Source organism: Agromyces sp. Marseille-P2726, from assembly GCF_902809835.1.
Taxonomy (GTDB): Bacteria; Actinomycetota; Actinomycetes; order Actinomycetales; family Microbacteriaceae; genus Agromyces.
Genome location: NZ_CADDWM010000010.1, coordinates 1 through 56835, shown reverse-complemented (window position 1 = coordinate 56835; position 56835 = coordinate 1). Strand labels below are relative to the sequence as shown.

Below are 56835 nucleotides of genomic sequence, written 5' to 3'. Positions count from 1 at the left end.
GACCTCTCCGCTGCCGACCAGGCGGTGGCCGACGGCGTCGCCGACCTGGAGCGCGACGTGCAGGCGGCACGCGGCCTGGATGACGCCCGCGCAGCACAGCTCGCCGACCGCGTGGCCGCGGATGCGGCCGAGCTCCGGGCGTCCATGTCAGCTCCCGGCCGCGATCCGCTCGCCGCCCAAGCTCGGATCGAACAGGTCAACGCAGAGATCGACGCGCTCATCGCCAGCGTGCGAGACGCCGCAGAGCAGGCGGCACGGGCGCGGGCCCAGCTCGGGCGCTCCATGACGACGGCACGAGCCCACGTCCAGGCCGCCGAGGACTACCTCGTCGCCCGTCGCGGGGCCGTGGGAGCCGAGGCGAGGACGCGCCTGGCGGAGGCCGGCCGTCTGCTGGTCGAGGCGGAGGCCGTCGCGGCAACCGACCCCGCCGCCGCCCTCGCCACCGCCCAGCGCGCCGAGTCGCTCGCCCGCACGGCGATGTCGATTGCTCAGCAGGATGTCAGCGGATTCAACCCCGGCATGGGCGGCGGGTTCGGCGGGCCGCAGGTCGGTGGCGGTGGTGGCGACCTCTTCGGCGCCGTACTCGGCGGGATCCTCATCAACTCCGTGCTCGGAGGTGGAGGCGGAGGCGGCTCCGGCGGTGGCCTCGGCGGCGGCGGCGCACGACGGGGAGGATTCGGGGGCGGATTCGGCGGCAGCGGCCGTCGCTCCGCCGGCAGCTTCGGCGGGTCGATGACCCGGTCCCGGCGCGGAAGCGGAGGCCGATTCTGAGTCGCACCCCACCATCACCACGACCTGACCTCGATCCACGACCATCACGAAAGCAGGGAACACCATGACCAAGCAGTCCATCTTCGGCCGCATCTCGCAGCTGGTGCGCGCGAACATCAACGCGCTGATCGACCAGGCCGAGGATCCCCAGATGATGCTCGACCAGATGGTGCGCGACTACACGAACAGCATCGCCGACGCCGAGGCCGCCATCGCCGAGACGATCGGAAACCTCCGCCTGCTCGAAGACGACCACCGCGAAGACGTCGAGGCCGCACGCGAGTGGGGCGAGAAGGCGCTCGCCGCGAGCCGCAAGGGCGACGAGCTGCGCGCGAGCGGCGACACCGCCGGCGCCGACAAGTTCGACAACCTCGCCAAGGTCGCCCTCAGCCGCCAGATCTCCTCCGAGAACGAGGCCAAGGCCGCCGAACCCCAGATCGCCGCGCAGACCGAGGTCGTCGACAAGCTGAAGTCCGGCCTGAACGGCATGAAGGAGAAGCTCGTCCAGCTGCAGAACAAGCGCTCGGAGCTCGTCGCGCGTGCCAAGACGGCCGAAGCGCAGAAGCAGGTCCACGACGCGGTGAAGTCGATCGACATCCTCGACCCGACCAGCGAGATCGGCCGTTTCGAAGACAAGATCCGCCGGCAGGAGGCGGTCGTCCGAGGGCAGGCCGAGCTCGCCGCGTCGAGCCTCGACGCCCAGTTCAACGAGCTCGACGACCTGGGCGAGCTCACCGAGGTCGACGCACGACTCGCCGCCCTGAAGGCCGGCGGTTCGCAGGGCCAGATCTCGAGCTGAGGGATGCCCCGGGGCCGCGCCGCATGAACCATCGTGCGGCCCGGCCCCTCCCTTTTCCCCGGTCGGGCGAACGGGTACGGTGTGGCACATGACTCCCGAGGAGGCCGCAGCGGTACTCGGAGTCCCGCAGGAGGCCACTCCCTCCGAGATCGACCGAGCGTACCGACGGCTGGCACGCGATCTGCATCCCGACCGCTTCGCCGGCCGACCCGCCGACGAGATCCGAGCGGCGAACGAGCGCTTCGTCGTGGTCATGCGCGCCCACGAGACGCTGCTGGCCGTGTCGCGGCTGCGCGCGCCCCGGGGTCACGCGCCCGAGACCGCGCACGCGATGCCGGCCGAACCGGCCGAACCGGGCCCGGCCTTCCCCGAGCGAGGGCCCTCGACGCCATCGGGCCCGGCTCGATCGGCCCCGGCCCCATCGATGCCGGCACCGCCGCCTGCGGCGTTCGGCTCGGTCGTTCCGCGATTCAGCTGGCCGCTGTTCCTGAGCTGGGCCCTGCTCATGACCATCGGTGCCGCCCTGTCGTTCTCGAGCGGACCGGTCTACACCTGGGTGGACTGGTGGCCACGACTCGTCCTGCTGGTGGGATTCGCCCTCGCCACGGCGCTGACGCGACGACGGTGGGTCTGGGTGACCACGCTCGTGCTGCTCGGGCTCAGCGCGATCGCCGTCGTCATCGACACGACCATCGTCGGTCTGCTCGGCCTCGGCGGCATGCTCATCGCGTCGCTGGGGCTGGCCGTGCAGAGCGGGCTCGTCCGGCTCCCGCCGCCTCCCTGAGTCGGAGATCCGACCCGGATCCGACGATGATCCGTGCTTTCCGAGCATCCTCTCGCGCGCAATACTGTGAGGCATGTCCGCAACCTTCGTCGTCGTGCCCCAGTGGCAGGGTTCCGTCTCCTCACGTGCCATGAGCCTCGCCGACGGCGCCATCGCGGTGTTCGGCGACCTCCCCGCGTCGGCGACCGTTCTCGTGGAGGTGCCGGTCGAGGCGGGCGACGCGCTCGGCACGGGCGTACGCCGGTACAGCGCGGTCCGTCGCGTCCGCGAACGCACCGAGGAGGCACTCGCCCAGGCGCCGGGCACGGCGATCACGATCGGCGGCGACTGCGGCGTCTCCGTCGCGGCCGTCGCCCACGCCTCGAAGCTGACCTCGGGCGACCTCGCCGTGCTGTGGCTCGACGCCCACCCCGACCTCAACAGCCCCGAGTCCTCGCCGTCGGGCGGGTTCGGCGGAATGACGCTGCGAGCGATCGCCGGCGACGGTGCCGAGGGACTCGCTCTCAAAGCGGAGACGCGGGTCGAGCCCGGCAGGATCGTGCTCGGCGGCACCCGCGCGATCGACGACGACGAGCAGCAGTTCATCGACGAGCACGAGGTCACGGTACTGACCGTCGAGGACCTCTCCGATCCCACCGTGGTCATCGGCGCGCTCGAAGCCACCGGCGCCTCGCGGGTCTACGTGCACATCGACCTCGACGTGCTGGATCCCGCCGCGCTCACCGGCCTCTCGTATCCGATGCCCTTCGGCGTCGATGCCCCGACGCTCGCGGCGCTGGTGCGCGAGGTCGTCGCCCGGTTCCCACTCGCCGGGGCCTCCATCGCCGGATTCGCGCCGAGCTCGCCCACGGCCGCCGAAGACGACCTGCCGACGATCCTGCGGCTGGTGGCCGCGCTCACGTCGCACGCGAACAGCGACGCCGGCGCTGCGGCATCCCACGGTCCTGACGCCATCGCCGGCTGAGCGCGGATGCGACGGCAGGCACCCGCGAGCCTAGGCTGGGAGCCGAACGTCCGGCGGCGGCCGGGTCCTCGGAAGGGAGGCGGCGTGGAGCGCGGAGTCGACGTCGTGGTGCTGGGTGCCGGACCCGTCGGCCAGAACGTGGCGGATCGAGCGAAGGCCGGCGGGCTCGACGTCGTGGTCGTCGAACACGAGCTCGTCGGTGGCGAGTGCTCGTACTGGGCGTGCATTCCGTCGAAGACGCTGCTCCGAAGCGCGGCCGCGCTCCGCGCTGCGCGGCGCGTGCCCGGGGCTGCCGAGGCGGTGACCGGCGCGCTCGACGTCGAGGCGGTGCTGCGACGGCGCGACGAGTGGGTCAACGGCTGGAACGACAGCGGCGAGGCCGGATGGCTCGCGCGAGCCGGCATCGGGCTCGAACGCGGCCACGGTCGACTCGACGGACCGCGGCGCGTCGTCGTCGAGCGCACCGACGGAACGCAGGCGACCCTGGTCGCACGGCACGCCGTCGTCGTATCGACGGGATCGGATCCGGTCCTGCCGGCGATCGACGGCCTTGCCGAGGCCGAGCCGTGGACGAACCGCGACGCGACCGGCGTGAAGCGCCCGCCCGCCCGGCTCGCCATCATCGGCGGCGGGGTGGTGGCCGCCGAGATGGCGACCGCCTTCGCGGGCTTCGGCACCGAGGTGACCGTCATCGCGCGGAGCCGGCTGCTCGGCAGGTACGAGCCGTTCGCCGGCGAAGCGGTCGAAGCCGGGCTCCGTCGTCTGGGCGCCGCCGTACGACTCGGCGCGCAGCCGACGCGCGTGGAACGCACCCCGGCGGGAAACGTGGTGATCACGCTCGACGACGACTCGACCGTCACGGCCGACGAGGTGCTCGTCGCCACGGGCCGGAAGCCCCGAACGGACACGCTCGGGCTCGAGACCGTCGGACTCGAGCCCGGCGCGTGGCTCGAGGTCGACGACACGCTGCTGGTCCCCGACGCCGACGGTGACGGCGACTGGCTGTACGCGACCGGCGACGTGAACCACCGCGCACTCCTCACCCACCAGGGCAAGTACCAGGGTCGTGCCGCCGGCGACGTGATCGCCGCGCGGGCGAACGGCGGCTCGGTCGACGCGTCCCCGTGGGGCGTGCACGTCGCGACCGCCGACCATCACGCCGTGCCGCAGGTCGTATTCGCCGACCCCGAGGTCGTGTCGGTGGGGCTCTCGCAGGCCGCCGCGGAAGAGGCCGGGCGCGACATCCGGATCGCCGACGTTCCCATGCAGTCCGCGAGCGGAGCGGGGATCCTCGCGGACGGGTACGAGGGCCGGGCGCGACTCGTGATCGACGCCGAGCGGGGCGTCGTGATCGGCGCCACCTTCGTCGGCCAGGACGTGCAGGAGTTGCTGCATGCAGCGACCATCGCCATCGTCGGCGAGGTGCCGGTCGATCGACTGTGGCACGCCGTGCCGTCCTTCCCCACCATGAGCGAGGTGTGGCTCCGCCTGCTCGAGAACCTCGGCCGCCCCGAGGCGGTGGCATGAGCGACCGCACCCTGCGCATCCGGCTCACGGACTCCCCCATCAGTCGGGCGGGATACTGGTACGCGACGGCCGTCGGGTTCACCTGGGGGCTGCTCTGGAGTACGGGCCCGGTGCGGCGACGGCACGGTCTCATCGTCTTCACCGGCATGCCGAAGTGGACCTTCGGGCGCGGTGGTTCCTGTGTCGGCGGCTGCTATCTCACCGATCGCAACGACGGCGACGTCGTGCTGGGCCACGAGATGGTGCACAAGGCGCAGTGGGAGAAGTACGGCATGCTGTTCCCCGTGCTGTACCTGTTCGCCGGGCGCAACCCGTTGCGGAACCGCTTCGAGATCGAAGCCGGCCTCGAAGCCGGCGGATACCTCCCCAGACGCCGACCGGCCCGGACGCCGCGTACTGCGGCATCCCGACCGGCCGAGGTCGTCGAGCCCGACGGCGCGTGAGCGTCAGCTCGCAGGTCGTGCTGCTGCCGAGAGCGACGCGACCAGCTCGTCGAGACCGTAGGTCAGCGACAGCGCCGTGGGCGGAGACACGGCGGCGATGAGCTCGGTGCCGACGACCTGGGCCACCCGTCCGTTCGCGACAGCGGGGATGGCCTGGATGGGCGCCGAGGCGAGGAATGCATCGGCCTCGGCCTGCGTGTCGTGGTAGCTGATGAGGAGGTCGCTGTCGAGCTGGTCGAGCTGCTCGTACGACAGCGTGTAGAAGAAGGGGGACTCGCCGTTGGCGAGATCTGCGACGGCCGGGGCGTCGTCGAGGCCGAGTGCCGACAGGAACTCCACGCGCGAGTCCTCGGGTGTGTAGACGTAGAACGTGCCGGCGGAGTCCCACACCGCGGCGACCGTCAGTCCCTCGAGCTCGGGGTGCGCCTCGGCCTGGGCGGCCAGCTCCGCATCGAGGTCGTCGAGCACGCCTTGCGCCTCGTCGGCCTTGCCGAGTGCCGTGCCGACGATCGTGACGGTCTCGCGCCACGGGGTGGTCCACGCCTCGTCGGGGTAGGCGACCGTCGGCGCGATCTCGCTCAGGAGCTCGTACTGCTCCTCGGTGATGCCCGAGTAGGGGGCGAGGATGACGTCGGGCGCCGCCTCGACGATCTCCTCGTAGGGCGGTGCCTCGCCGTCGTCGGTGAGGATGGCGGGGGTTTCCTCGCCCAGTTCGTCGAGCTTCTCGGCCACCCAGGGCAGCACGCCTTCGTCGTTCGCGCCGTACGACTGCTGGGCGATCGCCACCGGCACGACACCCATCGCAAGCGCGGCCTCGGTGCTCCCCCAGCCCCAGGTCGCGACGCGCTCGGGCGCCGCGGGGACCTCGGTCTCGCCGAACGCGTGCTCGATCGTGACCGGGAACGTGCCGTCGGATGCAGCCGACGATTCCGCGCCCTCGGATCCGGCCGTCGAACAGCCGGCGAGCGTGAGGGCGGCCGCGGCCGCGGCGGCGAGGAGGGCGATGGTGCGTCGAGCGTGCATGAACTCCCTTTCGATGGAGTCAGGAAAGTAAGGGCAGCCTAACCTAAGAGTCAGGTGCGATGAAACCGTCCGATCGGAACGACCATCGGAGAACCCGCGATCGGGTCCTCCGTGACCACGCAATCGAGCTCGAATGCCGCACCGACCGTCTCGGCCGTCAGCACCGCCGACGGCTCCCCCGCCGCCGCGATTCGTCCGCCGTCGACGACGACCAGGTGATCGGCGTAGCGTGCCGCGAGGTTCAGCTCGTGGAGCACCATCACGACCGTCGTGCCGAGCTGGCGGTTCGACTCCGTGAGCAGGTCGAGCAGCTCGAGCTGGTGGCTCACGTCGAGGAAGCTCGTGGGCTCGTCGAGGAGCACGATGCCGGCGCGCTGCGCCAGCGCCATGGCGATCCAGACGCGCTGCCGTTGGCCGCCCGAGAGCTCGGACACGGCACGATCGGCGAGATCGGCCGTGCCCGTCGCTTCGAGCACCTCGGCGACGACGCGGTCGTCGTCGCTCGACCGACCGCCGAACCACCCTCGGTGCGGGTGACGGCCCCGCGCGACGAGTTCGGCGACGAGCACTCCGTCGGGCGCCACGGGCTGCTGCGGGAGCACCGCAACGCGCCGCGCGAACTCGCGAGGCGCGAAGGAACGGACGTCTCGCCCGTCGAGCGTCACGCGACCGGCCTCGGGACGCATGAGGCGTGCGAGTCCGCGAAGCAGGGTCGACTTGCCACTGGCATTGGGGCCGACGATCGCGGTGATGCGTCCCTCGGGAATCTCGAGGTCCAGGCCGTCGATGACGACCCGACCGTCGTACGCGAGCCTGAGCGACTCGGCACGCAGCGTCTGAGCGGCTTGCTGCGTCATCCGTCCGATCCTTTCCGGTTGCCCCTCGCGATGAGCCAGAGCAGGTACGGGGCACCGATCAGCCCCGTGACGATGCCGACGGGCACGGCCGTGCCGACGAAGGCGTGCTGGGCGACGAGGTCGGCGACGAGCACGATGGTCGAGCCGATCACGGCGGATGCCGCGAGCGCCGCCTGTCCGTGACCCACGAGCGCCCGAGCGATGGGCGCAGCCACAAGGGCGACGAAGGCGATGGGTCCGGCCAGTGCCGTCGCGGCGGCGACGAGCGCGACACCGAGCGTGATCGCCACGGCGCGGGCGCCTGTGGTGCCGACCCCGAGCGATCGCGCGCTGTCGTCGGAGAGGGCGAGCAGCGGCATCCGTGGTGAGAACAGCGCGGTGAGCACCAGCAGCACCGCCACCGCGCCGCCCGCTGTGGCGAGCTCGGGCCAGGCGATCGAGGCGATCCCCCCGACCATCCAGACGAGCGCCTCGGATGCCTCCCGCACGTCGGCACGCGTGATGAGCCAGCCGAGCAGACCGCCGACGATGGAGGCGAGTCCGATGCCGACGAGCACGAAACGGATGCCGGTCAGTCCGCCGCGCCAGGCGAGACCCCACATGAGCGCAGCCACCCCGAGCGCGCCGGCGAAGGCGGCGAGCGAGACGGCCGGGCCCTCGAGTCCCAGCAGGAGCATCGAGCCCACTGCGGCGAGGCTCGCACCGCCCGTGACACCGAGAATGTCGGGGCTCGCCAGCGGATTGCGGAGCGTGGTCTGGAACAGTGCACCGCCGAGCCCGAGGGCCGATCCCGCGATGACGGCTGCGAGCACCCGCGGCAGCCGAAGGCGCACGATGACGAACTCCGCCTTGGGCGAGCCCTGGCCGACCAGCGCGGCCAGCACGTCGCCCGGCGTGAGGCCTGCGGCGCCGAGGAGGAGCGACGCGGTCGCGGCGACGAGCGCCACGAGCGCCGTCACGAGCAGCACGGATGCCTCGCGCCGGCGCCGGCGCGCACGGCCGACTGCGACCCGGGTCGCGACCTCGGCCAGGCGCCCGTCGAAGGTCGTGCCTCGCGCCATTGCGTGACCCGCGATCACGATCGCCCTCCGAGCGCCGCCGCCTTCGAACGGCGCACGAGCGCGATGAGCACCGGCGCGCCGACGACCGCCGCGACGATGCCCGCCTCCAACTCCGCGGGCGCGACGACGAGGCGGCCGATCACGTCGGCCGTGAGCAGCACGGTGGCGCCGATGACGCCCGCGAGCGGGGTGAGCCAGCGGTAGTCGGTGCCGATGAGCCCCCGTGCGGCGTGCGCGACCGCGAGGCCGAGGAGAGCGATCGGGCCCGCCAGGGAGGTCGCGGTGCCCGCCAGCACGATGACCGCCACCGCCGTGACCACTCGCGTGGCGCCGAGGCGAACCCCGAGTCCGCGTGCCACGTCGTCGCCGAGGGCGAGCAGGTTCAGGCGGCCCGACGTCCATGCCGCGAGTGCCAGCCCGACGAGGAGGAACGGCCAGAGCACGGCGGCCGTGTCGAGCCCGCGGCCCGACAGCGAGCCCACCGACCAGAACCGGTACTGCGAGAGCGTGCCCTCGTCCTGGATGAGCAGGAGGGTGATGAGCGGGGTGGTCGCCGCGGTGAGCGCGGCTCCGGTGAGTGCGAGCTTGGCCGGGCTCGCGCCGCTCCCGCCCGTGGAGCCGATGGCGAAGACGATCGCCGCGGCGAGCGCGGCCCCGCCGAATGCGAACCAGATGAAGCCGAACGGCGACGAGACGCCCAGGAACGCGATGGCGGTCGCGACCGCGAGCGATGCGCCCGCGTTGATGCCGAGCAGCCCCGGGTCGGCGAGGGGGTTGCGGGCGGCACCCTGCAGGAGCGCGGCCACCACGCCGAGCGCGGCGCCGGCCATGACGCCGATCACCGCACGCGGAAGCCGCAGGTCGCGCACCACGACCTGGTCGGCATCTCGGGGCACCGGCGACGTGAACGACCCGAGCACGACATCGAAGGGCACGTTCCGCGTGCCGATGGCGAGGCTCGCCACGACCACGACGGCGAGCACGAGGACCGCGACGCCCAGCACGAGCGCGGGTGAGGTGCGTCGCCCAGTGCGGTCGCCACGGGCACGCGTCGGCGGCGCCACCGTCGCGCCACGCGACATCCGCTCGATCACCTCGGTCAGTCGAGCTCGGCGCGGCCCATCCGCCAGTAGCCCATGAAGGCGACCTGGCGGCGGTCGAGGCCCGCCTCGCGCACGAGGAAGCGGCGGAGGGTGGTGATGGCGGATGCCTCGCCCGCGAGCCAGGCGTAGCAGTCGCCGTCGAGGCTGTGCCCCGCGGGCACGTCCCAGAGCGGGGTGTCGGGCAGGTCGCCCAGCTCGGCCGCGGCAAGGGCGGCGGCGGCGCGCTGTTCGTCGGTGCCGCGCTCGAGCCCGCGCCCCGCGAGGTGGCGCACCACCCAGTCGCGCACCGCCGGCACGAGGCGCGCGCCGTGCGAGCACCCCGACTCGTCGCGCGGAAGCCAGCGCACCTCGACGCCGGCGGGAGCGTCGACCTCGAGCCGGGCGCCACGGGAGGGCACCTCGGTGATCGCGACGCCACGCGCATCGGCCGGCAACGACTCCAGGATGGATGCGATCGCCGGGGCAGCCGGCTCGTCGCCGGCGAGCACGAACATCTCGACGTCGCCGGGGCGCCAGTCGATGCCGACCGTGCGGCCCGGACTCAACTCATCGGGACCGATGAGCACGATCTCGTCGCCCGGCGCCGCGGTGGCCGCCCACGCCGAAGCGGGGCCGGCATCGCCGTGGGCGACGAACACGATGTCGACCTCGCGCAGCTCGGGGCGCACGGCCCGCACGGTGTACGTGCGGAACGGGTTGCGCCGTTCGGCGGGCAGCTCGCGCCAGGCCGTGTACCAGTCCTCCACCTCGGGGAACGAGTCGAACCCGACCTCGGGCAGCGGCAGCACGACCTTCACCCGCTGGTCGAGCCCGGCCGTGCCGAAGCCGTCGAGGTCGTCACCCACGAAGGTGATGCTCGTGAAGTGCGGCGCAAGGCGTTCGACCCGGGCGACCTCGACTCGGAAGCTGCGATAGGCGGGGCGTTCGCGCAGTGCGCTCCGGGCGAGTGAGGTAAGCATTACCTAAGTGTCGCATACCCCCGGACGGCGACGAACACCGAACACCGAACACGGATCCGGCCGCGGGCGTCGGTCACCAGTTCGGCGGATGCCGGTGGCGCCGACGAACCCGACGCTCGAGCTGCGCGGCGATCGCGAACAGCGTCGGCTCCCCGCCGGGTCGACCGATGAGCTGCACGCCCATCGGCGCGCCCTCCGCGGTCTCCTCGACGGGAACGGTGATGGCCGGCAGACCCGCGACGTTCACGAACGACGTGTAGGGCGTGTACTGCACCTGCTGCGCGAAGTTGCGTTCGCCGTCATGAGCGTCGTACCAGCCGACCGGACGCGGCGTGAGGGCGAGCGCAGGGGTGACCACGGCGTCGAAGGGGGCGAACCGGCGGATGACGCGCTCCTCGAAGCCGGTGAGCCACTCGAGGGCTTCGGCGAGCTGTTGCGCCCGCACCCCTCGACCGCGCTCGATGAGCCAGCGCGTGAGCGGCTCGAGGAGCGCCTCGGCCTCGGCATCGACCGGGATGGTGGAGGCGCCCGACTGCCAGATCGTGCGGAACGCCGCTGGGTAGTCGGGCTCGGGTGCCGGTGCCATCGCCTCCACTCCGTGGCCGAGGCGCTCCAAGGCCTCGATCGCGGTGTCGAGTGCCGCGCGTGCTTCGGGGGCGAGCACGATCTCGTAGGCATCGTCCCACGGGGAGTCGGTCATGACCCCGAGCTGGAATCGCCCCTCGCCACGGATCGCCGCACCCAGGTACGGTCCGTCGTCGCCCGGGGCGCGCACCGCGAACCGATGCGCGGGCGGGTAGCCGGTGGGCGCGATCATGCCGTCGAGGAGCAGGGCGGCGTCGGCGACGTTCCGCGCGAGCGGCCCCGAGACGCCCAGCCCCGCGAGACCGGCGAGTCCCGACCCGGCCGGCACCCGCCCCCGTGACGGCTTGACGCCCACGAGCCCGCACGCGGCGGCCGGGATGCGGATCGAGCCGCCGCCGTCGGAGCCGGGGGCGAATGGCAGCATCCCCGACGCGACCGCGGCCGCCGCACCGCCGCTCGACCCGCCGGCGCCGAGGGACGGATCCCAGGGATTACGGGTGGGCGGTCCGGCGAGCCCCTCCGTGTACGACGGCAGCCCGAACTCGGGCGTCGCCGTCTTGCCGAGGCTGACCGCCCCAGCCGCGTCGACCGCGAGCACCATCTCGTCGGAGTCATCCGGAACGAAGTCCGTGAACGCCCGCGAGCCGAACCGTGCCGGAACGCCCGCACGCCGGTGCAGGTCCTTGTCGGCGAGCGGCATGCCCCAGAGCGGCGCCGCCGTCGGCACCTGGTCCTCGACGAACCGGGCGCGCTCGAGGGCGGCGTCGCGCGTGACGGTGGCGAACGCGCCGATCGCGGGATCGAGCCGCTCGATCCGACCGAGGTAGTGCGCGGCGACCTCGACCGGCGTCACCTCGCGACGCTGGAGCAGCTGGTGGAGCTCGAGGGCAGTGTACTCGTGCAGCTCGGTCATGACTGAAGCCTACGGGCGGGTGGCCCGGCACGCCGCGCCGCGGCATCCCTCGGCTATTTCAACGACTTCTGCAGCAGCACGGTGCCCAGCCAGCGATCGAACTTGAAGCCGACCCGGCCCATTCGCCCGATCTCGACGAACCCGAACCGCTCATGCAGCGCGATCGACGCGTCGGCGCCCTGGTCGGCGATGACGGCGATCATCTCTTTCAGCCCGGCAGCCTTCGACCGGGCGATGAGCTCGGCGAGGAGCGCCGTGCCGAGGCCCTTGCCCGAGGCCGCCGGACCGAGGTAGATCGAGTTCTCGACGGTGTAGCGATAGGCCCGCTTCTGCTTCCACGGGGAGACGAGCGCATAGCCGAGCAATTGGCCGCGTGGTGATTCGGCCACGAGGAACGGCATGCCGAGGCGGTCGAGGTAGGCGAACTTCGACCTCCACTCGCGAAGGCTCATCGCGTCCTCGTCGAAGGTCACCGTCGAGTTCGCGACGTAGTGGTTGTAGATCTCCCGCACCGCGGGAAGGTCGGCCGGTCGCGCGTCGCGGATCGCGAACTCGAACGGGGGCTCGGGCGGCTCGGGTGTGCGCAGGTGCCGTGGCAGCACCCGGCGTTCCTGGTATTCCTCCTCGAGCATGGCGACAGCGTACCTCCCCAGTGTTGCGGGCGGATGTCGCGCCGGCATGCCGAGGGTTCGCTGCTCAGCCGGGCAGCCGCCAGTCCACGGGTTCGCCGCCCTGCGCCGCGAGCAGCGCGTTCGCCCGGCTGAACGGACGGGATCCGAAGAAGCCCCGGCTCGCCGAGAGCGGGCTCGGGTGCACCGACTCGATCGTCGGCGTGCCGTCGAGCAGGGGCTTCAGGCTCTGCGCGTCGCGTCCCCACAGGATGGCCACGAGCGGCCCGCCGCGTGCGACGAGCGTGCGGATGGCATGGTCGGTGACCTGCTCCCATCCTCGACCGCGGTGCGAGGCGGGAGCGCCCGGGCGCACCGTGAGCACGCGGTTCAGCAGCATGATGCCGTTCCGGCTCCACGAGGTGAGGTCGCCGTGCGTCGGGATCGGCACCCCGAGATCGTCGGCGAGCTCCCGGTAGATGTTGGCGAGGCTGCGCGGCACCGGCCGGACCTGCGGGTCGACGGCGAAGGAGAGGCCGATCGGATGCCCCGGCGTCGGGTACGGGTCCTGTCCGACGATCAGCACGCGCACGTCGTCGAGGGGCGAACCGAAGGCGCGGAGCACCCGATCGCCCCGCGGGAGGTACCCGCGACCGGCTGCGGTCTCGGCTCGCAGGAAGTCGCCGAGTTCCGCGATGCGAGGGCCGACGGGTCGGAGCGCGCCCGCCCATGACGGGTCGATGAGCCCGTCGGCTGCGAGTTCATCGAGGGACTTCGCCACCGTCAGGCGCCGATCGTGCCGACCAGCACGCCCTGCTCCGACGGAAGCACGCGCCAGACGCTGCCGCGCCCGGTGACCGTGAATCCACCGTCTCCGACGATGAGCACGGTGTGCTCGTCGATGCCGAGCCCGCCCTCGACCAGCCCCGCCTCGACCGCGGCGACCAGGCGCGTGAGCGTGCCCCACTGCGCGACGTGGACGTCGACGGCGACGTCGATCAGCCCGATTCCGGCCGCGACGGTCACCTCGTCGAGCTCCTCTGACGACTCCTCGGGCGCCACCGGCACCTCTCCGATCCGCCAGCCGCCGACGAGCGCGGTGTCGGCGGCGATCGCCGCGCCCGCCGAGAACCCGAGGTACGGAACGCCGGCCGCGACCTGTCGCCGAAGCTCGCCGAAGTGCGGCTCCAGCAGGTCCCGGTAGATGGGGGTCAGACCGCCGCCGACGAGGATGCCGTCGACGTCGGCGAACGCCGTCGCCGGCACCGGCCCGGTCAGCGGAACGGCGGTGACGTGCGCCTCGAACTCCCCGCCGGGCAGGGCGGCTGCGACCAGGCGGGCGGCGTGCTCGAGCTCGTCACCGTCTCGGACGGCGATCACCGCGATCCGCGGGATCGGTCGAGCGGATGCCGCGGCGCGCGTCGCGGCCTCGGCGATGAACGCCGTGTAGACCGCCCCGTCGGGTTCGTCGGCCCAGCCGCCGCCCACGAGGTGGACGCTCACGTCGCGTCCTCGGTGTGGAAGTCCATCACGACAGCGTATCCGCGGCAACGGCTGTCACAGGCTGCCGGTGGCCGGGGGTTCCTCGCGAGGCTCCTCGAGGCGCGGCTGCTCGAGCGGAGGATGTGGTGCACCACCCCGTTCGTCGCCGCGGCGGCGTGCGGCGCCGACACGCTCGTTGATGAACGAGATGACCGTCGCCGAGGCGACACCGACGATCGCGATTCCGCCGGCCATCAGGATGACCGCATACAGCCGGCCGGGGATCGTGATCGGCACCATGTCGCCGTACCCCACGGTGGCGATCGTGACGACGGCCCACCAGACTGCGTCGCCGAAGCTCGTGATGGTCGCGCCCGGTGCGTCGCGCTCGGCGGCGAGCGTCGCGAGCGAGATGAAGTAGACGAACACCGTCGCGTAGCTGAGTGCGAAGGTGACGATGGTCGTGCGGACGGCCGCGCCCGTGCGCCGCTGGAGATAGGGCACCTCCCGGAGGAGTTGCACCACGCGCAGCGCCCGGAACAGGGGGATGACCGCCGACAGCACATCGATCGGATGCCGCCAGATGAACGACCACCGAGCGCCTCGCGGCGTGAGGAGGACGCGCACGACGACGTCGATGATGAATGCGACCCACACCACGATGAGCAGCACGACGATCGATGTCGTGGCCCACGACGGGAGGTCGTCGGTGAGGAACTCGGGCGCGAGCACCACGAACGAGTACAGGACGATGAAGATGACCCCGAGTACCGCCAGCAGCGTCGAGGTGCGACGTTCCCAGCGTTCGCGCGCGGGCGCGGGCGCCGGAGCGGTCGGCGTGGCCGGGTCCGTCGCGACCACGGTCAGTCGCCACTCTCGCGGACTCGGAGTTCGCCCTTCGCGACCCGGTGGGGAGCCGCCTGCGCGACGGGCTTGACGACGATGAGATCGAGGTCGACGTGCCGGGGCTTCAGCATCGCGTCGACGATGACGCCCGCGATGTCCTCGGCGACGAGGGGCTCCGGCACGCCCTCGTAGACGGCGTCGGCACGAGCGCGATCGCCTCCGAAGCGCACCAGCGCGAACTCGTCGGTGCGCACCATGCCGGGTGCGACCTCGACCACTCGGATGGGTTCGCCGTTCAGCTCGAGTCGCAGCACCTCCGTGAGCGCGTGCGCGGCGAACTTCGCGGCGTTGTATCCGCCCCCTCCCGGGTACGCCACGTGCCCGGCGATCGAGGTGACGTTCACGATGTCGGCCACGCCTCGGGCGGTCGCGCCGCGCCGGAGCAGGGGCAGCAGTGCGCTCGTGACCCGCTTGAGGGCGAGCACGTTGACCTCGAGCATCCACGCCCAGTCCTCGATCGAGGACGCCTCCACCGTGTCGACGCCCTTCGCGCCGCCGGCGTTGTTGACGAGTGCGTGCACCGGCCCGCTCTCGGCGAGGTGGTCGCGAAGGGCATCGACGTCGGCCTGCTGCGTGAGATCTGCGACGAAGAAGGATGCCCCGGTCTCATCGGCGAGCCTTCGCAGGCGCTCCTCGCGCCGGGCGACGCCCACGACATCCCAGCCCTCACTGCGGAGCAACCGCACTGTCGCCTCGCCGATGCCCGAACTCGCGCCCGTCACGACCGCCCGCAGCCCATCCATGCGCCCATTCTGCCGCGCTGCGGTTGAATGGTGCGATGGAGACGGTGCCGAAAGCAGGGACTCCGATGCGCCGGCGGGTACCCATGTGGGACAACGCCCGCTGGATCGCGATCACCCTCGTCGTCATCGGGCACGGCATCCTCCCCCTCATCGGCGAGGACAATGCGGCCTACAGCGTCTACCTGTTCATCTATTCGTTCCACGTGGCGGTGTTCGTCACCGTCGCCGGCTACTTCGCGAAGTCGGGGCCGCCGACCGCCCGGGCGCTACGACAGATCCTGACCGACATCGTCTTCCCCTACTTCATCTTCGAGACGATCTGGACCGTCATCCGCTGGGCACTCGGGCGCTCGTTCGACCTCGACTACACGACCGCGTCGTGGACCCTCTGGTTCCTCATCGCACTGGCCGTGTGGCGCATCGTGCTCCCCTACCTGGTGCTGCTGCGGTATCCCCTCGTGATCGCCGTCCTGATCTCGATCGCCGCGGGCTACACGGAGACCATCGACTCCACCCTCGCGCTCTCGCGCACGTTCGGCATGCTGCCCTTCTTCGTGTTCGGGTGGAAGCTGCGGCAGTGGAAGCTCACGGGGCGCTGGCTCGACCTGCCCGCGCGCATCGCCTGGCGATGGCGCGCCGGCGCGATCGCCGTCTTCGCCGCCGTGAGCATCGTCATGCCGACCGCGATCGAGACCTGGCGCGACCTGCGACTGCGGCGCTTCATGCTGTACGACGAGTCGTACGAGGCGATCGGCTACGACGAGCCGTGGTCGGGCGCCATCCGACTCCTGATGCTGCTGTCCGCCATGGCCCTGACGGTTGCGTTCCTCACCCTCATGCCGCGCGGCGTGCACTGGTTCACGCCGTTCGGCGCCGCCACCATGTACATCTACCTCCTGCACACCTTCGTGCTGTACCCGTTCCGGGAGAGCGGCCTGCTCGCCGGCGACCAGCCGTTCTGGGTGCTGCCCGCGATGATCGTGTTCTGCATCGGCATCTCGATCGTGCTGTCGCTGAAGCCAGTGCGACGCGTGTTCCGCCCGCTCGTGCAGCCGCGTGCCCGCTGGCTGTTCCGCCCGGATCCCGTGACGGCCACCGGCACCCTCGTGCTCCCCGACGACTCGCTTCCGACGGTGGAATCGCCCCCACCGGGCGACGACCAGGACCCGCGCTCCTGACCCCTCCGCACGATTACGTCGTGTGTCGGGGCGCGTTGCCCGCCGACCGCACCGGACGTAGCGTGGCTGGCGTTGCGGCGGGTCCGCACATCCGACCCCGAGAAGGAGACCTCATGAGCGAGAACGCCGCCGACTGGCGATTCGAGACGAAGCAGGTGCACTCAGGCGCCGCACCCGACCCGGCGACCAACGCCCGTGCCACGCCGATCTACCAGACCCCCTCCTACGTCTTCGACAATGCCGAGCACGCCAAGAACCTGTTCGCGCTCGCCGAGTTCGGCAACATCTACACGCGCATCCAGAACCCGACGCAGGCCGTCGTCGAGGAGCGCGTCGCCGCGCTCGAGGGCGGCACCGGTGCCCTCCTCCTCGCCTCGGGACAGTCGGCGACCACGTTCGCCGTGCTGAACATCGCCCAGGCCGGCGACCACATCGTCTCCTCGTCGTCGATCTACGGCGGCACCTACAACCTCTTCAAGTACACGCTCGCGAAGCTCGGCATCGAGACCACGTTCGTCGAGAACCAGGACGACGCCGAGGAGTGGCGCCGCGCGATCCGCCCCAACACCAAGCTGCTGTTCGCCGAGACCATCGGCAACCCGAAGATCAACGTGCTCGACATCCGGCTCGTCGCCGACGTCGCGCACGACGGTGGCGTGCCGCTCATCGTCGACAACACGATCGCGACGCCCTTCCTGATCCGACCCTTCGAGCACGGCGCCGACATCGTGGTGCACTCCGCGACGAAGTTCCTCGGCGGCCACGGCACGACCATCGGCGGGGTCATCGTCGACGGGGGCGCATTCCCGTGGTCGAAGAACGTCGAGCGGTTCCCGGGCCTCACCGAGCCCGACCCGTCGTACCACGGCGCGAGCTACACCGCGGCCGTCGGAGACGGGCTCGCCTACATCATCAAGGCCCGGGTGCAGCTGCTGCGCGACCTCGGGTCGGCGATCTCTCCGAATAGCGCGTGGCTGCTGCTCCAGGGGATCGAGACGCTCTCCCTGCGCGTCGAGCGGCACGTGCAGAACGCGCAGGAGATCGCGGAGTGGCTCGAGAACCACCCCGACGTCGCCAGCGTGAACTACTCCGGGCTCCCCTCCAGCCCGTGGTACGCGGCCGCGAACGCCTATGCCCCGAAGGGAGTGGGCGCGGTCCTCTCGTTCGAGCTGAAGGGCGGCGTCGACGCCGGTCGAGCGCTCGTCGACAATCTGGCGCTGTTCAGCCACTTGGCCAACATCGGCGATGTGCGCTCACTCGTCATCCACCCCGCGTCGACCACGCACTCGCAGCTCACGCCCGAGCAGCAGCTCACGGCCGGCGTGACGCCCGGCCTCGTGCGCCTGTCGGTCGGCATCGAGAACATCGACGACCTGAAGGCCGACCTCGAGGCGGGGCTCACCGCAGCGAGGGTGGCCGCCGAGGCGACCAGGGTCTGAGAACCCGACCGCAGGTGACGGATGCCGCGGGGCGCACGCCCTCGCGGCATCCGTCGTTCCGGCCCTCGTAACAATCGGGTGCGCCCGTGCCGGGTTCGCGAGAATCGAGGTATGGACTGGCAGACGACGGCCGACGCGGTGCCCGCGGGGATCGTCCCCGAGGCACGGGCGCTGTCGCTCGTCGGGAGACCGCCTGCCACCGGCGCCTGGCGCGAGGGCGACCCGGTGGGCGACCGACGCTTCGCAGCGATCGGCGACGTGGCGCTGGAGTCGGGGGCGGTCATTCCCAAGGCGAGGATCGCGTACGAGACCTGGGGCGAGCTCTCGCCCGCGCGAGACAACGCCATCCTGGTGCTGCACGCCCTCACGGGCGACAGCCATGTCATCGGCCCGGCAGGCCGCGGACACGCGACCTCCGGGTGGTGGCCGGGGGTCGTCGGACCGGGACTCGCCATCGACACCGACCGGTACTTCGTGGTCGCCCCGAACGTGCTCGGCGGATGCCAGGGGTCGACTGGTCCCGCGTCCGTCGCCCCCGACGGGGTGGAGTGGGGCGCGCGATTCCCGTTCCTCACCATTCGCGACCAGGTCCGCGCGCAGCTCGCCTTCGCACGCGCGCTCGGCATCGACCGGTTCGTCGCCGTCGTGGGCGGGTCGATGGGCGCGATGCACGTGCTCGAGTGGGCGATCATGGCCCCCGAGGCGGTCGAGCGCATCGCCGTGCTGGCCGCACCCGCTGCCGCCACCGCCGACCAGGTGGCGCAGAACTCCGTGCAACTCGAGGCGATCCGAATCGATCCGGGGTTCCGCGGCGGTGACTACTACGACCTGCCCGACGGCGAGGGTCCGACCCGTGGGTTGGCACTCGCGCGTCGCATGGCGATGCTCAACTACCGATCCGCCATCGAGCTGAACCAGAGGTTCGAGCGCAGCTGGCAGAGCGGCCTCGACCCGCTCGGCGGCGGCGGGAGATTCGCCGTGGAGTCGTACCTCGACTTCCACGGCAACAAGTTCACGCGCCGGTTCGACGCCAACAGCTACCTCGTGCTCACGGAGGCGATGAACTCGCACGACATCGGCCGTGGGCGCGGAGGCGTCGCGGCCGCACTCGACGGCATCGAGGCCAGGAGCCTCGTCCTGGGCATCGACAGCGACCGGTACTTCCCGCTCGATGGACAGCGGGACATCGCTGCCAGACTGCGCCGCAGCGTGCACGGGCCCGAGCCATTCCTCGTCCGTTCCGAGTACGGCCACGACGCGTTCCTCATCGAGCACGCGATCGTCGGGGACGCCCTCCGAGCGCTCCTGGACGCCTGAGCTCGACGCTCGGCAATCGACATCCGCACCGTCTCCGCTACAGTTTCCAAGGAACGGCACCTGCGTGTAAGGTGTCCGGGCCTCGAGGTGGTGGAGTGAAGCGCATCCACAAGGAACGCGACCGGCTGCTCCGCAGGCTTGCGCGTGTCACCGGTCTCGTCGGCGCGGCCGGTGCCCTCGTCTGCCTGATGGTGCCCGGGGCGGTACGCCCGATCGGGCTGGCCATCGGCGCCCTGCTCAGCATCGCGGTCGGCGCGCTCGTGGGCCTGCACAGCGCCCGGGGCGCACTGGTACCGGCGCTGGGCGTCGTCGCCGGCGCCATCGCGTTGATCGTGACCCTGGGCATTTCGCCGACCGTCGACGCGGCCACCGTGACGGCGATGGCCGTCTCGGGCGGAGTCACGTCGGCCGCCGTGGGGATCTCGCTCGTGGTGCGCCCGAGGGGGCTGCTCCTCGTCACGGGGCTGGCGTTCGCCGTGATCATCTCAGTCTGGATCACCGCAGCCGTCGGCGGGAACGATCTCCGCGCGGTGGCGGTCGCGACGGCGGCCGGCTGGGCGGCGTGCGTGGCCCTCGGGATCTGGACCGACCGCGCGATCGCCGACGCGATGGACCGGATCGACGAGGTGGGCCGCGCGCACGAAGCAGAGCGGCTCGCGAGCGAGCTCGAGGCGCAGCAGCGCCAGGATGCCCGGGTGCTCCACGACACCGTGCTGGCGACGCTCTCGCTGCTCGCGCACTCGGGTGTCGGCGTCGGGCCCAGCGCCCTGCGCCAGCAGGCCGGCGACGACGCGCGGCTGCTGCGCCAACTGCGACTCGGCGCCCCGCTCGACGCCGGGTCGACGGCGATCTTCTCTCCCGAATCCGATGACGAGGTGCTGAGCACGACGTTCGAGTCGGTGCGCCAGCGGTTCGCGCGCATGGGGCTCGACGTGAACTGGCACGGGGCGGGCCAGCTCGCTCTGCCGCGCGAGACCCTCGACGCACTCCTCGGGGCGCTGGGCGAGTGCCTCGAGAACGTGCGTCGTCACTCGGGAGTGAACGAGGCGGATGTCACCGTGACGGACGACGACCACACCGTGCGCGCGATGGTCACCGACGCCGGGTCGGGCTTCGAACCCGACTCGGTCGACGGGGCTCGGCTCGGGTACGCCGAATCCGTCGTCGGTCGTCTCCACACCGTCGGCGGCCGAGCACGCATCTTCTCCTCGCCCGGTTCGGGGACCACCGTGATGCTGGAGGTGCCGAAACCGTGATCGAGCGGGCGGTCGACGAGGCCTCCACCCGGCGCGGGCGGATGTTCCGACGGCCGTCGCGCTCGGCGCGCGCGGCCGGCGACGTCCGCGAGAGCCACGGGGGGCGTCGGCTCGCCACCGGCATCACGATCGCGGCGGCCTGCATCGTGCTCGCCCACTTCCTGCACGCCCTGGCGCTGGCCGAGTTCTATCGGCCCGGACCGGGGCCGTGGCCTGCATGGATCGCGCTCGGCGTCATCGTCGGCGTCGGCGTGATCTCGCGATCCATCTCGCGGACGCTGCCCGACTGGCTCTACGTCATGCTGCTCTTCTCCCTCGTCCTGCCCGTGTGGCTCGACGTCGCGGCGACGGCCGGGCTCCTCGAGTTCGGCGTGATGCCGACGGCCGGAGCCGCAGCCGGCGCCGTGCTCATGCCCGTCACAGCGATTCGCGGCACCCGGATCCCACCCGCGGTCTCCATCGCCATCGCGGGGGTGCTCGTCGTCGAAGCCGTGGTGCAGGCCGCAGCCGCCGGCGCGTACACGGTCGCGGCCGTGGCCGTGGCCGGCACAGCCTGCTTCCCGGTGCTCCTCACGCTGTTCTGCGTCGCCGGGTTCCGGCGCCTCGTGCGCCGCGAACTCGATCTCTCGCTCGTGCAGAGCACGGTCGGCCCCCCGCGTTCCGCGGTCGGCATGCGGGCCTCGGAGGAGCTCGCCCGCCTCGACTTCGACGCGGAGACCCTCCTCGACGGCGTCGGGTCCGGGCGCATCGCGATCCCGCTGCCGCCCGAGGCTGCCGAGACCGCTGCGTCGCTCGCGGCTCGCCTTCGCGTGCGGCTCATCGAGGGGCGCACCGACACGTGGCTCCGCCACGCAGTGACCGAGTCCGCCTACCTCAGCGACCGGGTGACGGTGGAGGATCCGGCCGGATGCGCCGGGCTCCTCTCCCAGGAACAGCGCGACGGTCTCCTCCTCGCGCTGTGGCTGCTCGTGGCCGCCGAGCGGTCGAAGCGATCCCTCGTGCCACGCTCGGTCACCGTCGAATGCCGCGAGACGATGGATGAGTTCGAGGGCAAGGTGACCGGATTCGACATGTCGATCGAGGTTTTCGGCCTCCCACGCCGTCGCGTCGACCCGGCGACGTGGGACGCTATCGGTAGTGTCGGAGTTCACGACGTCGTGACGGGGGCCGACAGCTTCCGGATCGACATCGCCTGCCGGGTGGATCCGCATCTCCACGTCGGCAGCCCCGTGGCCCGTGGGGCCGCCCGATCGAGGAGAGGCTGAATGGCTGACACCGCGGCACCGATCCGCCTGGCGATCGTCGACGACCACCGCATGCTTCTCGGAGCGCTGTCGGAATGGCTTCGAGGCTCGGCATCCGACATCGATCTGGTCGCGGCAGTGCCATCATGGTCCGAGCTCCTCGCCCATCCCGAGTTCCCGGTCGACGTCGTGCTGCTCGATCTCGATCTGCGCGACAACATCCCCATCTCGCTCAAGCTGTCGATGCTGAAGTCGGCCGGCGTCCAGACCATGCTCATGAGCACCTACTCGGAACCGGCTGTCGTGCGCGAGGCGCTCGGGGCCGGTGCGCTCGGATACCTCGTGAAGTCCGAGCCGGTCGAGAACATCGTCGAGGCGATCCGCGCCGCGCGCGGCGGCGAGTCGTACCTCACGCCCGAACTCGCCGTGGCACTCGCCGACGAGGGCACGGTGCCGAAGCTGTCGGCGCAGGAACGTCGCGTGATGGCGCTCTACGGTGCGGGCCAACCCGTCAAGGCGGTCGCGTTCCAGCTGGGCATCTCCGAAGAGACGGCGAAGAGCTACCTCAAGCGCATCCGCGAGAAGTACCGCGTCGCGGGGTACGACGTGGGCACGAAGGTGGCGCTGCGCAAGCGCGCGATCCTCGACGGCATCCTGCTGCAGTCCGACTGAGCGGATGCCGCGGCGGTCACCATTCGTGGCTCGAGCCGCTAGGCGTGGCCGTCGCCGCCGTCGCCGAGCCCGGCCTCCAGCCGCTCGACCTTGCCGTCGAGCTCACCCGCGCGGCCCGGGCGGATGTCGGCCTTCAGCACGAGCGACACCCGGGAGCCGTACGCGCCCACGGCCTCCGTCGCCCTGCGGATCACGTCGAAGACCTCGTCCCACTCGCCCTCGATCTCGGTGAACATCGACGTCGTCCGGTTCGGGAGGCCCGAATTCCGGACGATCCTCACGGCGGCCGCCACCGCGTCGTGCACGGAGTCGTCGGCGCGACCCGTCCCGCTCGGGGCGACCGAGAATGCCACCAGCATGAGTTCCTCCTCGAGCTTCAGTCGGCCGACTCCGTCTGCCGATGCCGTGACGCGGTCGAGGGCACGCGACCCGTCGACGCACGGCTGCCTCCAGCCTGCCAGACGGCGTGGATGCCCCAGCCGAGCAGGACGACCAGGAGCACGGCCTTCACTGTGACGACGAGCACGAAGCCCGGATGTGCGGCGAGGAGCCACCCGTACCAGTACGGGTAGATGACGTGCGTGAGCGCCGCGATCGCCGCGGCGATCGCGGCGGGAACCGGGTAGCGCCTCGGTCGCAGCACGAGCCCGAGGATGACGGGCGCGGCGAGCCATGCGGTGAACTGGGGGGAACCGACCTTGTTCGCGAGCATCAGCACGACGGTGAGCGACAGGGCGAGCGGCGGGAGCAGGCGGCCGATGGGCGCACCCCGCCGCGCGGTGCGGACGCCGATGAGCAGAACCGCAGCGACGCCCACGATCATCAGTGGAGTGGTGAGTGCGGCCGCGACATCCGCCCCTGGTGCTTGGATCTGGAACGTCAGGATGTCGCGGTCGTACACGATCTCGACGCCCTCGGCGCTGCCGACCATCTGCCAGAGCCAGGCGACCGCGAGCGGCGCCTCGATCTGCAGACCCCGCCCCGCCTGCTCGGCGATGAAGCCGAACGCGTTCAGTCCCGAGCCGGCCAGGAGGCTGACCACGAGGATGCCGAAGCTCAGCGCCGCGGCGATGATGGCGACCTCGACGCGACGCCGGGACGAGACGAGGAGCGCCGCGACGAGCGCGGCCGGCCAGACCTTCACCCAGGCACCGACGGTGAGGAGCGCGGCGGCCACCCGAGGCCGGCCGACGGCCCAGATCAGTCCGGTGATGGCGAGCGGCACCGTGACGGCGTCGATACGTGCGATGGCGATGGGGCCGAGCAGGCCGAGGAATGCCAGCCACCACCAGGCGGCGATGCGCCGAGTGCGTGACAGCGTGCGCCGACCCAGCAGGATGGCGAACGCGATCGCGTCGAGAACGACCATGATGCCGAGCCAGGTGAGGCCGTACGCGGCCCCGCCGAAGGCGAGCGACGCGGCCATGGGCGCGAACGCGAGGATCGGGTACACCCAGGGGACATCGATGCCCATGCGGACGTACCCGTCGGCCGCGTTCTCGGCCCACACCCGGTAGACCGACACGACGTCGCCGAGGGGCCACCCCTGGCCCCAGATGTTCAGGGCCACGAGCCCACCGTGCACGAGCACGAATGCCGTCCACAGGGCGGCGCGCCCAGCGAGGATGCGGCCGATGGAGGTCGGCGGCGAGGAGGTCTCGCGCACGTCCCGCATCGCCATGACGACGAGCCTATCCGAGCGTCATCAGGCGATGAGGGTGCCCACCACGTGCGGAACCCGTGCCGCGATGTCGAGTGCCGTGACGGGGCCGCCGCCCGCGTCCGCACTCGCGCGCCGGGCAGCCTGTCCGTGCACCCAGGCCGCCGTGGCGGCGAGCGCGGTCAGGGCCGGCGCCTCGACCGCGAGTCGCTCGTGGTGCGTGGCGGCGAGCGCCCCGAGGATGCCGCCCAGTACGTCACCGGTGCCGGCGGTGGCGAGCCAGTGCGTGGGTGCGGTCACGGTGTACCGATGGCCCGAGGGGTCGCAGACGTGGGTGACGGCGCCCTTCAGGAGCACGGCGACGCCCAGTTCGACGGCGGCACGCTCGGCCCACCTTGCGGGGTCCTCGCGCACCTGGGCGAGGCTCGTCGAGATCTCCCTCGCGACGAGCAGGGATGTGAGCTCGCGGGCGTGCGGGGTGATGACCGTCGGCGCCGAGTGCGTGCCGACGAGGTCGAGGGCGCCCGCATCGAGCACCACCGGAACGCCGGCCGCGAGCGCGTGACCGAGGTCGCCGAGCAGCACGAACGAGCGACGCCCCTGGTCGATGCCCGCCCCGATGAGCCGGGCCTGCCCCCGCCCCGCCACCGTCACGGTCTCGGGGCGCCTGGCGAGCACCGCCTGTCGAAGGGCGCGCGGTCCGGTGTAGCGCACCATCCCGACGCCGGCACGATGGGCCGCCTCGACGCTGAGGACGGCCGCACCCGGGTACTCCGAGGATCCGCACACGACTCCGAGCACGCCTCGCGAGTACTTGTCGTCGCCCGCCGCGGGTGCGGCGATCCACTCGGATGCGTCGTCCGCCGTCCACTCCCGCCAGCCCGCCATGCTCCAACGATAGGTTGGGGAGGATGACCGCGACAGTCCCGCCGATCGCTCTCTCCCCACGGGTCGTGGTGTTCGATTACGGCGAGGTGATCTCGCGACCGCCCTCCGACGCCGACCGTGCCCTGCTCGTCTCGAGGGCCGGCGTCGATGCCGAGCCGTTCTGGACGGCCTACTGGGCGCACCGTGAGCCGCTCGACCAGGGCACGGCGACGATCGCCGAGTACTGGACAGCGGTCGGTGCCGACCTCGGCGTCGAATGGGGTTCGATCGACGTCCACGAGCTCTGGGCGATCGACCATCGGGGCTGGCTGAGTGTCGACCCCGCGACGCTCTCGGTGCTGCACGCCCTCGCCCGGGGACGCACCCGCCTCGCATTGCTCTCCAACGCGGGCCCCGACTTCATCGGCTGGCTGCGGCATGGCTCGTTCGCGCCGCTCTTCGAGCGGGTCTTCGTGAGCGGCGAACTGCGGCTGGTGAAGCCGCATGCCGCGATCTACGAGCACGTCATCGACGAACTCGGTATCACGCCCGCCGAATTCCTGTTCGTCGACAACAGGTCCGAGAACGTGGAGGGCGCCAAGGCCGTCGGCGGCGACGGCCACGTGTTCACGGATGCCGTGTCGCTCGAGTCGTGGCTGCGGTCGCTGGCCTCGCGCTAGCCCATTCCCGCGGCGGAAGAGCGCATCTTCATGGCCATCTCCATCATCTGCGGGGAGTACTGGCCGATGGCGATGATGTTGCCCTCGCTGTCGCTGAACCAGGCGCTGCGTTCCCCATCGCCCATCTCGGCCACGCCATGGTCGGTCTTCAGTCCGGGCATGTCGTAGTCGTGGAACATGACACCGTGCGTGCGCAGTTCCGTCATGTCGCGGTCGAGGTTGTCGGTCATGAGACCGAGTGCGGTGTTCTGGGCCGTGCCCGCGAAGTCGCTGCGGTAGACCAGCACGGGCAGGCCGCCGATGTCGTAGTACATCGCCTCACCCTCGGTGTCCTCGTACATGGGGTCACGGCCGAGCACATCGTGCCACCACTTCTTGGCGCGGGCGAGGTCGGATGCCGGAAGTACTGCCGTCGCCATGAGCTTCTCGAACATGATTTTTCCTCGAATTCTTCGGGTCGCGCGTCAGTCTACGCTCACCCGCCGCCGCCCGGACGGTGAAATTCGAGCCGGCCGATCAACCGCGGCGGGTGGCGTCCTCCACCTCGCCGACGAGCTCCTCGATGATGTCTTCGAGGAAGATGACGCCCGTCGTCGCGCCCTGCTCGTCGAACGCGCGCGCCACATGGGTTCCGAGGCGGCGCATCGTGGCGAGCGCATCCTCGAGGTCGGTGCCCTCGTAGATCGAGACCAGCCGTCGGACCCGCTTGGCGGGGATCGGGTCGTCGTACTCGTCGTCGTCGAGGTCGATGACGTCCTTCAGATGCACGTACCCCTCGGGTTCGCCGTTCTCTCCGGGGATGACGTACCTCGAGAACCCGTGACGCGCCACCGCTCGCTCGACGTCGGCCGGCGTCGCCGACGCGGGCAGGCTGACGAGGCTCGACGGCGGCAGGGCGACATCCCGAACGCACTTCGTCGTGAACTCGAAGGCGGCGGTGAGCGTGCCACTCGCATCCTCGAGCACGCCCTCACGGCGCGACTGGTGCACGATCGTCTGCACCTCTTCGAGTGTGTACGTCGACGTGGCCTCGCTCTTCGGCTGGACGCCGAAGAGCCGGAGGAATCCGTTCGCGGTGGCGTTCAGCGCGACGATGATCGGCCGGAAGAGCCGGGCGAGGAACACGAGGGGCGGCGCCAGGAGCAGCACCGCACGGTCGGGAACCGAGAACGACAGGTTCTTCGGCACCATCTCGCCGAAGACGACGTGGAGGTACGAGACCAGGACGAGCGCGATAATGAACGCCACCGTCGACACGACGCCCTCGGACCAGCCGGTCAGCTGGAGCGGGACCTCCAGCAGGTGATGGATCGCCGGCTCCGAGACGTTCAGGATGAGCAGCGAGCAGATCGTGATCCCGAGCTGGCTCATCGCCAGCATGAGGGTCGCATGCTCCATCGCCCAGAGGGCGGTCTTCGCGCTGCGGCTTCCGGCCTCGGCACGTGGCTCGATCTGTGATCGCCGCGCCGAGATGACCGCGAACTCGGCTCCCACGAAGAAGGCGTTCGCGATGAGCAGCACGAACAGCCAGGCGATTCCGGCCCAGTCGCTCATCGCGCGTCCTCCCGGTCGTCGAGGCCGTGGTGCTCGGGCGCCGGCTTCGGCACGAAGCGCAGCCGGTCGATGCGACGTCCGTCGAGGCGCTGCACCGCGAGCACCCCGTCTTCGATCTCGACCTCGTCGCCGATCGCGGGCAGGCGGCCCAGCTGTGCGATGACGTAGCCGGCGACGGTCTCGTAGTCCCCGTTCTCGGGCACCCGGATGCCGGTGCGATCGAGCAGCTCGTCGGGCCGGAGGATCCCGGGGAAGCTGATGACGTCACCGCGGCGGACGATGCCCGCTCGCGTGCGGTCGTGCTCGTCGGCGACCTCGCCGACGAGCTCCTCCACGAGGTCCTCGAGCGTCGCGACGCCCGCCGTGCCGCCGTACTCGTCGACCACGACGGCCATCTGGTAACCCCGTCCGCGAAGCTCGCCGAGCAGCGTGTCGAGCTTCATCGTCTCGGGCACCCGGAGCGCCTCGGACTGCAACGCGGACGCCGGGACGTCGGAACGTCGTTCGCGGGGCACCGCGACCGCCTGCTTCACGTGCACGATGCCCACGATGTCGTCGAGGTTCTCGTCGTAGACCGGGAACCGGGAGAAGCCGGTCTGGCGCGCCAGCTCGAGCACCGCCTCCGCGGACTCTTGGCGCTGCACCGCTCCGATGGCGGGACGCGGCGTCATGACGTCGGATGCATCGTGGTCGGCGAACCGGAGCGTACGGCCGAGCAGTGTCGCGGTGTCCTCCTCGAGCAGCCCCGCGCTCGCCGATCGTCGGACGAGCGACGAGAGCTCCTCGGCGGAGCGGGCCGCTGACAGCTCCTCCTTCGGCTCGATGCCGACGGAGCGCAGCAGCACGTTGGCACTGCCGTTCAGGAACGCGACGGCCGGGCGGAACACCCAGGTGAACGCCGCCTGGAACGGCATGACCACGATCGCGGTCTGCCGTGGCAGCGCGAGCGCGAAGTTCTTCGGCACGAGCTCGCCGATCACCATCGAGAGCAGGGTCGCGATCACGATCGCCGTCGTCGCGCCGACCGGGCGCAACGCGGCCTCGGGCACGCCGATCGCGGCGAGCGGCCCCGCGAGGAGCGAGCTGATCGCGGGCTCCATGGTGTAGCCGGTCAGCAGCGTCGTGAGGGTGATGCCGAGCTGCGCGCTCGACAGGTGGGTCGAGGTGATCTTCAGGGCGGCGATGGTGATGCCGAGCCGCGTCTCGCCCCGCTCCCGTCGCGCCTCGAGCTCAGCCCGGTCGAGGTTGACGAGCGCGAACTCGCTGGCGACGAACAAGCCCGTGCCGATGGTGAGGAGGAGTCCGATGCCGAGGAGTATCCACTCAGTCATCCGAGCCTCCCCATTCGGTCACGGGCGAGGGTCTGTGGCCGGGCGTATTCGCAGAGGGGGGATCGTCCATCGTCAGCCCAGTATATCGGCGGCGGCCCTGCGCTCCCGCCCCGACCGCCGTCGCGCGGCGCTGTGCGAAGCCGGAAGCTCCGCCGTCACCAGCTGACCGGCAGCGCCTTGCCCTCCTCGTACCCCGCGGCCGACTGGATGCCGACGAGCGCGTTCTCGCGGAACTCCTCGATGGAGCGCGCTCCCGCGTAGGTGAACGAGCTCCGCACGCCCGACGTGATCATGTCGAGCAGGTCCTCGAGCGACGGACGCAGCGGGTCGAGGTAGATCGACGACGACGAGATCCCCTCGGCGAAGAGCTCCTTACGAGCCAGCTCGTACGGCGAGAGCCGGTCGAATCGCTCTCGCACCGCCTTCGTCGACGCCATCCCCCAGCTCTCCTTGTAGAGGCGACCCGACGCGTCGCTTCGCAGCGTGCCCGGCGCCTCGATCGTGCCGGCGAACCAGGACCCGATCATGACGGATGCCGCACCCGCGGCCAGCGCGAGTGCGACGTCGCGCGGGTACCGGACGCCGCCGTCGGCCCACACCTTCGCGCCGAGCTCGCGCGCCGCGTCGGCGGTCTCGAGCACGGCCGAGAACTGCGGCCGCCCCACGGCCGTCATCATGCGGGTCGTGCACATCGCGCCAGGGCCGACCCCCACCTTCAGCACATCGGCCCCGGCCTCGACGAGGTCGGCGACGGCGTCGGCCGTGACGACGTTGCCCGCGACGATCGGCACCCCGAGGTCGAGGTCGCGCACGATGCCGACCGCTCGCACCATGCCCTCCTGGTGCCCGTGGGCCGTGTCGATCACGAGCATGTCCACGCCGGCGCCCGCGAGCGCGGTCGCCTTGGCCGCGACATCCCCGTTGATGCCGACGGCCGCAGCGACGCGCAGCCGCCCGCGGTCATCGACGTTCGGCTCGTAGATCGTGCCCCGCAGCGCGCTTCGGCGACTGAGCGTCCCGACGACGCGACCGTGTTCGAGCACCGGCGCGAAGTCGAGGCCGGCCTCGACCATGACGTCGAACGCCCGGCGCGGTGACTCGACCTCGTCGGCATCGAGCGACGCGAGGCTGCCGTGGATGAGGTCGCCCAGGCGAGCGTCGGGCAGCGCCGTCGCCAGGCGCTCCGCCTCGATGCACCCGACGAACTCGCCGCGGGAGTCCTGCAGCACGATGCCGTGCCCGGAGACCGGCGGCAGCACGGCGAGGGCGTCCGCGACGGTGTCGTCGGGCGCGAACCGATGCGGGGTGTCGAATCGCGGCGACTGGCGCTTCACCCAGTTGATCGCCTCGTCGAGCTCCTGGAGGTGCAGGTCCTGTGGCAGGACCCCGAGACCGCCGCGACGGGCCAGCGTGGCCGCCAGCCGCGGACCGGTGATCGAGTTCATGTTCGCCGAGACGATGGGAACGGATGCCCCTGATCCGTCATCGGGGGCGAGGGAGACGTCGAGCCGGCTGGTGACCCCCGAGCGGCTCGGAACGAGGAAGACATCCGAGTACGTGAGGTCGTGGCGGGGGTTCGTCCGGTAGAACTCCATGGCCTCCACGCTACCGTCGCACCGGACCGCCCGACCCCGGCGGGGGTTTAGGCTTGTGTGGGTGATCGTGGCACGACTGCGTGCGCGCACGTGCCGATCGCCGGCAGGAGTCCACCAGCATCAACGGAGAGAGTAGGCGACAGGCTGTGTCGAGCCAATTGACCGGGTCGGGATCGGAAGAGACGACGGCGGGCGACTACGGAGCCAACGAATGGCTCGTCGACGAGATGTACCAGAAGTACACCGCCGACCCTGATTCCGTCGACAAGACCTGGTGGCCGGTCCTCGAGCACTACCGCGCCGCGCGCGCCGGCGACGGCCGGGCATCCGCCGCTCAGCAGCCGGCTCCGCCCGCCGCGCCCGAAGCCCCGGCTGCAGGAGCCGCACCGGCTGCTGCGCCATCGGCTCCGGCGCCGACCGCGCCCGCTCCGAACGGAGCCCCGCCTGCGGCATCCGCGACCGCCGAGCCCGCGCCGGCCACGGCCCCGACCCCCGTCATCGGCCAGACGCCGGCGGCGCGAACGACCTCGGTCGCCCCGCGCACGACGCCCGTGCCCGCCGACGTGCCCATCACGAGCCCGCAGCCCGTCGTCGCCGACGAGGGCCAGCGCGAAGACCAGGTCGTGACCCTCAAGGGCCTTCCCAAGACCCTGGCCGCGAACATGGACCAGAGCCTCACGGTGCCGACCGCGACGAGCGTGCGCACGGTCCCGGCGAAGCTCATGATCGACAACCGCATCGTGATCAACAACCACCTCCGTCGCTCGCGCGGTGGCAAGGTGTCGTTCACGCACCTCATCGGGTGGGCCATCATCCAGGCCCTCAAGGACTTCCCGAGCCAGAACGTCTACTACGCCGAGATCGACGGCAAGCCGAGCATGGTGAAGCCCGCCCACATCGGCCTCGGCATCGCCATCGACCTGCCGAAGCCCGACGGCACCCGAGCCCTCCTCGTTCCCGCGATCAAGCGCGCCGAGACGATGACGTTCAACGAGTACCTTGCGGCGTACGAAGACCTCGTCCAGCGGGCGCGGGCCAACAAGCTGACCGCCGACGACTTCTCGGGCGCCACGATCTCGCTGACGAATCCCGGCGGCATCGGCACCGTGCACTCCGTGCCCCGGCTCATGAAGGGCCAGGGCTGCATCATCGGCGCCGGCGCCCTCGAGTACCCCGCCGAGTTCCAGGGCGCCAGCGAGAAGACCCTCGCGAACCTCGCGATCGGCAAGACGATCACGCTGACGTCGACCTACGACCACCGCGTCATCCAGGGCGCCGGGTCGGGTGAGTTCCTGAAGAAGGTGCACGAGCTGCTGATCGGCGAGCGCAACTTCTACCAGGACATCTTCGCCGCGCTCCGCCTGCCCTACGAGCCCATCAAGTGGAACTCCGACATCTCGGTCGACATCGCCAGTGCCATCGACAAGACGGCCCGCGTACAGGAGCTCATCAACTCGTTCCGCGTTCGCGGCCACATGATGGCCGACACCGACCCGCTCGAGTACGTGCAGCGCTCGCATCCCGACCTCGACATCGAGAGCCACGGCCTGACCTTCTGGGACCTCGACCGCGAGTTCGTCACGGGCGGCTTCGGCGACACCCGCACCGCGCTGCTCCGCGACATCCTCGGTGTGCTCCGTGACTCGTACTGCCGCACCATCGGCATCGAGTACATGCACATCCAAGACCCCGTGCAGCGCAGGTGGATCCAGCACGAGGTCGAGCGCAAGTACGAGAAGCCCACGCACGACGAGCAGATGCGCATCCTCGGCAAGCTCAACGAGGCTGAGGCCTTCGAGACCTTCCTGCAGACGAAGTACGTCGGCCAGAAGCGATTCAGCCTCGAGGGCGGCGAATCGGTCATCGCGCTCCTCGACGAGATCCTGCAAGGCGCCGCGAAGGAGGGTCTCGACGAGGTGGCCATCGGCATGGCGCACCGCGGCCGGCTGAACGTGCTCACGAACATCGCGGGCAAGACGTACGGCCAGGTGTTCCGCGAGTTCGAGGGCCAGCAGGACTCCAAGTCGTTCCACGGATCCGGCGACGTGAAGTACCACCTCGGCACCGAGGGCGTGTTCACCGCCGACGACGGCACCCAGATCCCGGTGTCGCTCGCCGCGAACCCGTCGCACCTCGAAGCGGTCGACGGAGTGCTCGAGGGCATCGTGCGGGCGAAGCAGGACCGCAAGCCCATCGGCACGTTCTCGACGCTGCCGCTGCTCATCCACGGCGACGCCGCCATGGCGGGCCAGGGCGTCGTGTTCGAGACGATGCAGATGTCGCAGCTGCGCGGCTACCGCACGGGTGGCACCATCCACGTCGTCGTGAACAACCAGGTCGGCTTCACGACCGTTCCGGGCGACGCCCGCTCGTCGATCTACTCCACCGACGTGGCGAAGACCATCCAGGCCCCGATCTTCCACGTGAACGGCGACGACCCCGAGGCCGTCGTGCGGGTCGCCGCGCTGGCGTTCCGCTACCGCCAGGAGTTCAAGCGCGACGTCGTCATCGACCTCGTCTGCTACCGGCGCCGCGGGCACAACGAGGGCGACGACCCGTCGATGACGCAGCCGCTGATGTACAACCTCATCGAGGCGAAGCGCTCGGTCCGGAAGCTCTACACCGAGGCGCTGGTCGGTCGCGGCGACATCACCGAAGAGGAGTACGAGGAGGCGCACCGCGACTTCCAGGACCGCCTGGAGCGGGCCTTCGCCGAGACGCACGCCGCGCAGACGGGTTCGATCCCGATCGTCGGAGCGACCGACACGCCGCGCGCCGTCGAGATCCCCACCGGCGAGCTCGAGACCACCGCGGTCTCCGCCGAGGTGGTGCAGGCGATCGGCGATGCGTTCAACAACAAGCCGGCGGGATTCACGGTGCACCCGAAGATCCAGCAGTTGCTCACGAAGCGCCTCGACATGAGCCGCAACGGCAAGATCGACTGGGGCTTCGGTGAGATGATCGCGCTCGGGTCGCTCCTGCTCGAGGGTACGCCCGTGCGATTCGCCGGGCAGGACTCGCGTCGTGGCACGTTCGTGCAGCGCCACGCCGTGCTGCACGATCGCGTGAACGGCCAGGAGTGGCTGCCGCTGGCGAACCTCTCCGACAACCAGGCGAAGTTCTGGATCTACGACTCGCTGCTCAGCGAGTACGCGGCGATGGGCTTCGAGTACGGGTACTCCGTCGAGCGCGCCGACGCGCTGGTGCTCTGGGAGGCGCAGTTCGGCGATTTCGCGAACGGTGCGCAGACCATCATCGACGAGTTCGTCTCCTCGGCCGAGCAGAAGTGGGGCCAGCGCTCGAGCGTCGTCCTCCTCCTCCCGCACGGCTACGAGGGCCAGGGACCCGATCACTCGAGCGCGCGCATCGAGCGGTACCTGCAGCTCTGCGCCGAGAACAACATGACCGTCGCTCGTCCGTCGACGCCCGCGTCGTACTTCCACCTGCTCCGGCGCCAGGCGTACTCCCGTCCGCGCAAGCCGCTCGTGGTCTTCACTCCGAAGGCGATGCTGCGGCTGCGCGGTGCGACGAGCGAGGTCGCCGACTTCACGCAGGGCAAGTTCGAGCCGGTGATCGATGATGCGCGCATCACCGACAAGGCGTCCGTGAAGCGCGTGGTGTTCCTCGCCGGCAAGCTCTACTACGACCTCATCGCCGAACTCGAGAAGAACCCGAACCCCGAGATCGCCATCGTGCGGCTGGAGCAGTACTACCCGCTGCCGGCCGTCGAGCTCAAGTCGGTCGCGGACTCGTATCCGAATGCCGAGCTGATGTTCGCGCAGGAGGAGCCCGAGAACCAGGGTGCCTGGCCGTACTTCATCATCGAGACGAACAAGCTGGGTCCGCGGCCCGTGAACGTCGTGGCGCGTCCGTACGCGGCGTCCTCGGCCACCGGCTCGGCGAAGCGGCACGCGGTCGAGCAGGCGGAGCTCGTCCGTCGCGCACTCACGATGTAGCCGCTCACTGCCCCGACGCCCGAACGGGAGCGGATGTCCCGAGGAATCCGCTCCCGTTTCGTCGTCGCCCGGTTCCGCTCGTCCCTGGCGTCGAGGATCAGCGCCGCACGAGGTCGGCATCCGCGGCCTCGGCGGGGGGCACGGCCCCTGAGGTCTTCGACGCGTGCCCACGTCGGGAGAGCCGGCTCGGCCACCAGACCGCAGGGCCGATGTCGTAGGCCAGCGCCGGAACGAGCAGCGTGCGCACCAGGAACGTGTCGAGCAGCACGCCGAAGGCGACGATGAACGCGAGCTGGGCGAGGAACAGGATCGGCAGCACCCCGAGCGCGGCGAAGGTCGCCGCGAGCACCAGCCCCGCCGACGTGATCACGCCGCCGGTGAGCCGGAGCCCGCGGATGATCCCGGGCCGCGTGCCGTAGCCGAGGGACTCCTCGCGCACCCGGGTCATCAGGAAGATGTTGTAGTCGACGCCGAGAGCGACCAGGAACACGAATCCGAACAGCGGCACCGACGGGTCCGCGCCGGGGAAGCGCAGCACGTGCTCGAACACCAGCGCCGAGACCCCGAGCGCGGCTGCGAAGGAGAGCACGACCGTGCCGATGAGCAGGAGCGGGGCCACGATCGAGCGCAGCAGGAGCATCAGGATGAGCAGGATCGCCGCGAGGACGAGCGGGATGATGAGCGTGCGATCCGCGATCGCGGCCCGCTGCGTGTCGTACGCCACGGCGGACTCGCCGCCGACGAGGACGTCGGTGCCCACCTCGTCGAGCGACTCGCGCAGGTCGACGACGATCGCCTCGGCCTCCTCCGAGTCGGCCGGAGCATCGAGCGTCGCCTGGAGCATGACCCGGCCGTCGACGATCACCGGCTCGGGCGCCGGAGTGCCCGGAGGACCGAACGCCTGGATGCCGCCCTCGGTGACGGGAGCGGTGCCCGCCTCCGTGTCGGCGATGGCCGTGAGCGAGGCGACGCCACTCGTTCCGAGCGCGATGTCGGCCATGTCCTGGAGCGCGGCCTCCGGTCCGATGATGACGGCCGGCGACCCCGACCCGGCGGGGAAGTGCTCGCCGAGCAGTTCCTGTCCGTCACGCGCCTCGGACTCGCCCAGGACGAACTCGCTCGATGGCACCCCGTCGGCATCCAGCTGCAGCAGGCCCAGCGACATGACGCCGAGCGCCACCACCGAGACGATCCACACGATCCGCGGTCGGCGCGAGACGAGCCGGCCGGTGGCCGCCCAGACGCCCTTCTCCTCCGCGCGGTGATGGCCGTCTCCGGATGCCGCGGCATCCGCAGCCGACACCTCCGACGACGTCTCGCGAGCGGTGTTCCGCGCATGCTCGGGGGCGTGCGCCGGCTTGATTCGGCGGGGCCAGAATGCCGCCCGGCCGGCCCAGAGCAGGAGCGCGGGCAGCAGCGTGAGCGCGGCGAGGATCGCGAACACGATGCCGATCGCTGCGACCGGTCCGAGGGTCTGGTTCGACACCAGTTGGCTCGCGAGCAGGATGAGCAGGCCCACGATGACGGTGCCGCCGGATGCCACGATCGGCTCCCAGGCGCCGCGGATCGCCGCCCACGTGGCATCCCACTTCCGGTCGTGCCGGCCGAGGGACTCGCGGTATCGCGCGATGTAGAGCAACGCGTAGTCGGTCGCCGCCCCGATGACCAGGATGAAGAGGATGCCCTGCGTCTGTCCGGAGAGCAGGAGCACCTCGGCCGCGGCGAGCACGGTCACCGTGAACACCGCGGCACACAGCGCCGACATGCTCGTGAAGAGGACGAGGAGCGGCAGCAGCGGCGACCGGTAGACGATGACGAGGATGATGAAGACGGCGGTCAGCGCCACGGCGAGGAGCAGGCCGTCGATCCCGCTGAAGGCGCCGGCGAGGTCGGCGGTGAAGCCGGCCGGCCCGGTGACGGCCACCGTGGCGTCCGTCACGGGATGGTCGTCGGCGACGGCCCGCAACTCGCCGACGACGTCGGTCGGTGGCGCAGCGCCATCGGAGGCGTCGATCGGAACGAAGAGCTGCACAGCGACTCCGTCGTCGGAGGGGAGCGCGGGCGACGCGTCCTCTGCGAGCACGCCCGGCACCTCGAGCATCCGGTCGCGAAGCTGCTCGATGTCGTCGAGCTGGGATTCGTCGAGTTCGCCGTCACCGGCGGCGACCACGACGGTCGCCGGAATGGCGTCCGAGCCTCGGAAGTCCTCCTGCAGCTCGTTGACCTCGGTGGCCTCCGCCGACGAGGGCAGGAACTGGGCCTGGTCGTTGGTCGAGACCTCGCTGATGCGGCCGAACGACGCGCCCCCCGCGCCGAACGCCGCGAACCAGACGAGGATGAGGACGGCGGGGATGAGGACGCGCAGCCAGGTGGGCACCCGGCCGGTCGACGATGCGGCAGTCGTTTCCATCACCGTCGACGCTACGCAGCCGCACGCGCCGACGCTTCCATCGAACGATGGAACCTCGCCGGTCGATCGGGTGCGGTTCGCACCCCCGGCCGCGCTGGTCAGGCGACGGGCAGGCCGTGCCCCGATTGGATGTCGCGGATGCGCGCCAGCACGAGAGTGCGCAGCTCGTCGGGCGCGGTCTCGCGGCAGGCCCGCTGCACGACCTCCGTGATCGCCACGCCGACCCGAAGCTCCGCCTGGCAGTCGGCGCAGTTCTCGACGTGCTCACGGATGTCGGCGGCATCCTCTCGTTTCAGTTCGTGATGCAGGTATTCCTCGAGTTCGGCCCTGGCCTTCTCACAGCCGCAGTCGGTCACTTCTTGCTCCTCGTCGGTTGGGTCGCCTTCTCCGCCCGCGCGAACCCCTGTTCGCGGGCGTATTCGGCGAGGGACTCGCGGAGCATGCGCCGGCCACGGTGCAGGCGGCTCATCACGGTCCCTATGGGGGTGTTCATCATGTCGGCGATCTCCTGATAGGAGAATCCCTCGACGTCTGCGAAGTACACGGCGAGACGGAAATCCTCGGGCAGCGCCTGGAGGGCGTCTTTCACGGCGCTGTCAGGCAGGTGGTCGATCGCCTCGGCCTCGGCAGAGCGGCTCGAGCGCGCCGTCGTCGACTCGGCCCCGCCCAGCTGCCAGTCCTCCAGCTCATCGATCGTGCCCTGGAAGGGCTCGCGCTGCTTCTTGCGGTAGCTGTTGATGAAGGTGTTCGTGAGGATGCGGTAGAGCCACGCCTTGAGGTTGGTGCCCTGCGTGAACTGCCCGAATGCGGCGTACGCCTTCACGAACGTCTCCTGCACGAGGTCCTGCGCGTCTGCCGGGTTCTTCGTCATTCGCAGCGCCGCAGCGTACAGCTGGTCGATGAATGGCAGCGCCTGCTCCTCGAAGAGCTCGCCGAGCGGGCGGGACTCCTCGGTCGGAGGCGCGTCGTTCGGCGTGGTGTCGGAGTCGTCGGCAGTCATCAACGGCCATCCTAGATCGTCTGTCGGAGCAGCCGTCGGGCGTTCGAGCACTGCAAGCGGCACGCGCACCATCCCCTTCTCATCGCCGGACGCTACTGTTGATAACCGATGCAGATTTCGAGGTATTCCGCACCCGAATTCGATCCGTATGGCGATGCGAGGCCGACCGGCACGGATGAGGGGTGGCAGGCGCCCACGGCGGCGGGCCCGCTCTCGTCGGTCCTGGCGATCCCCGGTTCGAAGTCGCTCACCAATCGGGAGCTCGTGCTCGCGGCCCTCGGCGACGGCCCGTCGACGCTCCGCGCGCCGCTGTGGTCACGTGACAGCGAGCTGATGATCGAGGGCCTCCGCGGCCTCGGCACGCGGTTCGAGCGGATGCCGGGAACCGGCGGGTTCGGCGACGACCTTCGAGTCATCCCGGCCGACGAGCTGCTCGGTTCCACGACGATCGATTGCGGGCTCGCGGGCACGGTCATGCGCTTCCTGCCCGCCGTGGCGGCGCTGGCCCTCGGACCCACGACCTTCGACGGCGATGAGGCGGCATACCGTCGACCCATGGGCGCCACGATCGACGCGCTCCGGGTCCTCGGCGTCGATCTCGACGACGACGGCCGCGGCGCGCTCCCCTTCACCGTGCACGGCACGGGCCGGGTGCAGGGCGGCCCGCTCGAGATCGACGCCTCGGCCTCGAGCCAGTTCGTGTCCGGACTCCTGCTCGCCGCACCGTGCTTCGAGAACGGCCTCGACCTCCGCCACACCGGCGAACGACTCCCCAGCCTGCCGCACATCGAGATGACGATCGCCGCCCTCCGCGCTCGCGGCATCGAGGTCGGCAACCCGTCGCCCGGCCGGTGGACGGTGGAGCATGCGCCCATCCGCGCGGTCGACGTGCACATCGAGCCCGACCTTTCGAACGCCGCACCGTTCCTCGTCGCCGCGCTCGTCGCCGGAGGCCGGGTGACCATCACCGGGTGGCCCAGCGAGACCACGCAGGTCGGTTCCCGCCTGGTCGAGCTCCTGCCCCGGTTCGGGGCCGACGTCGAACGTGCCGGCGACCGCCTCACCGTGCGCGCACCCGATTCGAGTGCCGAGGGCGGCCGCGGCATCCGTGGTGTCGATCTCGACCTGTCGGACGCCGGTGAACTCGTGCCCAACCTCGTTGCGCTCGCTGCGCTCGCCGACACCCCGAGCACGCTCACCGGCATCGGGCACATCCGCCACCACGAGACGGATCGGATCGCGGCGCTCGCGGCAGAGGTGAACGGACTCGGCGGGCGGATCACCGAGCTCGACGACGGATTGGCGATCGAACCGGTCCCGCTGCGCGGCGGGCCGTGGCGCACCTACGCCGATCACCGGATGGCCACCAGCGGGGCGATCATCGGGCTCGCAGTGCCGGGCGTGGTCATCGACGACGTGGGTTCGACGTCGAAGACGCTCCCCCAGTTCACGCAGCTCTGGGAGCAGATGCTCGCATGACCTGGTGGGACACCGGCGACGACGAGGACGAGCCCGAGTTCGACGAGTCCGACGTCCGCGTTCGGCCCAACCGGCGCGGCAGCCGGCCGCGCACCAAGGTTCGCCCCGAGCACGCCGACGCCGTCGAGGGCACGGTGCTCGGAGTCGACCGCGGGCGGTACGCGGTACTCGTCGACGAGGGTGGTCGCGACGAGCGCGAGATCACCGCGGCACGTGCGAGCGAGTTGCGCCGCAAGTCCGTCGTGACGGGGGATCGGGTCGACCTCGTCGGCGACACGAGCGGAGAGCCGGGGACGCTCGCCCGCATCGTCCGCATCGGCGAACGCACGACCCTGCTCCGGCGGAGCGCCGACGACACCGACGAGGTCGAGCGGGTCATCGTCGCGAACGCCGATCAGATGCTCATCGTCGTCGCCGCGGCCGACCCCGAACCGCGGATCCGCCTGGTCGACCGGTACCTCGTCGCGGCTTTCGACGCCGGGATCCAGCCCCTGCTCTGCATCACGAAGACCGACCTCGCCGATCCGACCGAGTTCCTCCGGAACTTCGCCGGCCTCGACCTCCCCGTGTACCTTTCGAGCGCCGATCGGATGCCGCTCGACGAGATCACTCGGGATCTGATCGGGCACCGCACCGTCTTCGTCGGGCACTCCGGAGTGGGCAAGTCGACGCTCGTGAACGCGCTCGTTCCCGGAGCAGATCGCGCCATCGGGCGGGTGAACGTGGTGACCGGGCGCGGGCGCCACACCTCGTCGTCGACGGTGTCGCTGCGCGTGGTCGACGACGGCGGAACGGGCTGGGTCATCGACACGCCCGGGGTCCGGTCCTTCGGGCTCGGGCACGTCGACCCGGCGTCGATCCTCGGGGCGTTCACCGACCTGGCCGTCATCGCCGAGCGGTGCCCTCGAGGCTGCACGCACCTGCCCGATTCCCCCGACTGCGCCATCATCGAGGCCGTCGAAGCCGGCGAGCTCGGCGAGGCCGGACGGGCGCGGCTCGACTCCCTGCAGCGGCTGCTCGCGACATTCCGTTGACCCACCTCGGCACCGAGGCGACATCGAGGCACCGCCGACACCGCAGGCGCCCGACACCCGTTGACACCGCGGGCACCCAGCCGGCGTGCCTACGATGGACGAATGACGGATGCACGACTGGCCCCCGGAGACCTCGCCCCCGACTTCACGCTGACCGACCAGGAGGGCCGGCAGGTCACCCTGTCCGACCTGCGCGGATCACGCGTCGTGCTCTACTTCTACCCCGAGGCCATGACGCCCGGCTGCACGACGGAGGCCTGCGACTTCCGCGACAACCTCAACTCCTTCGCATCCGCCGGCGTCCGCGTGCTCGGGGTCTCGAAGGACGATGTCGACAAGCTCAAGCGCTTCGCCGAACGCGACCGCCTGAACTTCACGCTCCTCTCCGACCCCGACCTCGAAGTGCAGAAGGCCTACGGCGTCTGGGGCGAGAAGGCGCTCTACGGAAAGATCGTCGTCGGCTCCATCCGTTCGACCTTCGTCATCGGCCCCGATGGGCGCATCGAGCGGGCCCTCTACAACGTGAAGGCGACCGGGCACGTGGCCCGGCTCCGGCGCGAACTCGGCCTCGACGCCGCCTGAACCTCGGCCCGGCCTCACGCGCCGTGCGGCGCCTCGGTGTCGTCCTCGGGCGGTGTGTAGGCGAGCCGCACCGGTCGCCAGAGCAGGAGCCCGATCACCGCGACCGCGGGAACGAGCAGCGCCCAACCGACATCGGGACGAGCGAACAGCCCCTGGAACGCCCCCACCGCGATCGAGACCTGCAGGATCTGCCAGACGATGGCCGCCGCCCGCGACCACGATGCCCGCCGCAGGGACGCGATCGCCGTCGAAGCGACGCCCGCCGCACCGATCCCGACGAGGACGATCAACGCGATGGCCGTCGCGTACGACGACGGCCGCAGCGCGACGAGGTCGACGAGAAGCCAGACGGCCACGGCCGTCAGCGCGACCGCCTCGAGGATCAGCACGACGTTCACGATCACCAGGGCCGCCCGCACACCCCCGGAAACAGATGCCGCCTGCGGCATGAATCCGTCGGGCCCGCGGCGATTCACAGCGTTATCCCATTCACGACTATTGATTCGATCTCCCCGCTATGCGACCATTTATGAGGCCGAGTTGATGCTCACAGGGACGTGAGCCGATCAGTCATGATCCTACTTCCCGAGATTCGGCTTCCCCCACGCAGCTGCCGGCGACGGCTTGCGCAATCGTGCGCGTCTGCGAACGAAGTACACGCAAGGAGCATCTTCATGGATTGGCGCGACAAAGCTGCCTGCCTCACGGCCGACCCCGAACTGTTCTTCCCGGTCGGCAACACTGGTCCCGCCGTCGACCAGATCGAGAAGGCGAAGGCCGTCTGCGCCCGCTGCACCGTCACCGAGATCTGCCTGCAGTACGCCCTCGAGACCAGCCAGGACTCGGGCGTCTGGGGCGGGCTCAGCGAAGACGAGCGTCGCGCCCTGAAGCGCCGTGCCGCTCGCGCGCGTCGAGCCGGCTGAGTCGCCGACGGGTCAGTTCTCTCCCCCGTTGATCCACCGCAGCGGCACCTCGATGGTGACCTCGGTGCCGCTGCCCACCACCGTGTGCCAGTCGATGGTTCCACCCAGCTCGCCCTGGATGAGCGTGCGCACGATCTGCGTGCCGAGCCCCTCCCCCACCATGCCCTCGGGAAGTCCGGATCCGGTGTCGCGCACGAGCACTGAGAGCGCGGTCGACGTTCGGTCGGCGATGATCTCGACGTCGCCCTCCTGGCCCGCGAGCCCGTGCTCGACTGCGTTCGTCACGAGCTCGGTGAGCGCGAGCGCCAGGGGTGTTGCGTACTCGCTCGGCAGCACGCCGAAGGACCCGGATCGCTTGGGGTGTGCCGTCGTGTTGTGGGCCGAGGCGACCTCTGCGACGAGCAGCAGCGCGCGGTCGAACACCTCGTCGAAGTCGACGTTCTGCGTCAGCCCCTCCGACAGCGTGTCGTGCACGACCGCGATGGCGCCGACGCGCCGCATCGCCTGCGTCAGGGCCTCCCGCGCCTCGTCGGAGTGCGTGCGCCGGGCCTGGATCCGAAGCAGCGACGCCACGGTCTGGAGGTTGTTCTTCACCCGGTGGTGGATCTCACGGATGGTCGCGTCCTTGGTGATGAGCTCCTGCTCCTGATGGCGCATCTCGGTCACGTCGCGGCTCAGCACGATCGCGCCGGTGCGCTCGCCGCGGCGACGGATCGGGATGGCTCGCAGCGTGACGGTGACGCCTCGGGACTCCACATCGGTACGCCAGGGCGCACGTCCGGTCACGACGAGTGGCAGGGACTCGTCGACCACGAGCTTGCCGCTCAGGAGCTGCGTCGCCACGTCGGGCAGCGACTCGCCTTCGAGCTCATCATCGAACCCCATGCGGTTGAACGCCGACAACGCGTTCGGGCTCGCGAACGTGGTCACGCCGTCGACATCCAGGCGGATGAGACCGTCGGAGGCACGGGGAGCGCCGCGACGCGGCCCAGTGGGAGCACCCAGATCGGGGAAGTCGCCCGACGCGATCATCTGGAAGAGCTCCTCGGCGCACTCGTTGAACGTGAGCTCCTGGCGACTCGGCGTACGAGTCGCGCCGAGGTTGGTGTGTCGGGTGATGACCGCGATGGGGTCGGGTGCGAGCTCCGTGCCCGCCGCGGAGAGGCGACGCATGACGGGAACGGCACGCACCCGCGTGGGCATCTCCTCGTACCAGTCGGGCGCCGAGGAGTCGACGATCTGCGCCGTCGTGAAGGCCCGGGTGACGAGGTCGCGCCACTGCGACTTGATCGGCTGCCCGACGAAGTCTCGGTAGAAGAGCGTCGCTGCGCTCGACGGGCGCGAATGGGCCACCGCCACGAAGTCGTCATCGCCGGACGGCACCCAGAGCACGATGTCGGCGAAGGCGAGGTCGGCGAGCAGTTGCAGGTCGCCGACGAGCATGTGCAGCCAGTCGACATCGGCCTGACTGCTGCGGCCCTGTGCGAGGACGAGATCACTGAGGGTCGACACAGGTTCAGCGTAGTCGCCGGGTGAGGGCGTGGATGCCGCGCCCGGCCCCGCCCCTCAGCCCATGGCTGCGCGCCGCATCGGCGGGAAGGCGAATCGCCGCGAGCGCCGAGACTCGGGGGCGGGGAGCAACGCGTCGAGGGCGTAGGTGCGGAGCGCGGACCGCAGCGGGCTGCGAGGCGCGACATCGCGCAGGGTGCGAGCCGTGAGGATCGCGGCATCCGCGGCCCTGCCGTCGTGCGGGAGCAGCGTGGCGTCGGTGATGCCGGCGAAGCGTCGCAACGTCTGGCGCACCTGCGAATGCGCATCGATGCCGAGCGCGGCCGACCGCACGCGGTTCACGATGACATCGATGCGCTCCGCCTCGACGAGCTCGACGAGTTCGCCGTGCCCGCGCAGCAAGCGCGACAGGCCCACGGGGTCGGCGAGTCCGACTGCCACCACACGATCGGCGGCGGCGAGCGCGGCGAAGGTCGCCGCGTTCCGGCGCGGTGCGAACTGGTCGCTCGTGAGTTCTTCGTCGCGCTCGAGGCTGAAGCCGGTATCGACCACGACGTACTCGACCCATCCTCGGATCGCCTCGAGCGCCGACGTGACCCGATCGTGCGAGAGCTCGGGCCATCGGCTCGGGCCGACCAACCCGGTGAACACGTCGAATGAGGCGCGAGGCGCGGAGTAGCGCTGGGCGATGCGCTCGAGCTCCGTGCGGTCGAGGGCTCCTCCGCCGGCCAGGCGGCAGGCCGACGCGAAACCGGGAGCCTCGTCGAGGAGCCCGAGGGAGGGCGCGACCGCACCGCCGTACGGGTCGGCGTCGACCAGGGCGACCGCGTGCCCGGCAGCCGCGATCTCGGCGGCGAGGTTCACCGCCAGCGTCGTACGGCCGGGTGCACCCGCCGGACCCCACACCGCGATCACGGAGGCAGCGCGAGGTGCACGGTCGGTGGCGTCGCCCAGACGCGAGGGCACGGTGATGCCGCCGCTCACGAGCGGCTCGATCTCGTTCCACGCGGCCGATCGCTCGAGCACCTCGTGAAGCCCGATCTGCGCGGCGTTGGCTCGCTCGGAGTCGTCGCCGGCGAGTGCGACCAGCCGGATGCCGCGCTCGTCGCATGCGGCGAGCAACTCCTCGTTCAGGGTGGCTCGGCCGGCGCCCACGATCACCACATCGGGCGCGAGCACGTCGAGGCTCTCGAGCACGTCACGCCAGGCGAGGAGGCGTGCCACGATCACGTGGCCGTGCTCGACGACATCGGCGAGGAGGCGGTCTTCGGTGGCCGGATCGAGGGCGAAGGCGAGTCGTGCCATCAGTCACCGCTCACGCGCGCGGGCACGAGGTCGATCGCATCACCGGCGGCGAGGGCCTGGAGGAGCGCGGCGACCTTCTCGCGAGGCACGAGCAGCTCGACCGAGACGCCGCCCGAGTCGACCATCCCCTCGGGCTCCTGGATTCCGGCGATCTGCGCGCCGCCGACCAGCACGGCCGGCGGCTCGAAGGTGCCCCGTTCGATCTCACGAGCCGCCCACACGTCGACCGTCGCCCCCGTGGCGAGCGCGCTCGGAAGCGCCCGCCGGCTGGGCACCACGACCGTCGCGAGGCCCGTGCGGTCTGCGTCGTCGACGGACGAGGTCGGCACCAACTCGCCGTCGCCGACGGTGCGGGTGACGACCAGCCCGGCGGCGGGGATGTCGCCGGGGGCGATGTAGTGCGCCGAGGCGGAACCGAGCCGCACCGACGCGACCGCGAGGTCGTCGGCCTCGATGCGCGTGCCCGGCGTGAGCGTGCCTCGGGCGACGTACGCGTCACTCGACTCGTCGAGCCCGGACACGAGCGCCCAGACGCCGGTCGCAGACCCCGCCTCCAGCAGCACGCCGATCAGCAGCCGCGGGTCGAGTCGGAGCGCACCGCGATCACCCCGTGCCGGTCGACGAGCCATCGTCTTCCCTCCTCGAGCACCGCCGATCGGCGCCGACCACCATCGTCGCCCGAAACCGAGAGGACGCCCCGAAGTTATCCACATCCGAGGCACCCGCTGCGCAGCGGGTCGATAATCGAGTCATGACCCCTCCCGGTGCAGGCGACGAGATCGGCCGGTTCCTGACGGTTGCCGACGCTGCCGAGCTGCTGGCCGTCGACGTGGCCACCGTCGACGAGCTGATCCGGTCGGGAGAGCTTCCGGCCATCCGTGTCGGCAACGCCGGACCGTGGCGGGTCGAGCGCACACAGCTCGAGGTGTGGATCGAGGAGCAGTACGAGCAGACGCGCCGCTACTCCTCCTGGAATCAGGGCGAGTTCGCGAACGTGGCGGAGCTGTCGGGTGCGAAGCCCGGTCGCATCCGGCCGGTCGACTGACGTCGCCGCTGCGGCTCAGCCGAACGAGACCAGCAGCACCTGGCCGAGCGGCACGATGCGATATCCGTGCACGTCGGACCGCCGCCGCGGCAGCCCCGGTTCGTGCAGCGCGAGATCGACGTGGTCGCGGGCCACTCGGTCGAGGGTGCCGTGGACGCGGCCGTCTGCGGTCGTGAGGTGCACGGGGGTGCGGCGCCGGCACAGGTCACGGAGCACGAACGGCAGGCCGATGCGGTCGGTGAGGCGCGGCGACGACTCGGGCAGCGGGGCGAGGCTCGGATCGAGCTGGCCCGCGCGCGGCAGTATCGCCGCGATGGCATGCAGCGGGACGATGACCTGCGCGTCTCGACGGGCCGAGCCGACGTGTGCCGCACTCATCCAATCGCGTCCGAAGGCGAGCGGCCGCACGTCGACGGTGTGCCCACCTCGCAGCTCCAGCCGTATGGATTCCCCAGGGTCGTCGACCCCTGATCGGGCCATCGCGGTGAGGCGTTCCCGCAGCGTCAGGCGACCGAGCCGCAGCCGCTCCTCCTCGATCGCGAGCGCACGTTCTTCGTCGCGCTGTTCCTGGTCGAGCTGCGACTCGAGATCGTCGAACAGCAGGTCCCAGCGCATGGACGCACGTTACCTCGGATGTCGTCCTCGCCCGATCGTTTTCCACAACCGGCGAAATCTCTTGACACCGTCGACGAGCCGTCAATACGGTTCAGTCAAGGATCCCCGACGTCCCCCGATCGGGGGTGATCCCGTCGTCGGCCGTGAGGCCGCAAGCCCCCTCATGGAGCCGAGATGACCGCACGCCCTGCCGCCGGCCGCAACGTGGTGCGACGCACCGCCTCGAAGTTCCTCGACGATGACGACGAGTACTTCGGCCGCCAGCCGGCCCGGCGCAGCGAACTGCCCGACCCCGAGCCGTTACTGCGCAACCTCACGCTCTGCGTGATCGAGGTGCTCGCCGGAGCACGAGATCTCGACCAGATGGCTCGGTGGGTCACCGACGACGTGTACCGCAACCTGTCCAAGCGGGTGGTGCTCGCCTCCCGCGCCCGCCGGGTGAAGGGGCAGTCCCCACAGCGCCCGGCGTTCTCGCTGGGCCGCGTCATCACCTGCGAACCGGCCGACGGCGTCATCGAGGCGGTCATCATGGTGCATCAGCGCGCCAGGTCGCGGGCAGTCGCGATTCGACTCGAGGGATTCGACCAGCGTTGGCGCGCGAGCGCGATCAGCGTGCTGTGACCTTCGCGCTGTGACACCGGGCCTCGGTGCCCGAGGTCGCGCACCCGGTTCGGCATTGTGCGAACCGGGACGCGCGATCAGCGGCCCTTGCGCTCCTGCGCCCGCCGCTCAGCGCGATTCTGGGGCTGCGGGGCCGGTGGGCCGCCATCGGTGCGCTGACCGAATGCGCCCCGCGCCGGCGCGACCTGCGCCTGCGGTGCCTGCGCCTGCGCGACGGCGCGACGAGCACGCTGGGTGGCGGCCTGCTGCACCTGGCCGCGCTCGTTCCGCACCTCCACGCCGCCGGCATCGCTCGGGGCCGAGTAGCTCAGCTTCTCTTGGGATGCCCCCTGGCGCCCGAGGCCCTTGGCCTCGATGGTCGGGCCACCGACGCCGGCCTGCGGCGCCACCTCGACCTCGAGGTTGAAGAGGAACCCGACCGTCTCTTCGCGGATGGACCCCATCATCTGCTGGAACATGGCGTAGCCCTCGCGCTGGTACTCGACCAGCGGATCCCGCTGCGCCATCGCGCGCAGGCCGATCCCGTCCTTCAGGTAGTCCATCTCGTAGAGGTGGTCGCGCCAACGCCGGTCGATCACCGACAGCACCACTCGTCGCTCGAGCTCGCGCATCGCCGGGCTGCCCAACTGCTCCTCGCGGCGCTGGTACGCCAGCTTCGCATCGGAGAGGATCTCGCGACGAATGAAGTCCCGGTTGATCTTGCCCTTCTCTCCGGCCTCGGCCACGACCTCGTCGATGGTGATGCCGATCGGATAGAGGGTCTTCAGCTCCGTCCACAACGCGTCGAAGTCCCACTCGTCGGGGTTGCCGTCGGCGGTGTGCGTGTCGAGCACTTCGTCGATCACGTCCTCGAGGAACGCCTGCGTGCGGTCGTGCAGGTCGTCGCCCTGCAGGATGTGGCGGCGGTCGCTGTAGATCGCCTCGCGCTGGCGATTGAGGACGTCGTCGTACTTCAGCACGTTCTTGCGGATCTCGGCGTTGCGTGCCTCGACCTGCGACTGCGCGGAACGGATGGCCCGGGTGACGACCTTCGACTCGATCGCGACGTCGTCGGGCACACCGCGGGACATGAGGCTCTCGGCGGCACCCGCGTTGAACAGGCGCATGAGATCGTCGGTGAGTGAGAGGTAGAACCGGCTCTCACCGGGGTCGCCCTGACGACCCGACCGGCCGCGAAGCTGGTTGTCGATACGCCGCGACTCGTGCCGCTCGGTGCCGAGCACGTAGAGCCCGCCCGCCGCAAGCACCTTCTCGGCCTCCACCGCGACCTCGGCCTTGACCTGCTCGAAGACGTCGTCCCACGCGGCCTCGTACTCCTCGGGAGTGTCGACCGGGCTCAGGCCCCGCTCGTGCATGCGCTGCACCGCGAGGAACTCGGCGTTGCCGCCGAGCATGATGTCGGTGCCTCGTCCGGCCATGTTCGTCGCAACGGTGACGGCGCCATGACGACCGGCCTGCGCGACGATCGCCGCCTCGCGGGCATGGTTCTTGGCGTTCAGCACCTCGTGCCGGATGCCCTTCTTGGCGAGGAGCCGTGAGAGGTACTCGCTCTTCTCGACGCTCGTGGTGCCGACCAGCACGGGCTGGCCCTTCTTGTGGCGCTCCACGATGTCCTCGACCACCTGGGCGAACTTGGACTCCTCGTTCTTGTACACGAGGTCGGGCTGGTCGATCCGGATCATCGGCTTGTTCGTGGGGATCGCCACGACGCCGAGCTTGTAGGTGGACATGAACTCAGCCGCCTCGGTCTCGGCGGTACCCGTCATGCCCGAGAGCTTCGTGTAGAGGCGGAAGTAGTTCTGCAGGGTGACGGTGGCGAGGGTCTGGTTCTCGGCCTTGACCTGCACCCCCTCCTTGGCCTCGATGGCCTGGTGGATGCCCTCGTTGTATCGACGGCCGACGAGGATGCGGCCGGTGTGCTCGTCGACGATGAGCACCTCGCCGTTCATCACGACGTAGTCCTTGTCGCGCTTGAACAGCGCCTTCGCCTTGATCGAGTTGTTCAGGAACGAGATGAGCGGCGTGTTCGCGGACTCGTAGAGGTTGTCGATCCCGAGGTAGTCCTCGACCTTCTCGATCCCGGGTTCGAGCACGCCCACGGTGCGCTTCTTCTCGTCGACCTCGTAGTCCTCACCCGGCTGGAGTCGCTTCGCGAGGTTCGCGAACTCGGTGAACCAGCGGTTCGCCTCCCCCGACGCCGGGCCCGAGATGATGAGCGGCGTGCGCGCCTCGTCGATCAGGATCGAGTCGACCTCGTCGACGATCGCGAAGTTGTGGCCGCGCTGCACCATGTCGCTCGCCTGCCAGGCCATGTTGTCGCGGAGGTAGTCGAAGCCGAACTCGTTGTTCGTGCCGTACGTGATGTCGGCCGCGTACTGCTCGCGACGCACGGCAGGCGTCTGGCCGGCCACGATGCATCCGGTGGTCATGCCGAGTGCTCGGAAGACACGACCCATCAGCTCGGACTGGTAGCTGGCGAGGAAGTCGTTGACCGTGACGATGTGCACGCCGCGGCTCGTGAGCGCGTTCAGGTAGGCCGCGGTCGTCGCGACGAGGGTCTTGCCCTCACCGGTCTTCATCTCGGCGATGTTTCCGAGATGCAGCGCGGCACCGCCCATGAGCTGCACGTCGAAGTGCCGCAGGCCGAGGGTGCGCCGGCTCGCCTCACGAACGGCCGCGAACGCCTCGGGCAGCAGGTCGTCGAGCGACTCGCCGTTCGCGTAGCGTTCGCGCAGCTCGACCGTCTCGTGCTTCAGCTCCTCGTCGCTGAGGGCCCGGAAGTCGTCTTCGAGGGCGTTGATCGCCGCCGCGTAGTTCTCCAGTCGCTTGAGGGTGCGGCCCTCGCCGACGCGGAGGACCTTTTCCAGAATCGAAGCCACGAATGTTCTCCTGTAGTTCTCGGGCGCCACGTCGATCGCAGGGAACGTCCTCGAGTCGAACGCCCGGGCACGCCCGTCACCGCCGTGCAGACGGTCATCATAGCCATGCTAGCGGGCAGCGGGCTGGGCGCAGGCAGGAAGGCCCGTCCCGCCCGGGGCGCAAGAACCTGCGCGGCGACGTCAGGCGGTCGCTCGCTCGAGATCGGAGGCGGATCCGGAGGTCTCGGAACCCGCTCGATCATCGAGCCCGATGAGGCCGTAATCCCAGCCCTTGCGACGGTAGACGACGCTCGGGCGACCGGTCTCGGAGTCGACGAAGAGGTAGAAGTCGTGCCCGACCAGTTCCATGAAGTACAGCGCATCGTCGACGGTCATCGGCGTGGACGCGAACACCTTGCGACGGATCACCACAGGGCAGTAGACGTCGTCCTCCTCGCTCGCTTCGGGCTCCTGGCCCTCATCGATGACCGGGATGCTTCCGGTTCGCACCTTCTCGAGCACCTCGGGCGCTGCGGCCTGGACGCCGACCTCGGAGAACCCGAGGTCGGTCGCCTCACGAAGGGAGGTCGGCCGGCGCTGGCCGCGGTGGACCTTTCGGCGGTCCTTCGCGCGGCGGATGCGTTCGAGCAGGCGTGACAGTGCGACGTCGAACGCGGCGTACTTGTCGGTTCCATCGGCTTCGGCCCGGACGATGGGGCCCTTGCCGATCAGGGTGAGCTCGACGCGATCGGAACCGGAGTTGCCGTTCTTCTCATTGTGACGGGTGACTTTCACGTCGAGGGAGATGGCTCGTTCGGCGAGATGGGAGACCTTCTCGGATTTCTCGGCCGCGTAGGCGCGGAATCGATCGGTGACCCCCAGGTTTCGTCCGACGATGTTCAGTTCCATGACGACCTCCGTTCCACCGGCGTGTCACCCGGATCTGAAGGGTGGTTCGACCACGCCTGTCATGCCACCGTAGCTCCCGTGGGTGGCATTGTCACGGAGTCTCCGGTCGGGCGTCCGGATGTCGCGCGGATACCGGCGCGGTGTCTCGGCGAGCACCGCGAAACCCACCACCGACCCTCGGGCGACCCCGATCGCGCGGCTCGCCTCGGCGAGCGTGGCGCCAGTCGTGAGCACGTCGTCGACGAGCAGGAAGCGTCGACCGGCGAGGTCGCGATGGGCCTCGAGCGCGCCGGCGGCGTTCGCCCGACGCCCGTCCACGCCGAGCCCGGCCTGGTCGATGCGCGCCCGCGTGAGTCGCAGGACCCGGGACGAACGGATGCCGCATCGGGCGAGCAGGAGGTCGACCGGCGAGTATCCGCGGCGTCGCATCGCCGCCGGGGTCGACGGGACGGTGCAGACCTCGACCCCGGGCGCGCAGCCCTCGAGCGCGGCTCGGACGGCCGCGGCCAGCGCCGCCGCGAGTGGGGCCGCGGCATCCGTTCGAGCTCCGTCCTTGAAGGCGCCGATCGTGCGAGCGGCCACGCCGACGTACTCGAGGGCCGCCCAGGCGCTGAGGTCGTCGCGGGAGACGAGGGTCGGGTGGGGATGCAGCGCACCGCGGCATCCGTCGCACACCGCGCGGTCGGGCGTGCCGCATCCGGCGCAGGATACGGGCAGCAGGAGGGCGAGGGCATCGAGCGCCGCCCGCCGGAAGGTCGCCGCGGACGCCGATGGTGGTCGCGCCATCCGAACAGCCTCGACCTCCCGGCGGGACGCACGGGCGCGAACCGGCCCACCCGCTGCCAGTCGCCGACCTTCGCCGGGTGGGGAGGGACGGTCGTCAGCGCGCCTGCTGCGTCGCGAGCAGTCGGATGCCGCTCGCCCGGACCTGCCAGCCGACACCGCTGCGCACGTCGAAGTCGCCCTCGGCGGTGAGCGCCCGGAGGTCGTTGTTGCCACCGTCGATGCGCACGGCGTCGACGGGACCGTCGCGCTGGTTGGCGAATCCGCCGAGCTCCTGGGTGATGATGCGCGTCGTTCCGTCGGGCAGCGCCGTGAGCGACGCCACCGTGCGCGAATCGAGCCAGGTCACGTCGAGCGGAGTGCCGGCGACGTCGTCGAGCGTCAGCGGCATCGTGCCGAGTCCGACGGGCAGGCCGTTCTCGTCGCGCTGGATCGACGCCGCGACGAAGTGCGTCCGACCCCCGTCGGCGAGCAGCGCGATCATGCGGGTGGAGTCGCGCGAGACCTCCAGCGAGGCGATCTCCGACCCGCTCCAGGGCACGTCGACCTGCCCGCTCGTCGCGCCGTCGGGTGAGTACCACGCGAGTTGGTCGGGCAGGCTCGCCGGCACGGACCAGACGACGCCCTCGCCGTCGACCGCCGGATCGATGAGGTCGTCGCGCGGATCGAGGAGCACCGAGGCCTCGCCGACGCGTGCGAGCCAGACGCCCGCGGCGTTGCGGACCGCCGCCGACTCCTCGCCCGGCCCGACCGCCGCGCCCGACGGGGCGAGCGCGATCACCTGCTCGGACAGACCCGGGATGGGCTCGATGCGCTCCCCCGTCGTCGCGAGGTGTCCGAAGGCCTCACCGTCGAAGACGACGGAACGGGGGTCGACACGCGGATTCCGGATCGGCGGATCGGCGTCGCTCGGGATGTCGGGCTCGACGCCGTTCAGGGTGAGCTCCACGCTGCGGATCTCGCGGACGCCGACGAGGCTCGCCTCGAGCTGCTGCTGCATCCCCTGAACGGTGCTGAGGCTGTCGAAGGCGGCGCCCGTCAACGACACGTCGGCGACGCCGCCCGACACGGGCACGGCGGCCGGCTCGAGCGTGACGCCCTCGGGGAATGCCGACACGACGCCCGGCGCGAGCCAGTCGGCTGCACCGGCGATCATCGCCTGCACGATGCTCGTCTGGGCCGCCTCGCGCACCGCGTACCACCGGACGTCGGGGACGAGGTAGCGGAACGCCGGGTCGAAGAAGTACACGGTGTAGTCGTCGAAGACCTGGGTGAATCCGACCTGGTCGATGAGGATGCCGGGGGGTGCGCTCGAGATCCGCCACTCCCCGTCGACCTGCTCGAACCGGTACTCGAGCGGGATCGGCGTGCTCGAGTCGGGCTCCTCGTACTGCCCGTTGGGCCCGAGCGCGGCAGCCGGCGTCGCGCTGACTCGCATCAGCGTGTCGTCCACCGCCTGCACCTCGCGGTCGGCGAGCACGTCGATGGTGGCGCCCTCATCGGCCTGCCACTCGTCCCGGAACGCCGCCGTCAGGTACTCCCGGGCGACCTGGTAGTTGTTCCGCGGGCTGAGCGCGGCATTGATGAAGCCGTTGAGGATCTCGGACTGCGTCTGCCCCGCCACCGGCCCCGGCACGAGGATGTCGATGTCGGGAGGTGCAGCGGGAGGCACGGGGTCTCCGACCTGCACCGGTCCGGAGCTGGGGATCGCGGCGCACCCGGACAGCACGAGCGCGACGAGGGCGACGGATGCCGCGAGCACGCGCCTACGCATCGCGCACCTCCCGCCCTGCGGCATCCGCGGCCTCGACGTCGGAGGTCGGGATGATCGTCTCGGGCCCGTGGGAATCGGGGTCGGCGGGGGCCAGCGGGAGCGGTGAGACGATCGGGCCGGCGCCCGGCACGCGAGGCAGGGGGAGCCGGAAGACGCTGCCCTTGCCGGGTTCGGACCAGACGTCGAGCGTGCCGCCGTGGGCGACGGCGTCCTCCATCGAGATCGCGAGGCCGAGGCCCGTGCCGCCGATGGTCCGCATGCGACTGGGGTCGGCGCGCCAGAACCGGTCGAACACGCGTGCCGCCTCCTCGTCGGTCATGCCGAGTCCGAAGTCGCGCACCGAGAGCGCGACCGCCGTCTCGTTGCTGTCGACGGAGACGACCACGGGCCGGCCCTCGCCGTGCTCGATCGCATTGCCGATGAGGTTGCGCACGATGCGGCGGATGCGGCGGGGGTCCACCTCGGCGTCGAGATGGCCGCCCGGGGCTTCGAGGTGCAGCTCGCTGCCGTGCTGTCGTCCGAGCTCGTGCATCGACTCGATCGCGTCGCCCGCGAGGTGCACCAGGTTCGTGGGCTCCGTCTCGAGCGTCACGGATCCGGCATCGTACCTGCTGATCTCGAGAAGGTCGGCGAGCAGTCGCTCGAACCGGTCGGTCTGCGTGTGCAGCAGCTCGACCGTGCGCGAGGTGGGGCCGGGGAAGTCCTCCCGCTGCCCGTACAGCACGTCGCCGGCCAGCCGGATCGTGGTGAGCGGGGTGCGGAGCTCGTGCGAGACGTCCGACACGAACCGCTGCTGCATGACCGAGAGCTCGGCCAGCTCGCGGATGCGCGCCTGGAGGCTGTCGGCCATGCCGTTGAACGAGGCGGCGAGGGTCGCCAGCTCGTCCTCGCCCTTCTCGGGCATGCGAACCCCGAGATCGCCCGCCGCGAGGCGCCGGCTCGTCGCCGCGGTCGTGCGGATCGGCTCGATGACCCAGCGCACCAGGACGAGCGTGATCGCACTGAGGAGCAGGAGCAGCGCTGCGGCGCCGACGGCACCGGTGATCTGCATGAACGCGAGCGTCTGCTCGGCCTCGCCGAGGTTGTATCCGATGTACAGCTCGTAGCGCCCGGCCGCCGGCACCAGCAGGTCACTGCCGACGACGATGCCCGGGTCGGTGCCGCCGTCACCGTTCCGCAGCGCGACGGACTGCCAGTACTGTTCACCGGGGTTCTTCTGCACCTGCGCGCGCAGCTCGGGCGAGATCACCCCGGCGAGGCTGCTGCTCAGGAGGTCGGGCGGGGCGCTCGAGTTCGGCGGTGCGTCGGGGTCCCGGAACACCCCGAAGTCGGTACTGCCCGACACGCTGGTGACGGTCTCGATGGCGGAACCCATGAGTGCCTGCAGCGACGCCCGATCCGTGGCATCCGACGAGTCGAGGATGCTCTGCGCCGCGGCCGTCGCACTGTTCGACGCCTCCAGCACCCGCTCGCGCTGCGCCTGGAACAGGTTCGAGGCGACGCTGAACGAGATGTACAGCCCGATCACGAGGATCGCCAGCCCCGAGAGCGCCAGCGTGATGAGCACCGTGCGGAACTGCAGTGACCGCCGCCAGAGTGCGGCGAGGCGACGCGGCACCTCCCGCCACGACCGCGCGGCGAGTTTCGGGGAGGCGTCGGCCGCTGACATGGTCGCCTACGTCGTGGCGCCGGCCCGGTAGCCCACACCGCGCACGGTCATGACGATGCGCGGATTGTCTGGGTCGTGCTCGACCTTCGCGCGCAGCCGCTGCACGTGCACGTTCACGAGTCGCGTGTCGGCCTTGTAGTGGTAGCCCCACACCTGCTCGAGCAGCATCTCGCGGGTGAAGACCTGCTGCGGCTTCGAGGCCAGTGTGAGCAGGAGGTCGAACTCGAGCGGCGTGAGGTTGATGCGTTCGTCGCCGCGTCGCACCTCGTGGCCGGCGGCGTCGATGGTGAGGTCGCCGATCGCGAGGGTCTCGACGACCGGCTCGGGCGCCGGGCGCAGCCGCGTTCGGATGCGGGCGACGAGCTCCTTCGGGTTGAACGGCTTCACCATGTAGTCGTCGGCCCCCGACTCGAGGCCCTTCACGACATCGGCCGTGTCGGACTTCGCGGTGAGCATGATGATCGGCGTGCCCGACTCGGCGCGGATGCGCCCGCACACCTCGATGCCGTCCATGCCGGGCAGCATGAGGTCGAGCAGCACCAGGTCGGGCTTCGTCTCGCGGAATGCGTCGAGGGCACCCGAGCCGTCGGGGCAGAACGACGGCTCGAAGCCCTCGGTGCGAAGCACGATGCCGATCATCTCCGCGAGGGCCGTGTCGTCGTCGACGACGAGTACGCGTGGGGTCATCCGTTCGGTTTCGGTCAGGGCCGGGGCGGGCTCGGCCGGGGCAGTGGCTCCACTTTATCCGTTGGAGACCGTGAGCCGGCCGAACGGGCGCTGTGCGCGCGCCGCACGCCCGGGCAGTCGATCCTGCCCCTCCGGTCGCACGGCCGCTCCCGCAGAGCCGTCGGCGCGGGAAGAGACTGAACTGGTGGGATTCCGGTACGCGGAGGAGCGGGAGGAGCCCCCTTCCGGGGCGTCGTGGCGTCGGGATCCGGTGACGGACACCTCGGCGGGCGTGCGGGGTGGCCGATCGGGACCCGAGACGACGGCGCTGCTCCGCTGGCAGCGATCGGCGGGCAACCGGGCGGTCAGCGCGCTGATCGGCCACCGGGCACCGACGACACCCCTCGCGCTCCAGCGGCACCTGCAACTGCAGCGGGCCTCCGGCATCGCGGTGCATCCGTCGTCCCGGCTGGATGCGAAGGCGCTGCTCGCCCTGATCAAGCGCAGCAGACGCGTGCCCGGCTTCCTGAAGCGAGGTCTCACGGTCCGCGGCGGCGCGCTGCAGGTGGCTGGCACGCTGACCAGGCCCGAGGGCACCATCTCGGAGTTCCTGGAACCGTTCATGACGGCGATCGCGTCGGGAGACTGGCAGATCACCACGGCGGACTCGACCATCACCGTGACCGGGACGGACCCGACGGCACTCGCGTTCTCCCAGCTCGTCACGCCCCACCTCGCCAAGGGGCAACGACTGGGGTCGTCGTTCTCGTCGGGCCCCGGCGGGCAGCGGACGTTCGGGGCCTCCCCGCTCTACTCGAAGGATCGCGAGGTCATCTTCGGATGGACGGTTCCGGCCACGTCGACCGAGCAACTGAAGACCGGCCGCGGCCTCATCGTCGTCGTCCGACGGATCACGGTGATCGCCCCGTCGGGAAGAAAGAAGGTGTTCGTGCCGTCAGCCGACGAGGTCGTCGAATCGGTCATCCACGAGATCTCCGCTCACGCCGGACGGATCAGCTCGGGCTTGACCGACACGCACGGCACTCGATCGGTCGACGACATCAGCGCCGAGGTCGCGGAGTTCTTCCGCTTCTCCGAGGAGAAGGGCGAGATCACTCCCTTCCGTACCGCCACCAGGATCTTCCAGTTCGTCGGCGCGAAGTGAGCGGTCGGATGCCGCTCACTGGGGTTCCGGTGGATGCCGCCGACATCGCGAAGTGTGGAAACATGGTCACAATCGCCGGAAGGAGCCCATGCAGGTGTCGGATCACGACTGGAAGGCGCCCGGCGGAGGAGCACCCCAACCGAGTCCGACGGATGCCGCGGGCATGCCGCCCGGCGGCCCCTATGGGCAGCCCGGCCCCCCTCCGCCCGGG

Annotated in this window: 53 protein-coding genes (1 of these 53 only partly in view); 21 read left to right on the top strand and 32 right to left on the bottom strand. The window is 70.7% G+C overall.

Features of this window, described 5'->3' with window-relative positions:
- From HUS56_RS03365 to HUS56_RS03340, 6 genes are all read left to right on the top strand, one after another.
- A protein-coding gene (locus tag HUS56_RS03365) for a TPM domain-containing protein (RefSeq protein ID WP_173921981.1) crosses the window boundary here: on the top strand, window positions 1-771 show its 3' portion. Its footprint begins 1245 nt before the window's first position; the window shows 771 of its 2016 coding nt (coding positions 1246-2016); the start codon falls outside the window, past its left edge; the stop codon is at window positions 769-771.
- Between the two features lie 64 nt (window positions 772-835).
- On the top strand, window positions 836-1570 hold the full coding sequence (locus tag HUS56_RS03360) for a PspA/IM30 family protein (protein WP_173921980.1): 735 nt from the start codon (window positions 836-838) through the stop codon (window positions 1568-1570).
- Between the two features lie 88 nt (window positions 1571-1658).
- The gene (locus HUS56_RS17220) at window positions 1659-2354 is read left to right on the top strand and encodes a DnaJ family molecular chaperone (RefSeq protein ID WP_254431263.1); all 696 of its coding nucleotides are present in this window, start codon (window positions 1659-1661) and stop codon (window positions 2352-2354) included.
- Between the two features lie 73 nt (window positions 2355-2427).
- Window positions 2428-3318, top strand: a complete 891-nt coding sequence (locus HUS56_RS03350) for an arginase family protein (protein ID WP_173921979.1) — start codon at window positions 2428-2430, stop codon at window positions 3316-3318.
- 84 nt (window positions 3319-3402) lie between these two features.
- The gene (locus HUS56_RS03345; RefSeq protein ID WP_254431262.1) at window positions 3403-4845 is read left to right on the top strand and encodes an NAD(P)/FAD-dependent oxidoreductase; all 1443 of its coding nucleotides are present in this window, start codon (window positions 3403-3405) and stop codon (window positions 4843-4845) included.
- The gene (locus tag HUS56_RS03340; protein WP_173921977.1) at window positions 4842-5288 is read left to right on the top strand and encodes a Fe-S oxidoreductase; all 447 of its coding nucleotides are present in this window, start codon (window positions 4842-4844) and stop codon (window positions 5286-5288) included. The genes HUS56_RS03345 and HUS56_RS03340 overlap by 4 nt, the downstream gene beginning before the upstream one ends.
- 3 nt (window positions 5289-5291) lie before the next feature.
- Here HUS56_RS03340 and HUS56_RS03335 read toward each other — a convergent pair whose 3' ends face one another.
- From HUS56_RS03335 to HUS56_RS03285, 11 genes are all read right to left on the bottom strand, one after another.
- Window positions 5292-6311 (bottom strand): iron-siderophore ABC transporter substrate-binding protein, encoded by a 1020-nt coding sequence (locus tag HUS56_RS03335; RefSeq protein ID WP_173921976.1) that lies wholly within the window; start codon window positions 6309-6311, stop codon window positions 5292-5294.
- A gap of 50 nt (window positions 6312-6361) precedes the next feature.
- Window positions 6362-7168: an ABC transporter ATP-binding protein gene (locus tag HUS56_RS03330; RefSeq protein WP_173921975.1), complete on the bottom strand. Its 807-nt coding sequence runs from the start codon at window positions 7166-7168 to the stop codon at window positions 6362-6364.
- On the bottom strand, window positions 7165-8229 hold the full coding sequence (locus tag HUS56_RS03325; RefSeq protein ID WP_173921974.1) for an iron chelate uptake ABC transporter family permease subunit: 1065 nt from the start codon (window positions 8227-8229) through the stop codon (window positions 7165-7167). The genes HUS56_RS03330 and HUS56_RS03325 overlap by 4 nt, the downstream gene beginning before the upstream one ends.
- 14 nt (window positions 8230-8243) lie before the next feature.
- Complete coding sequence (locus HUS56_RS03320; RefSeq protein WP_254431261.1) at window positions 8244-9323, bottom strand: iron ABC transporter permease; 1080 nt, start codon at window positions 9321-9323, stop codon at window positions 8244-8246.
- Window positions 9324-9328: 5 nt separating this feature from the next.
- A complete protein-coding gene (locus tag HUS56_RS03315) occupies window positions 9329-10291 on the bottom strand; it encodes a siderophore-interacting protein (protein ID WP_173921973.1) in 963 nt (320 codons plus the stop codon).
- A gap of 73 nt (window positions 10292-10364) precedes the next feature.
- On the bottom strand, window positions 10365-11789 hold the full coding sequence (locus HUS56_RS03310; RefSeq protein ID WP_173921972.1) for an amidase: 1425 nt from the start codon (window positions 11787-11789) through the stop codon (window positions 10365-10367).
- Between the two features lie 53 nt (window positions 11790-11842).
- On the bottom strand, window positions 11843-12421 hold the full coding sequence (locus HUS56_RS03305) for a GNAT family N-acetyltransferase (RefSeq protein ID WP_173921971.1): 579 nt from the start codon (window positions 12419-12421) through the stop codon (window positions 11843-11845).
- A 64-nt stretch (window positions 12422-12485) separates the two neighbouring features.
- Window positions 12486-13178: a uracil-DNA glycosylase gene (locus HUS56_RS03300; RefSeq protein ID WP_173921970.1), complete on the bottom strand. Its 693-nt coding sequence runs from the start codon at window positions 13176-13178 to the stop codon at window positions 12486-12488.
- A gap of 2 nt (window positions 13179-13180) precedes the next feature.
- A complete protein-coding gene (locus HUS56_RS03295) occupies window positions 13181-13900 on the bottom strand; it encodes a Type 1 glutamine amidotransferase-like domain-containing protein (RefSeq protein WP_173921969.1) in 720 nt (239 codons plus the stop codon).
- 54 nt (window positions 13901-13954) lie between these two features.
- A complete protein-coding gene (locus tag HUS56_RS03290) occupies window positions 13955-14740 on the bottom strand; it encodes a potassium channel family protein (protein ID WP_173921968.1) in 786 nt (261 codons plus the stop codon).
- A 2-nt stretch (window positions 14741-14742) separates the two neighbouring features.
- Complete coding sequence (locus HUS56_RS03285) at window positions 14743-15528, bottom strand: SDR family NAD(P)-dependent oxidoreductase (protein WP_173921967.1); 786 nt, start codon at window positions 15526-15528, stop codon at window positions 14743-14745.
- Window positions 15529-15563: 35 nt separating this feature from the next.
- Here HUS56_RS03285 and HUS56_RS03280 point away from each other — a divergent pair, with 35 nt between their 5' ends.
- From HUS56_RS03280 to HUS56_RS03255, 6 genes are all read left to right on the top strand, one after another.
- Entirely contained in the window at window positions 15564-16706 is a 1143-nt protein-coding gene (locus HUS56_RS03280) for an acyltransferase family protein (RefSeq protein ID WP_173921966.1), read from the top strand.
- Window positions 16707-16819: 113 nt separating this feature from the next.
- Window positions 16820-18145: a bifunctional o-acetylhomoserine/o-acetylserine sulfhydrylase gene (locus HUS56_RS03275; RefSeq protein ID WP_173921965.1), complete on the top strand. Its 1326-nt coding sequence runs from the start codon at window positions 16820-16822 to the stop codon at window positions 18143-18145.
- Between the two features lie 111 nt (window positions 18146-18256).
- Window positions 18257-19462: a homoserine O-acetyltransferase gene (locus HUS56_RS03270; protein ID WP_173921964.1), complete on the top strand. Its 1206-nt coding sequence runs from the start codon at window positions 18257-18259 to the stop codon at window positions 19460-19462.
- Window positions 19463-19557: 95 nt separating this feature from the next.
- A complete protein-coding gene (locus HUS56_RS03265; protein WP_173921963.1) occupies window positions 19558-20718 on the top strand; it encodes a sensor histidine kinase in 1161 nt (386 codons plus the stop codon).
- Entirely contained in the window at window positions 20715-21983 is a 1269-nt protein-coding gene (locus HUS56_RS03260) for a hypothetical protein (RefSeq protein WP_173921962.1), read from the top strand. Before HUS56_RS03265 ends, HUS56_RS03260 begins: the two co-directional genes overlap by 4 nt.
- Window positions 21984-22634 (top strand): response regulator transcription factor, encoded by a 651-nt coding sequence (locus tag HUS56_RS03255; RefSeq protein ID WP_173921961.1) that lies wholly within the window; start codon window positions 21984-21986, stop codon window positions 22632-22634. It begins immediately after the preceding gene.
- Window positions 22635-22672: 38 nt separating this feature from the next.
- Here the strand turns inward: HUS56_RS03255 and HUS56_RS03250 are convergent, their stop codons facing one another.
- Genes HUS56_RS03250 through HUS56_RS03240 form a run of 3 tightly spaced genes read right to left on the bottom strand, consistent with a single transcriptional unit; the run spans window position 22673 to window position 25182 of the window.
- Window positions 22673-22993, bottom strand: coding sequence for a thiamine-binding protein (locus tag HUS56_RS03250; protein WP_173921960.1), 321 nt, complete (start codon window positions 22991-22993; stop codon window positions 22673-22675).
- Window positions 22994-23010: 17 nt separating this feature from the next.
- Complete coding sequence (locus HUS56_RS03245) at window positions 23011-24315, bottom strand: glycosyltransferase 87 family protein (RefSeq protein WP_173921959.1); 1305 nt, start codon at window positions 24313-24315, stop codon at window positions 23011-23013.
- Between the two features lie 24 nt (window positions 24316-24339).
- The gene (locus HUS56_RS03240) at window positions 24340-25182 is read right to left on the bottom strand and encodes an ADP/ATP-dependent (S)-NAD(P)H-hydrate dehydratase (protein ID WP_173921958.1); all 843 of its coding nucleotides are present in this window, start codon (window positions 25180-25182) and stop codon (window positions 24340-24342) included.
- A 23-nt stretch (window positions 25183-25205) separates the two neighbouring features.
- On the opposite strand from HUS56_RS03240, the gene HUS56_RS03235 reads away from it, so the two are divergent.
- Window positions 25206-25841, top strand: a complete 636-nt coding sequence (locus tag HUS56_RS03235; RefSeq protein WP_173921957.1) for an HAD family phosphatase — start codon at window positions 25206-25208, stop codon at window positions 25839-25841.
- On the opposite strand, the gene HUS56_RS03230 is transcribed toward HUS56_RS03235, so the two are convergent.
- The 4 genes from HUS56_RS03230 to HUS56_RS03215 all read right to left on the bottom strand — a co-directional run bounded on the left by HUS56_RS03230 (window position 25838) and on the right by HUS56_RS03215 (window position 30321).
- Window positions 25838-26275: a VOC family protein gene (locus HUS56_RS03230; protein ID WP_173921956.1), complete on the bottom strand. Its 438-nt coding sequence runs from the start codon at window positions 26273-26275 to the stop codon at window positions 25838-25840. The genes HUS56_RS03235 and HUS56_RS03230 overlap by 4 nt on opposite strands.
- Before the next feature lie 82 nt (window positions 26276-26357).
- Window positions 26358-27395: a hemolysin family protein gene (locus HUS56_RS03225; protein ID WP_173921955.1), complete on the bottom strand. Its 1038-nt coding sequence runs from the start codon at window positions 27393-27395 to the stop codon at window positions 26358-26360.
- Entirely contained in the window at window positions 27392-28726 is a 1335-nt protein-coding gene (locus tag HUS56_RS03220) for a hemolysin family protein (protein WP_173921954.1), read from the bottom strand. Before HUS56_RS03220 ends, HUS56_RS03225 begins: the two co-directional genes overlap by 4 nt.
- A gap of 155 nt (window positions 28727-28881) precedes the next feature.
- Complete coding sequence (locus HUS56_RS03215) at window positions 28882-30321, bottom strand: GuaB1 family IMP dehydrogenase-related protein (RefSeq protein ID WP_173921953.1); 1440 nt, start codon at window positions 30319-30321, stop codon at window positions 28882-28884.
- A gap of 146 nt (window positions 30322-30467) precedes the next feature.
- On the opposite strand from HUS56_RS03215, the gene HUS56_RS03210 reads away from it, so the two are divergent.
- Entirely contained in the window at window positions 30468-34277 is a 3810-nt protein-coding gene (locus HUS56_RS03210) for a multifunctional oxoglutarate decarboxylase/oxoglutarate dehydrogenase thiamine pyrophosphate-binding subunit/dihydrolipoyllysine-residue succinyltransferase subunit (RefSeq protein WP_173921952.1), read from the top strand.
- Window positions 34278-34374: 97 nt separating this feature from the next.
- On the opposite strand, the gene HUS56_RS03205 is transcribed toward HUS56_RS03210, so the two are convergent.
- The 3 genes from HUS56_RS03205 to HUS56_RS03195 form a co-directional block, all read right to left on the bottom strand.
- Window positions 34375-36687, bottom strand: a complete 2313-nt coding sequence (locus HUS56_RS03205; protein WP_173921951.1) for an MMPL family transporter — start codon at window positions 36685-36687, stop codon at window positions 34375-34377.
- A gap of 98 nt (window positions 36688-36785) precedes the next feature.
- A complete protein-coding gene (rsrA, locus tag HUS56_RS03200; RefSeq protein ID WP_173921950.1) occupies window positions 36786-37043 on the bottom strand; it encodes a mycothiol system anti-sigma-R factor in 258 nt (85 codons plus the stop codon).
- The gene (locus tag HUS56_RS03195) at window positions 37040-37759 is read right to left on the bottom strand and encodes a sigma-70 family RNA polymerase sigma factor (protein WP_254431260.1); all 720 of its coding nucleotides are present in this window, start codon (window positions 37757-37759) and stop codon (window positions 37040-37042) included. The genes rsrA and HUS56_RS03195 overlap by 4 nt, the downstream gene beginning before the upstream one ends.
- A 36-nt stretch (window positions 37760-37795) precedes the next feature.
- Between HUS56_RS03195 and aroA the strand changes: the two genes are divergently transcribed.
- From aroA to bcp, 3 genes are all read left to right on the top strand, one after another.
- Window positions 37796-39166 carry a 3-phosphoshikimate 1-carboxyvinyltransferase gene (gene aroA, locus HUS56_RS03190; RefSeq protein ID WP_173921948.1) on the top strand — a complete coding sequence of 457 codons (1371 nt, stop codon included), beginning with the start codon at window positions 37796-37798 and terminating at the stop codon, window positions 39164-39166.
- On the top strand, window positions 39163-40200 hold the full coding sequence (rsgA, locus tag HUS56_RS03185; protein ID WP_173921947.1) for a ribosome small subunit-dependent GTPase A: 1038 nt from the start codon (window positions 39163-39165) through the stop codon (window positions 40198-40200). Before aroA ends, rsgA begins: the two co-directional genes overlap by 4 nt.
- Window positions 40201-40302: 102 nt before the next feature.
- On the top strand, window positions 40303-40782 hold the full coding sequence (gene bcp / locus HUS56_RS03180) for a thioredoxin-dependent thiol peroxidase (RefSeq protein WP_173921946.1): 480 nt from the start codon (window positions 40303-40305) through the stop codon (window positions 40780-40782).
- A gap of 14 nt (window positions 40783-40796) precedes the next feature.
- On the opposite strand, the gene HUS56_RS03175 is transcribed toward bcp, so the two are convergent.
- A complete protein-coding gene (locus HUS56_RS03175; protein ID WP_173921945.1) occupies window positions 40797-41258 on the bottom strand; it encodes a hypothetical protein in 462 nt (153 codons plus the stop codon).
- A 198-nt stretch (window positions 41259-41456) separates the two neighbouring features.
- Here HUS56_RS03175 and HUS56_RS03170 point away from each other — a divergent pair, with 198 nt between their 5' ends.
- Window positions 41457-41705: a WhiB family transcriptional regulator gene (locus HUS56_RS03170; RefSeq protein WP_173921944.1), complete on the top strand. Its 249-nt coding sequence runs from the start codon at window positions 41457-41459 to the stop codon at window positions 41703-41705.
- A 12-nt stretch (window positions 41706-41717) separates the two neighbouring features.
- Here HUS56_RS03170 and HUS56_RS03165 read toward each other — a convergent pair whose 3' ends face one another.
- Genes HUS56_RS03165 through HUS56_RS03155 form a run of 3 tightly spaced genes read right to left on the bottom strand, consistent with a single transcriptional unit; the run spans window position 41718 to window position 45148 of the window.
- Window positions 41718-43217: a sensor histidine kinase gene (locus HUS56_RS03165; RefSeq protein WP_173921943.1), complete on the bottom strand. Its 1500-nt coding sequence runs from the start codon at window positions 43215-43217 to the stop codon at window positions 41718-41720.
- 54 nt (window positions 43218-43271) lie between these two features.
- On the bottom strand, window positions 43272-44519 hold the full coding sequence (locus tag HUS56_RS03160) for a regulator (RefSeq protein ID WP_173921942.1): 1248 nt from the start codon (window positions 44517-44519) through the stop codon (window positions 43272-43274).
- Window positions 44519-45148 carry an SAF domain-containing protein gene (locus HUS56_RS03155; RefSeq protein ID WP_173921941.1) on the bottom strand — a complete coding sequence of 210 codons (630 nt, stop codon included), beginning with the start codon at window positions 45146-45148 and terminating at the stop codon, window positions 44519-44521. Before HUS56_RS03155 ends, HUS56_RS03160 begins: the two co-directional genes overlap by 1 nt.
- Before the next feature lie 122 nt (window positions 45149-45270).
- Here HUS56_RS03155 and HUS56_RS03150 point away from each other — a divergent pair, with 122 nt between their 5' ends.
- Window positions 45271-45564 carry a helix-turn-helix domain-containing protein gene (locus tag HUS56_RS03150; RefSeq protein WP_173921940.1) on the top strand — a complete coding sequence of 98 codons (294 nt, stop codon included), beginning with the start codon at window positions 45271-45273 and terminating at the stop codon, window positions 45562-45564.
- Window positions 45565-45579: 15 nt separating this feature from the next.
- Here HUS56_RS03150 and HUS56_RS03145 read toward each other — a convergent pair whose 3' ends face one another.
- The gene (locus HUS56_RS03145; protein ID WP_173921939.1) at window positions 45580-46179 is read right to left on the bottom strand and encodes a hypothetical protein; all 600 of its coding nucleotides are present in this window, start codon (window positions 46177-46179) and stop codon (window positions 45580-45582) included.
- A 174-nt stretch (window positions 46180-46353) separates the two neighbouring features.
- Between HUS56_RS03145 and HUS56_RS03140 the strand changes: the two genes are divergently transcribed.
- Entirely contained in the window at window positions 46354-46800 is a 447-nt protein-coding gene (locus tag HUS56_RS03140) for an Rv3235 family protein (RefSeq protein ID WP_254431259.1), read from the top strand.
- Between the two features lie 77 nt (window positions 46801-46877).
- On the opposite strand, the gene secA is transcribed toward HUS56_RS03140, so the two are convergent.
- The 6 genes from secA to mtrA form a co-directional block, all read right to left on the bottom strand.
- Window positions 46878-49679 (bottom strand): preprotein translocase subunit SecA, encoded by a 2802-nt coding sequence (secA, locus tag HUS56_RS03135; RefSeq protein ID WP_173921938.1) that lies wholly within the window; start codon window positions 49677-49679, stop codon window positions 46878-46880.
- 180 nt (window positions 49680-49859) lie between these two features.
- Complete coding sequence (hpf, locus tag HUS56_RS03130) at window positions 49860-50567, bottom strand: ribosome hibernation-promoting factor, HPF/YfiA family (RefSeq protein ID WP_173921937.1); 708 nt, start codon at window positions 50565-50567, stop codon at window positions 49860-49862.
- 24 nt (window positions 50568-50591) lie between these two features.
- Window positions 50592-51353: a ComF family protein gene (locus HUS56_RS03125; RefSeq protein WP_173921936.1), complete on the bottom strand. Its 762-nt coding sequence runs from the start codon at window positions 51351-51353 to the stop codon at window positions 50592-50594.
- Between the two features lie 94 nt (window positions 51354-51447).
- On the bottom strand, window positions 51448-53124 hold the full coding sequence (locus HUS56_RS03120) for a GerMN domain-containing protein (protein WP_173921935.1): 1677 nt from the start codon (window positions 53122-53124) through the stop codon (window positions 51448-51450).
- Window positions 53117-54793 (bottom strand): MtrAB system histidine kinase MtrB, encoded by a 1677-nt coding sequence (mtrB, locus tag HUS56_RS03115; RefSeq protein WP_173921934.1) that lies wholly within the window; start codon window positions 54791-54793, stop codon window positions 53117-53119. The genes HUS56_RS03120 and mtrB overlap by 8 nt, the downstream gene beginning before the upstream one ends.
- Window positions 54794-54799: 6 nt before the next feature.
- Complete coding sequence (mtrA, locus tag HUS56_RS03110) at window positions 54800-55480, bottom strand: MtrAB system response regulator MtrA (RefSeq protein ID WP_173921933.1); 681 nt, start codon at window positions 55478-55480, stop codon at window positions 54800-54802.
- Between the two features lie 184 nt (window positions 55481-55664).
- Between mtrA and HUS56_RS03105 the strand changes: the two genes are divergently transcribed.
- Complete coding sequence (locus tag HUS56_RS03105; RefSeq protein ID WP_173921932.1) at window positions 55665-56624, top strand: hypothetical protein; 960 nt, start codon at window positions 55665-55667, stop codon at window positions 56622-56624.
- Window positions 56625-56835 lie beyond the last annotated feature (211 nt).

Excerpts from the sequence above, each read along its gene's own strand:
- HUS56_RS03360 (WP_173921980.1), top strand. The coding sequence starts at position 836 with ATGACCAAGCAGTCCATCTTCGGCCGCATCTCGCAGCTGGTGCGCGCG.
- HUS56_RS17220 (WP_254431263.1), top strand. The coding sequence starts at position 1,659 with ATGACTCCCGAGGAGGCCGCAGCGGTACTCGGAGTCCCGCAGGAGGCC.
- HUS56_RS03350 (WP_173921979.1), top strand. The coding sequence starts at position 2,428 with ATGTCCGCAACCTTCGTCGTCGTGCCCCAGTGGCAGGGTTCCGTCTCC.
- HUS56_RS03340 (WP_173921977.1), top strand. The coding sequence starts at position 4,842 with ATGAGCGACCGCACCCTGCGCATCCGGCTCACGGACTCCCCCATCAGT.
- HUS56_RS03335 (WP_173921976.1), bottom strand. The coding sequence starts at position 6,311 with ATGCACGCTCGACGCACCATCGCCCTCCTCGCCGCCGCGGCCGCGGCC.
- HUS56_RS03330 (WP_173921975.1), bottom strand. The coding sequence starts at position 7,168 with ATGACGCAGCAAGCCGCTCAGACGCTGCGTGCCGAGTCGCTCAGGCTC.
- HUS56_RS03325 (WP_173921974.1), bottom strand. The coding sequence starts at position 8,229 with ATGGCGCGAGGCACGACCTTCGACGGGCGCCTGGCCGAGGTCGCGACC.
- HUS56_RS03315 (WP_173921973.1), bottom strand. The coding sequence starts at position 10,291 with ATGCTTACCTCACTCGCCCGGAGCGCACTGCGCGAACGCCCCGCCTAT.
- HUS56_RS03310 (WP_173921972.1), bottom strand. The coding sequence starts at position 11,789 with ATGACCGAGCTGCACGAGTACACTGCCCTCGAGCTCCACCAGCTGCTC.
- HUS56_RS03305 (WP_173921971.1), bottom strand. The coding sequence starts at position 12,421 with ATGCTCGAGGAGGAATACCAGGAACGCCGGGTGCTGCCACGGCACCTG.
- HUS56_RS03285 (WP_173921967.1), bottom strand. The coding sequence starts at position 15,528 with ATGGATGGGCTGCGGGCGGTCGTGACGGGCGCGAGTTCGGGCATCGGC.
- HUS56_RS03280 (WP_173921966.1), top strand. The coding sequence starts at position 15,564 with ATGGAGACGGTGCCGAAAGCAGGGACTCCGATGCGCCGGCGGGTACCC.
- HUS56_RS03275 (WP_173921965.1), top strand. The coding sequence starts at position 16,820 with ATGAGCGAGAACGCCGCCGACTGGCGATTCGAGACGAAGCAGGTGCAC.
- HUS56_RS03270 (WP_173921964.1), top strand. The coding sequence starts at position 18,257 with ATGGACTGGCAGACGACGGCCGACGCGGTGCCCGCGGGGATCGTCCCC.
- HUS56_RS03255 (WP_173921961.1), top strand. The coding sequence starts at position 21,984 with ATGGCTGACACCGCGGCACCGATCCGCCTGGCGATCGTCGACGACCAC.
- HUS56_RS03250 (WP_173921960.1), bottom strand. The coding sequence starts at position 22,993 with ATGCTGGTGGCATTCTCGGTCGCCCCGAGCGGGACGGGTCGCGCCGAC.
- HUS56_RS03245 (WP_173921959.1), bottom strand. The coding sequence starts at position 24,315 with ATGGCGATGCGGGACGTGCGCGAGACCTCCTCGCCGCCGACCTCCATC.
- HUS56_RS03240 (WP_173921958.1), bottom strand. The coding sequence starts at position 25,182 with ATGGCGGGCTGGCGGGAGTGGACGGCGGACGACGCATCCGAGTGGATC.
- HUS56_RS03235 (WP_173921957.1), top strand. The coding sequence starts at position 25,206 with ATGACCGCGACAGTCCCGCCGATCGCTCTCTCCCCACGGGTCGTGGTG.
- HUS56_RS03230 (WP_173921956.1), bottom strand. The coding sequence starts at position 26,275 with ATGTTCGAGAAGCTCATGGCGACGGCAGTACTTCCGGCATCCGACCTC.
- HUS56_RS03225 (WP_173921955.1), bottom strand. The coding sequence starts at position 27,395 with ATGAGCGACTGGGCCGGAATCGCCTGGCTGTTCGTGCTGCTCATCGCG.
- HUS56_RS03220 (WP_173921954.1), bottom strand. The coding sequence starts at position 28,726 with ATGACTGAGTGGATACTCCTCGGCATCGGACTCCTCCTCACCATCGGC.
- HUS56_RS03215 (WP_173921953.1), bottom strand. The coding sequence starts at position 30,321 with ATGGAGTTCTACCGGACGAACCCCCGCCACGACCTCACGTACTCGGAT.
- HUS56_RS03205 (WP_173921951.1), bottom strand. The coding sequence starts at position 36,687 with ATGGAAACGACTGCCGCATCGTCGACCGGCCGGGTGCCCACCTGGCTG.
- HUS56_RS03195 (WP_254431260.1), bottom strand. The coding sequence starts at position 37,759 with ATGGTGCGCGTGCCGCTTGCAGTGCTCGAACGCCCGACGGCTGCTCCG.
- aroA (WP_173921948.1), top strand. The coding sequence starts at position 37,796 with ATGCAGATTTCGAGGTATTCCGCACCCGAATTCGATCCGTATGGCGAT.
- rsgA (WP_173921947.1), top strand. The coding sequence starts at position 39,163 with ATGACCTGGTGGGACACCGGCGACGACGAGGACGAGCCCGAGTTCGAC.
- bcp (WP_173921946.1), top strand. The coding sequence starts at position 40,303 with ATGACGGATGCACGACTGGCCCCCGGAGACCTCGCCCCCGACTTCACG.
- HUS56_RS03170 (WP_173921944.1), top strand. The coding sequence starts at position 41,457 with ATGGATTGGCGCGACAAAGCTGCCTGCCTCACGGCCGACCCCGAACTG.
- HUS56_RS03160 (WP_173921942.1), bottom strand. The coding sequence starts at position 44,519 with ATGGCACGACTCGCCTTCGCCCTCGATCCGGCCACCGAAGACCGCCTC.
- HUS56_RS03155 (WP_173921941.1), bottom strand. The coding sequence starts at position 45,148 with ATGGCTCGTCGACCGGCACGGGGTGATCGCGGTGCGCTCCGACTCGAC.
- HUS56_RS03150 (WP_173921940.1), top strand. The coding sequence starts at position 45,271 with ATGACCCCTCCCGGTGCAGGCGACGAGATCGGCCGGTTCCTGACGGTT.
- HUS56_RS03145 (WP_173921939.1), bottom strand. The coding sequence starts at position 46,179 with ATGCGCTGGGACCTGCTGTTCGACGATCTCGAGTCGCAGCTCGACCAG.
- HUS56_RS03140 (WP_254431259.1), top strand. The coding sequence starts at position 46,354 with ATGACCGCACGCCCTGCCGCCGGCCGCAACGTGGTGCGACGCACCGCC.
- hpf (WP_173921937.1), bottom strand. The coding sequence starts at position 50,567 with ATGGAACTGAACATCGTCGGACGAAACCTGGGGGTCACCGATCGATTC.
- HUS56_RS03125 (WP_173921936.1), bottom strand. The coding sequence starts at position 51,353 with ATGGCGCGACCACCATCGGCGTCCGCGGCGACCTTCCGGCGGGCGGCG.
- HUS56_RS03120 (WP_173921935.1), bottom strand. The coding sequence starts at position 53,124 with ATGCGTAGGCGCGTGCTCGCGGCATCCGTCGCCCTCGTCGCGCTCGTG.
- mtrB (WP_173921934.1), bottom strand. The coding sequence starts at position 54,793 with ATGTCAGCGGCCGACGCCTCCCCGAAACTCGCCGCGCGGTCGTGGCGG.
- mtrA (WP_173921933.1), bottom strand. The coding sequence starts at position 55,480 with ATGACCCCACGCGTACTCGTCGTCGACGACGACACGGCCCTCGCGGAG.